Here is a 55675-nt window from a genome sequence, read left to right on the forward strand (position 1 = left end):
CGCAGGGTCCTGGGAGAGTAGGACGTCGCCAAGCACAAGAGCTTCTTCGGATTTTATCCGGAGAGGCTCTTTTTCTTATACCACAAGAATAAAAGTGCCCGGACGACCCCAAACTAAGAAATAGGTGGGGGAGTTGCAATCTTACGTAAATCTGCTATAATGTATTTAAAGTCAAAGAAAGTCAAAGTCAATGATTTTGCAGTTAGATTAATCAGTCATCTTGGCTTTCTTCACTTTAAATATGGTTTTACTTCTGTCGCGGGAGGTCGAATAGATGCGCAATGTTTCAGAAATTATTGAGCAATATCTGAAGCAAACTTTGCAGCAGAGCCCCGACGGTGTGATCGAGATCCAACGTAATGAACTGGCCGATCAATTCAACTGCGTTCCCTCGCAGATCAATTACGTCATTAGTACCCGTTTTACATTGGAGAAAGGGTACATTGTCGAAAGCAAGCGGGGCGGCGGCGGTTACATTCGAATTCAAAGAATCGAGCTGCAATCGCATGGCGCGGTGATGGACCATATTTTCCAAACCATCGGTACGCACATGGATCAGCTTGCATCCGAAGGACTGCTGTATCAGCTGGAAGAAGGGGGCTTCATCACTTCGCGGGAAGCGGCATTGATGAAAGCAGCCATTACCCGGGAGGTTCTGATCTTGAAGCTGCCTCTAAGGGATGAGATCAGGGCAAGAATATTGAAGGCGATGTTGATTTCTTTGCTAAGCAAATGAAATGTTCGTATCCTGCCGTCCCAGGGCAAGATTAAAGGAGGACCCAGATGATTTGTCAGGAATGTGGCAAGAAGCAAGCGACGCTTCATTTTACGAAAATTTTGAATGGCGAGAAGACGGAGTTTCACATTTGCGAATCGTGCGCCAGAGAAAAAGGGGAGCTCATCCCGGGGACGGCCAATGGGTTCTCCATTCATAATCTGCTCAGCGGATTGCTTGATTTCGAACCGTCGGCGCACAGTACGCTAGCCAACAAAGTACAGCCCAGCCGTTGCGAGCATTGCGGACTAACGTATACACAGTTCAGCAAAATCGGACGTTTCGGCTGCAGCGAGTGCTATAAGCATTTTGGGGAGAAGCTGGACCCGCTGTTCAAACGCGTTCATGGCAATATTATTCATACCGGCAAGGTTCCCAAGCGATCCGGCGGGTTAATTAAACATAAGCGTGAAATTGATCAGTTAAAAAAGGAATTGCTGATCCGTATCGATAACGAGGAATTCGAAGAAGCAGCCCGTCTGCGGGATCAAATCCGCGAGCTTGAGAAAAAGGTTGCCGAAGGCTAGATGGGTGAGGTAAGGAGGAGTGCTTATGACGGAAGCAAGCCGTTTTACAGAGAATGCGCTTAGCGATTGGATGAAGGGTGAAGGGCCGGATTCGGATATCGTCATCAGCAGCCGTATACGCATCGCGCGAAATATGCAGGCGTACCCTTTCCCTATGTTGGCAACGAACCAGCAGTCGAAGGAAGTGCTGGAACAGGTATCCCAAGTCGTTCATAACGAAGAGCTGGGTACGATCAGCCGGTTTTCGATGCTGCCGCTTTCCGAATTGAATGAACTGGAGAGACGAGTGCTGGTCGAAAAGCATCTGATTAGTCCGGCACTGGCTAACGAATCGCGCAACGGAGCCGTCATTCTCAGTGACAACGAGTCCGTTAGCATCATGGTCAATGAAGAAGACCATCTTCGGATTCAGTGCTTGTGTCCTGGTTTTCAGATTAAAGAAGCTTGGGATCTGGCCAACCAGATCGACGATATATTTGAAACGCATTTGAATTATGCTTTTGACGAGAAGCACGGATATTTGACGAGCTGTCCTACGAACGTAGGTACGGGGATTCGCGCTTCGGTGATGATCCATCTTCCCGCGCTAGTTCTGACGCAGCAGATCAACCGCATATTATCGGCTATTACCCAAGTTGGGCTGGCCGTGCGGGGCTTGTATGGCGAAGGCAGCGAAGCGCTTGGCAACCTGTTTCAGATTTCGAACCAGATTACGCTGGGACAATCCGAAGAGGAAATTATCGATAACCTGCACAGCGTCGTACGGCAAATTATCGAGCATGAGCGTGCGGCCAGACAGAAGCTGATCTACGAGACGAGAGCCAAAATTTTGGACCGGGTCAGCCGTTCTTACGGCGTCTTGTCGTATGCGGCGATTATGGATTCCAAAGAAGCAGCGCAGCGGCTGTCGGACGTACGGCTCGGGATTGATCTCGGGTTTATCAAAAATGTCTACCCGCATGTGCTCAACGAGCTTTTGGTGATGACCCAGCCCGGATTTTTGCAGCAGTCGGCAGGAGAAAAGCTGACACCTGAAGAAAGAGACATTAGGCGAGCACAGCTCATCCGGGAAAAAATTGCGGAAACGGGCTAGCCGTCAACATACGAAACCGCATAACAAGCATAGGCTATACCAATCTTTGGAGGTGTTACACATGATGTTTGGCAGATTTACGGAACGCGCGCAAAAGGTATTGTCCTTGGCGCAGGAGGAAGCAGTTCGTTTGGGACACAACAATATCGGAACAGAGCACATTCTGCTCGGTCTGATTCGTGAAGGCGAAGGCATTGCCGCGAAGGCGCTCATTGCGCTCGGACTCGGCCTGGAGAAAATTCAAGACGAAGTCGAATCGCTGATCGGACGGGGACAAGAGCAGCCATCGAATATCGCATACACGCCGCGGGCGAAAAAAGTAATCGAGCTGTCGATGGACGAAGCCCGCAAGCTGGGACATACGTATGTCGGAACGGAGCACATTCTGCTCGGCTTGATTCGTGAAGGCGAAGGCGTTGCTGCACGCGTATTGAACAATTTGGGCGTGAGCCTGAACAAGGCCCGTCAGCAAGTGCTTCAACTGCTTGGCAGCAGCGAGGTGGTCTCGCCTAACCATGGTAACCCGACGAATGTGAATACACCGACGTTGGACGGTCTGGCTCGCGACCTGACGGCTTATGCCAAGGAAGGCAACCTGGACCCGGTCATTGGCCGCAGCAAAGAGATCGAGCGCGTCATTCAAGTGCTCAGCCGCCGTACGAAAAACAATCCGGTTCTCATTGGGGAACCCGGCGTAGGTAAAACGGCGATTGCCGAAGGGCTAGCGCAAAAAATCGTCGCCAACGAAATTCCGGAAACGCTGCGCGATAAACGCGTCATGACCTTGGATATGGGCTCGGTCGTTGCCGGTACGAAATACCGCGGCGAATTCGAAGACCGCCTGAAAAAAATTATGGATGAAATCCGACAAGCCGGAAATATCGTCTTGTTCATTGACGAGCTTCATACGCTGATCGGTGCCGGCGGGGCGGAAGGCGCGATCGACGCTTCGAATATTTTGAAGCCGGCTCTGGCTCGCGGAGAGCTCCAGTGCATCGGGGCTACAACGCTTGACGAGTACCGCAAATATATCGAAAAGGACGCGGCGCTGGAAAGACGCTTCCAACCGATCACGGTCGATCAACCGTCACCGGAAGAAGCGATTCAAATTTTGCACGGGCTGCGTGACCGTTACGAAGCGCATCACCGCGTGAAAATTACGGATGAAGCCATTGAGCAAGCCGTGAAGCTGTCCGACCGTTATATTACGGACCGGTTCCTTCCGGATAAAGCGATCGACTTGATCGACGAAGCCAGCTCCAAAGTAAGGCTCCGTTCGTATACGGTACCGCCGGATCTGAAAAAGCTGGAAAGCCGTCTCGATGACATCCGCAAGGAAAAAGACGCTGCCGTGCAAAGCCAGGAATTCGAGAAAGCGGCATCGCTGCGCGATACCGAGCAGAAGCTGCGCGAAGAGCTCGACTCGACGAAGAACGAATGGAAAGAGAAGCAAGGACGCACCGACTCCGAAGTGACGCCGGACGATATTGCCCAAGTCGTAGCAAGCTGGACCGGTATTCCTGTCGTGAAGCTGGCTGAGGAAGAAACTCAGCGCCTGCTGAAGATGGAATCCATCCTGCATGACCGGGTGATCGGCCAGGACGAAGCCGTCAAAGCGGTCAGCCGCGCAATTCGCCGCGCTAGAGCAGGTCTGAAAGATCCGAAACGCCCGATGGGCTCGTTCATCTTCCTTGGTCCGACCGGTGTCGGGAAAACCGAGCTGGCCCGTGCGCTCGCCGAGTCTCTCTTCGGTGACGAGAATGCCGTCATTCGGATCGACATGTCCGAGTACATGGAGAAACATTCTACGTCTCGTTTGGTCGGAGCGCCTCCGGGATACGTCGGATACGAAGAAGGCGGCCAATTGACCGAAAAAGTACGCCGCAAGCCGTACTCTGTTGTCCTGCTGGACGAAATCGAAAAAGCGCACCCTGAAGTATTCAATATTTTGCTGCAGGTGCTTGAAGACGGCCGCCTGACGGACTCCAAAGGCCGTACGGTCGACTTCCGCAATACGTTGATCATCATGACATCGAACGTCGGGGCCGATACGATCAAGAGAAACTCGACGCTCGGCTTCACCGCCGCGCATGATGCAGGCAAAGACTATAACAATATGAAAGATAAAGTAATGGGCGAGCTGAAGAAAAGCTTCCGTCCGGAGTTCTTGAACCGGATCGACGAGATTATCGTGTTCCACTCCTTGGAAGAACAGCATATCGCCGAGATCGTTACTTTGATGGCCGACGACCTTCGCAAACGGTTGAAAGAGCAGGAAGTTGAATTCTTCCTGACCGATTCGGCCAAAGCGTTCCTCGCCAAAGAAGGCTACGATCCGACCTTCGGCGCGAGACCGCTGCGCAGAGCGATTCAGAAGCACATCGAAGACCGGTTGTCGGAGGAATTGCTGCGCGGCAACATCACCAAAGGCGACACGCTTACGATCGACGAGAAGGACGGCGAATTGATCGTTCATCGCAACCAAGGCGTCGGTACGGAGGCTTAAGTCTAAAATTCAGGAGCGCAGGCTCCTTCCATAGCATCCCACGGCTGCAAGCTGGGCCGGAGGGATGCTTTTATTATTTACCATTAAAGCTTTTTTTCTTTTCAGCGGCGGCAAGGGTTTTCAAGACAGGGTCAAAATGGTAAACTTTGAGTTGGGATAAGAAAGCAGGGTTAAATGATGGCGAAAACAAAAACAAAGTTCTTCTGCCAGTCATGCGGCTACGAATCGCCGAAATGGCTCGGCAAATGTCCGGGCTGCGAAGCTTGGAATACATTTGTGGAAGAAGTGGAGACCGTTGTCAAGAGCAAAGGGCTGCACACAAATTTTTTGAACAAGAAAGAAAAAGCGGTTTCTATCATAAACATAGAAAGCAGTCAAGAAGAGCGGATCGTGACGGACAATCGGGAGTTGAACCGCGTGCTTGGCGGCGGTATTGTGCCCGGCTCCCTGATTCTGGTCGGCGGCGACCCGGGGATCGGGAAATCGACGCTGCTTCTGCAAACGTCGCATTTGCTGACACAACTGGACTTGAAAGTGCTGTATATTTCCGGAGAGGAATCCGTCCGCCAGACGAAGCTGAGGGCAGACCGGCTGCAAGCCGTTTCCCCGCTGTTGTTCGTGCTGTGTGAAACGAATGTGGAGCATATCGAAGCGGCGATTGACGAGATCGAACCGGATTTCATCGTCATTGACTCGATCCAAACGGTATACCACGGCGCCGTGGCTTCCGCTCCCGGTTCGGTCTCTCAAGTTCGGGAATGCACGGGGCATTTTATGCGGATTGCAAAAATGAAAGGAATCGCAACCGTCCTCGTTGGTCATGTTACTAAAGAGGGCGCCATTGCCGGACCGCGATTACTCGAACATATGGTCGATTGCGTGCTGTATTTCGAAGGGGAGCGGCATCATTCGTACCGGGTGCTTCGCGCCGTAAAAAACCGGTTCGGTTCGACCAACGAAATCGGGATTTTCGAAATGCGGGAAAGCGGCTTGGTTGAGGTCAACAACCCGTCGGAGTTGTTTTTGTCCGAGCGCCCGCTAGGCGTTGCCGGCTCGACCGTCGTCGCCAGCATGGAGGGGACGCGCCCGGTGCTCGTAGAGCTTCAAGCGCTCGTTTCGTCCACCAACTTCCCGTCCCCCCGACGAATGGCGACCGGTTTCGACCATAACCGACTATCCCTCATTATCGCGGTGCTGGAGAAACGGATGGGCATGTTTTTGCAAAATCAGGACGCTTACCTTAATGTCGCGGGCGGCGTGAAGCTGGATGAGCCAGCCGTCGACCTGGCGGTAGCGGTCAGCATCGCTTCCAGCTTCCGCGAACAGCCGACGCAGCCGTTCGACGTCATCTTCGGCGAGGTCGGACTGACGGGCGAGGTGCGGGGCGTCTCGCGTGTCGACCAGCGGGTACGTGAGGCGGAAAAGCTCGGCTTCCGCCGCGTCATTCTCCCGCAAAAAAGCCTGAAAGGCTGGACGCCCCCGGCAGGCATTCAAATTATCGGCGTCAATACCGTAGCCGAAGCGCTATCGGCTGCTTTAGTATAGTATATTTTTTGAAACAAGGGTTTTGATGGAGCGCAGGGGAACTGCCGGAGAGTTTACGTGCCGCCTTTGAACTCGGAAAGCTACCTTAAATTATAATTCAAACTTTCCGAGTTCAAGAGCGGCCGGAGGCAGTTCTCCCTGCTGCGGAATCAACCTCCACTTGCTTCAAAAAATTCGTCAGGAGGGACACCATTGAGCAAGGAAGAAGCAAAACGCGACGTCATGAGCCAGCTGCTGCAGCTCGTTGCGCCAGGCACGCCGTTCCGGGAAGGGCTGGAGAACGTGCTGCGCGCCAAAACGGGCGGCTTAATTGTCGTCGGCTACAGCCCGGAAGTGATGGAGATTGTAGACGGCGGCTTTTCGATCAACTGCGATTTTTCCCCAAACTACTTATATGAGCTGGCCAAAATGGACGGCGCGATCATCCTCAGCGAGGATTTGAAGCGTATTCTGTATGCGAATACGCAGCTGATTCCGGACTCTTCGATTACGTCCACCGAAACGGGCATCCGGCACCGGACGGCGGAGCGCGTCGCGAAGCAGACCTCCAAGCTTGTGGTGTCCATTTCGCAGCGGCGCAACGTCATAACCTTGTATCAAGGCAGTTTACGGTATTCGCTGAAAGATATCGGCGTCATTTTGACGAAAGCGAATCAGGCGATTCAAACGTTGGAGAAATACAAGTCCGTATTGGACCAAGATTTGACCAATCTGGGCGCTTCCGAATTTGAGGAGCTGGTCACTTTGCACGATGTGACCGGTGTGATGCAACGTATTGAGATGGTTTTACGTATTAAAGCAGAGATCAAGCGCTACATTAACGAGCTCGGGAACGAAGGCCGGTTGATCAGCATGCAGTTGGAGGAATTGGTTGGTAACACCGAGAATGAGGCATACTTGCTGATTAAAGATTACGTCAAAGAACTATCAGAAGAGAAGGTAAAAGAAGTCCAAGCGACTCTCAAGAAGCATTCGACCGACGAGATGCTCGATCATTCGCACATTGCACGGGTACTCGGCTATCCGCATACGCCTGGCAGTGCGGAGGAGACGATCTCGCCAAGAGGCTATCGGGTACTGAACAAAATACCGCGTCTTCCCTCCGTCATTATACATAATCTGGTGGAACGGTTTTGTCAGCTCCCGCATCTGATGATGGCGACGATTGAAGAATTGGACGAAGTGGACGGCATCGGGGAAGTGCGCGCACGCACGATTAAAGAAGGTTTGAAGAGAATTCAAGATCAGGTGCTCATTGACAGACATATTTAACTTGCATACAATCAGAGGGTAGCCAAATATTATTAGGAATATTAGGGTACAGTAAAACCAGAGGTGGACTAAAACATGATAACAAAATCCCTTCCGAACTTGTTTACGATTGGGAACTTGTTCTTAGGTATTATTGCAATTATTTCCGTGTTTAATAGCAAACCCGAGCTTGCTGCGATCATGGTCATCGTCGCGATGCTTCTGGACGGATTGGACGGACGCGTTGCCCGTGCGCTCAATGCGCAGAGTGAATTCGGCAAAGAGCTGGACTCGCTGTCCGATGTCATCTCGTTCGGTGTAGCGCCGGCGTTCATCATGTATGTGGTGGCGTTCACTGAGATGAATGCAGCGGCAGCGTGGATCGTGACAGCGATCTTCCCGATCTGCGGCGCGCTTCGTCTGGCTCGCTTCAATGTCGTTGCCGGGACACCGGGGTATTTTATCGGCTTGCCGATTCCGGCCGCCGGCGGCGTATTGTGTACGCTCGCGCTGTTCCATAAAGAATTGAACACCGTCGTACTCGTCTTGTCGACGCTTCTGCTGTCCTACCTGATGGTCAGCACCGTCAAATACCCGAACTTCAAAAAGGTCGGCATCCCGAAAGCCGCTATCTGGATTACGCCTGTTGTCGTCGTGGCTGCCGTTGTGCTGGCTGTCATGTATCCGGGGCTGTTGTCCAAGCTCATCTTCGTACCGCTGCTTCTTTATGCGCTGTACGGCTTAAAAAAAAACGTTGATCGGCTGTTCTTCTGGAAACGAAGAAAACGTTCGTCCATAGAAGAACCGGAGTCCAAAACAACGAGCCTCTAAAACCGCATAAGTCGCACAAGGCTATGAAAATGAAAAGCATTTGTTTTCCGCAAGGAAAATGAATGCTTTTTTTCATTTTCTTCAACTGATACGATTAGGCTTGAGTAATTTGGATCATAATTGTAACGGAAGGTAGAATTTGTTATTTTTTTTGGAGGTGAAAGTCTATGATGAAAAAATGGTTCCAGCTTCTGTTTGCAGTTATCGGCGGTGCGCTAGGAGTACGGTGGAGTGATACGATAGGGAAACCATGTTTTGAATTCATAGCATCGGTTTTGGGAAGGGAAGAAATTCAAGGACAAGCCCTTTGGATGCTGGGGGCCGGTGCGCTGCTCTTCTATTCGATCAGTTCCTGGGCACTAACCTATCTGCTCAAAGTGGTGCAGCGGGGAGAGGAGCGCATTGTCAACGTACCGGTGACCGATCTGCTTGCCGGCTCGATCGGGATGGTCGTCGGCTTGCTCTTTTCGTCGGTGCTCCTCCATCCGTTCAGTCAGGCAGGCGTGTTCAGCCCCTTGCTGCATATGCTGCTGATCGCGGCATTCTCGTATGCGGGCTATCGGCTAGGCGCAGTGAAGCAGGAGGAGCTGTTCACCGTGCTGGATGCACGACGTTCGGATCGCGGGAAAGGAGCGTCCGGGGAGCCCAAAGGGTTCGAGGAGCACAAAATTCTCGATACGAGCGTGATTATCGACGGGCGTATTGCGGATATTTGCAAAACCGGATTTATCGAGGGAACTCTCGTCATTCCCGAATTTGTGCTGGAGGAGCTGCAGCATATTGCCGATTCGTCGGATTTGCTCAAGCGCAACCGCGGCCGTCGGGGACTGGACATTTTGAACAAAATCCAGAAGGAGCTTGATGTCAAAGTACTGATCTACGAAGGGGATTTCGAAGAAATTTCCGAGGTGGACAGCAAGCTGGTGCGTCTGGCTAAAGCTTTGCAGGGGAAAGTGATTACGAACGACTTCAATCTCAACAAAGTATGCGAGCTGCAGGGCGTATCGGTTCTGAATATCAACGATCTGGCGAATGCGGTGAAGCCGGTCGTACTGCCCGGAGAGGAAATTCTGGTGCAAGTCATCAAGGACGGCAAGGAGCATGGACAGGGCGTCGCCTATTTGGATGACGGCACGATGATTGTCGTGGAAGGCGGCCGGGACTTTATCGGCATGACGCTCGATGTGCTGGTGACAAGCGTTCTGCAAACGTCAGCCGGTCGAATGATATTTGCCAAGCCGAAGCTATTGGAAAAAGCGCTCTAACACGGTATGATAAGATAGATGCGCTTAGAATAAGGCAAACGGGTTTGCTTCATTCGGAGCCGAACCATAGTGGCAGGTGGATAAGGTGACGGATAAACTGGGGGTCGTGGTCGTGGCGGCGGGCAGAGGCTCGCGTATGCGAACACAAGAAAGCAAGCAATACTTGCTGCTGGACGGTAAACCGATTCTGGTACATACGCTGGAGCTGTTCGATCGGCTGGAAGCCGTAAGCGACGTCGTGTTGGTTACGGGGGCAGACGATGTAGAGCGGTGCCGGGGCTATATTAAGACTTACGGGCTCAGAAAGGTGAAGCGGGTGATTCCCGGGGGGAAGGAACGTCAAGACTCCGTTTACCAAGGGCTATTGGCCTTGGACGGCGCCGTCCGTTGGGTGATGGTGCACGACGGCGTCCGGCCGTTTGCCGCCCGGGAGCATATCGCGGCATGCCTGGATAAAGCGATTGAGACTGAAGCGGCTGTCCTGGCCGTACCCGTAAAAGATACGATTAAAATTGTGGACGGCGAAGGGTTGATCCAAGCAACCCCGGACCGGCGCAGCTTGTGGGCGATTCAGACCCCGCAGGCTTTTCGTTTTTCTTTGCTGCGCGAAGCGCACGAGCGGGCACGGGAGGAAGGCTTCGTCGGGACGGACGACGCCATGCTGGTTGAACGGCTCGGCGTCCGGGTCGCCGTAGTCGAAGCAGACTATTACAATATCAAAATCACGACGCCTGAGGACTTGCCTTGGGCCGAGTGGATCATTCGACATGTCAGGGGAGAGCGAGAGTCATGATACGAGTGGGGCAAGGGTTCGACGTGCATCAACTGGTGGAGGGACGCAAGTGTATTATCGGCGGCGTGGACATTCCGTATGAAAAAGGGCTGCTTGGGCATTCCGATGCGGACGTGCTGCTACACGCGCTGACCGACGCGATTCTTGGAGCACTGGGGCTCGGGGATATCGGGAAGCATTTTCCCGACACGGATGCCGCGTATAAGGATGCGGACAGCTATAAGCTGCTTGTGCAGGTATGGGAGAGCGCCAAGAAAGCGGGGTACCGTCTGGGCAATGCGGACTGCACGATCATTGCGCAGAAGCCGAAGATGGCGCCGTACATTCCCGCCATGGTCGAGCGGATCGCAACGGCGCTCGAAGCGGAGCCGTCGCAGATTAATGTGAAAGCGACGACGACGGAGCAGCTCGGCTTCACCGGGCGGGGCGAAGGAATTGCCGCACAGGCGGTTGTTTGTCTTGTGAAAGATGTGCTATCATAACAAATAATCTTTTTACGGATCGAATGGCTTCCGGCGAGCGGTTGGCGCGGGAGTACGGGAGGAGAGGGCATTATGGCAGAGTTTCGCGTAAGATACGCGCCGAGTCCGACGGGGCATTTGCACATCGGCGGAGCACGGACGGCATTGTTCGATTATTTGATTGCCCGCAAGCAAGGCGGGAAATTCGTGGTCCGATTCGAGGATACGGATCAGACGAGACATGTGGAATCGGGCGTCGACAGCCAGCTTAACGGTCTCAAGTGGCTCGGCGTGGATTGGGACGAGAGCGTGGACATCGGCGGACCGTACGGACCGTACCGGCAAACGGAGCGGCTTCATTTGTATCAGCCGTTTGTCGATCAGCTGCTGGAAAGCGGTGGTGCGTACCGCTGCTATTGCTCGGAAGCGGATCTGGAGAAGGAGCGCGCAGAGCAGGAAGCGGCAGGACAGATGCCGATGTACTCCGGCAGATGCCGTCATTTGACGCCGGAGCAAGTCGAAGCGTTTGTGGCCGAGGGCCGCAAGCCGTCGATTCGTTTTCGCGTACCGGAAAACCGGGTGATTGCCTTCGAGGACCGCATCCGCGAGCATGTCGAATTTGAGAGCAACGGGATCGGCGACTTCATCATCGTGCGTCCGGACGGGATTCCGACGTATAATTTTGCCGTTATTTTGGATGACCATCTTATGAAAATTTCATTGGTCATCCGTGGCGAAGAGCATTTGACCAATACGCCGCGGCAAATTATGATGTACGAGGCACTCGGGCTGCCTGTGCCCGAATTCGCCCATCTGGCGCTCATCTTGAACCCGGACCGCAAGAAGATGAGCAAGCGGGACGAGTCCATCATCCAATTCATCGAGCAGTACAAAGAGCTCGGATACTTGCCGGAAGCAGTCATGAACTTTATCGCCCTGCTCGGCTGGTCGCCCAAAGGCGAGGAAGAAATTTTCACCAGAGAAGAGCTGATCGAGCAGTTCGATCTGGACCGGGTGTCCAAGAGTCCGGCCGTATTCGACATGGACAAGCTCAACTGGATGAACAACCTCTATATTAAAAAAGCCGATATCGCGCGGATTACGAAGCTGGCGCTGCCCCATTTGCAGAAAGCCGGCAAGCTGCCGGAGATGCTCACCCCCGAGCAGGAGCAGTGGGTTCACTCGCTCGTCGGGCTTTATCAGGAGCAGTTGCGTTACGCCGCCGAAATCGTGCCGTTGTCCGAGCTGTTCTTCCGTGAGGACGTCAGCTATGACGATGAGGCCAAAGCGATGCTTGCCGAAGAGCATGCGCCGATCGTTCTTGGCAGTTTCTTGAAGCAGGTTGAGGCCGCAACCGAGTTTACCGTGGATGCGCTGAAAGCGATGATCAAGGCGGTGCAGACGGAGACCGGCTATAAAGGAAAGCAGCTGTTCATGACCATCCGTGTGGCGCTGACGGGACAAATGCACGGGCCCGATCTGAACATAACGCTGCATTTGCTGGGAAAAGAAACGGTGTCCGCACGCATTAAGAAGTTATTGTAATGCCTACGGTTTTCTTATATACTTAGAAAAAAATAAGATCATTTCTTCGAAAACATACATCTACGGCGACGAACGGGAAAGTACGGAAAAGTCGGGATTCCCAGAGAGGACGATCGGTTCGAAACGAACCGGCTGCGAGTCGTCCAATTCCCCTTTTGCGGAAGTGCACCCGGGAGCCGTAAAGACGATCTGAAGCGAGCGCTCCGGTGCAGCGGCAGGGTAGTCTTTACCGTGACGTTCACGATACGAACGATAGAGACGGATAGACGTTGGGCCGTGCGTTGCCCTTGTACGTTTATCCAAGCAGAGTGGAACCGCGAAAGAAGACGCCTCTGCAGCCGAAAAGGCTGTGGAAGGCGTTTTTTTTGCGTGATGCGTAGACGAAGGCGTCGCATAGGAACGGGGGATGATACGTGTTTGCCAGAATGAAAGAAGACATCGAGACGATCTTTGAGAACGATCCGGCGGCGAGAAGCTGGTTTGAGGTCGTGTTCACCTATTCCGGTTTGCACGCCCTCTGGGCGCATCGCGTGGCGCACTGGTTTTATAAAAAAAGCTGGTTCACCATCGCGCGCATCATTTCGCAAGCCAGCCGTTTTATGACAGGGATCGAAATCCATCCCGGCGCTGTGATCGGGAGGCGTTTTTTTATCGACCACGGCATGGGCGTCGTCATTGGAGAAACGTGCGAGATCGGCGACGACGTGCTACTCTATCACGGCGTAACGCTTGGGGGCACCGGCAAGGAGCGGGGGAAGCGGCATCCGACCATCGGCAATAACGTGGTCATCTCGGCCGGGGCGAAGGTGCTCGGGTCCTTCACGGTAGGGGACAACTCGCGGATCGGGTCGAACTCTGTCGTATTAAGCGAAGTTCCGGCCAACAGCACCGTCGTCGGAATCCCGGGCAAAATCGTCAAGCGGGACGGCGTGCGCGTCGGACGTTTGGAGCATGACAAGCTTTCGGACCCTGTTCTCGATATGATTCGCCAAATGCAGCAGCAAATCGACGAGCTGAAGGCTGAAGGTCATCAAGAAAAGACCAGAATTGGAGGAGCCGTGAAACATGAGTCTTAAGATTTATAATACGTTGACTCGCACGAAAGAAGATTTCAAACCGCTGGAAGCGGGTAAGGTGAAAATGTACGTCTGCGGTCCCACTGTGTACAGCTACATTCACATCGGAAACGCGCGTCCGGTCATTTTTTTCGACGTCGTGCGACGTTATTTGGAATCGATCGGCTACGAAGTGACGTATGCCGCGAACTTTACGGATGTGGACGACAAGCTGATTAAAAAAGCGGCCGAAATGGGAGTCACCGTACCGGAGGTTGCCGACTTGTTCGTGCAAAAATATTACGAAGACACCAAAGGGCTCGGGGTGCGGGAAGCGACGCTTCATCCGCGCGTCACCCAGAATATGGCCGAGATCATCGATTTCATCTCCAGACTGGTGGAGAAAGATTACGCCTACGAGGCCGGCGGGGACGTCTTCTTCAGGACCGCTAAATTTCCGGAGTATGGCAAGCTGTCGCACCAGAACTTGGAAGAGCTGCAATATGGCATTCGTGTAGATGTCGATGAGCGGAAGGAAAGCCCCCAGGATTTTGTGCTCTGGAAAGCGGCGAAGCCGGGCGAAATCAGCTGGTCGAGTCCGTGGGGCGAAGGGCGCCCGGGCTGGCACATCGAATGCTCGGCGATGATCCGCAAATATTTGGGCGATTCGATCGATATTCACGGAGGCGGGCTGGACCTGACCTTCCCGCACCACGAATGTGAAATTGCGCAGTCCGAAGGCTTGACGGGGCAGAAAATGGCCAGCTACTGGATGCATAACGGGTTCGTGAACGTCAACGACGAGAAAATGTCGAAATCGCTCGGCAACGGAATCAACGTACACGAGCTGCTGAAGACGATTCCGGGTCAAGTCATCCGGTACTTCATGCTGTCCGGCCATTACCGCAATCCGCTCAACTTCAGCGACGAAGCCGTGGAGCAGGCGAGAGGAAGCTTGGCGCGGATTGAGAACTGTCTTTCTGCGCTGAAGCACCGTCTCAAAACGGCGGAAGCGGGGGAAGTCGATGCCGAAATGGCGGCGGCGGTGCTAACCGCGCAGCAGCAGTTCGAAAGCAAAATGAACGACGATTTCAATACGCCGGATGCGATTACAGCAGTATTCGAGCTCGTCAACGCGGCGAATCCGTACATCAACCGCGAGCAGGTGACGGCTCCCACCTTGGAGCTGCTGTTGAAGCAGTTTGAAGCGATGGATCAAGTGCTGGGCATACTAGCTCCTGAAGCCGAGGACCTGCTGGATGAAGAAATCGAACAATTGATCGTCGAGCGGACGGAAGCCCGCAAAGCGAAAAATTGGGCGCGTGCCGACGAAATCCGCAATCTGTTGACCGAGCGCGGCATCGTGCTTGAGGATACGGCCCAAGGCATTCGTTGGCGGCGGAGCTAGAGCGATGGAACGAGATGAACAGACGCTGCCTTATTTGCAAGCGAATTTGTTTTCTTTTCCGCCTTCGCGCGAGCCGAGGCTGCTGAACCCCCTCGTGCTGGCCTATATGGGCGATGCCGTCTACGAAGTTTTTATCCGGCAATATGTCGTCTCGCAGACGAATCACAAGCCGAACCATCTTCACCGGCTGTCGACCCGGTATGTCTCGGCCAAGGCGCAGGCGAAGGCGCTGCAGCGCTGGCTGCCGATTCTGACCGAAGAGGAGACGGATATCGTCAAGCGGGGAAGAAACGCCAAATCGGGCACAACGGCCAAAAATGCCGATGTGCTCGAATACCGCCACAGCACGGCGTTTGAGTGCCTGATCGGCTACTTGTATTATACGCAGCGGTGGGAGAGGCTTCAGCAGTTGCTGATGCTCTCCTTGGAGCGGGACGAAACATCAACGACAACAGGAAAGGGGGACGCCTGACGTGGAAGAATTTATCGGAGGCAAGCATTCCGTACTCGAAGCGCTGCGTTCCGGGCGGACCATCAACAAAATTTGGATCGCCGAGCAGGCTCAAAAACAACTTACTCAACCTATCCTCGCGGAAGCGAAGCAGAACGGCGTCATCGTGCAATTTGCGGACAAGCGCAAGCTGGATCAAATGGCCGGCGGCGTGCAGCATCAAGGCGTCGTTGCCCAGGTAGCGGCGTATGCGTATGCCGAAGTGGAGGATCTGCTGGCTCTGGCCGCGGAACGCAACGAAATGCCATTCCTGCTCATTCTCGACGAAATCGAGGACCCGCACAACTTGGGGTCCATCCTGCGGACGGCGGACTGCACCGGCGTCCACGGGGTCATCATTCCGAAGCGGCGTTCCGTAGGGCTGACCGCAACGGTATCCAAAACCTCCGCAGGAGCGGTCGAATACGTGCCCGTGGCCCGCGTCACCAACCTCGCCCAGACGATCGAACAGCTTAAGGAGCAGGGCGTTTGGATCGCCGGAGCCGATGTCGGGGCGCAGCAGCCGGTCTATAAGACGAATCTGAATCTGCCTCTGGCTATCGTGATCGGCAATGAGAACAAAGGCATCGGACGGCTCATTCGCGAAAAATGCGACTTTTTGTTGAAGCTGCCGATGTTCGGTCAAATCAACTCGCTTAACGCCTCGGTTGCGGCTTCGGTGTTCATGTATGAAGTCGTCCGGCAGCGAATGGCTTCGGAATAACGTCATGCTGCGGGGCGATGCGGCATGATTCAGGAGATCCTCATCGTAGACGGTTACAACATCATCGGATCATGGCCGGAATTGCAAAGGCTGAAGGAGATCCGGCTGGAGGAAGCGCGCGACCGGCTGATCGAAACGATGGCCGAATACCAGTCGTTCTCCGGGATGAAGGTTATCGTGGTGTTTGACGCTTACTACGTTCCGGGGCTTGGCGGAAAATACTTGCAAAGCAAGCTCCCGGTTTATTACACCAAGGAAAAGGAAACGGCAGACGAGCTGATCGAAAGGCTCGTCACCGTCCATATCGGACGGCGCAAGCAGGTATATGTCGCAACCTCCGATATGACGGAGCAGCATGTAATTTTCGGCAAAGGGGCTTTCCGGATTCCGGCAAGCGAGCTTCTGGTGAAGGTGAGGCAGGTCCGCCAGGAAATTCGCCGGACGATCGACACCGAAGCATCGCCGAAGCGCAATTCGTTTGACAGCAGAATTAGCGGAGATATACGGGATCAGCTGGAGAAATGGCGGAGGGGCAATTAGGGGCTGTGGAAGGCGATCCCTGTAAATCCGGCAACAATCTAGCTTTTTGTAGCGGGAATCCGGTTGACGGCGCTAGATTACATAATGTATACTAGTCCTATCTTTCAAGCGTTGGGCCGGAGGGATTGTAGTGAGTGTCGACCTCAAAGAGTTGAGAATGTACGAATACGACCTCAAGGCAGACGAAGATGTGGTCGAAGCTGTCCGTGAAGGGGATAGCGACGCCCTGGAGTACTTGATCAACAAGTACAAGAACTTCGTTCGCGCCAAAGCGCGCTCTTATTTTCTAATCGGCGCTGATAGAGAGGATATCGTACAAGAGGGAATGATCGGCCTGTATAAATCGATCCGCGACTTCCGCGGCGACAAGCTAGCCTCCTTCAAAGCGTTTGCCGAGCTTTGCATTACCCGCCAAATCATTACGGCCATCAAAACCGCCACTCGCCAGAAGCATATCCCCCTAAATTCCTACGTTTCGTTGGACAAGCCCATCTATGATGAAGATTCCGACAGGACGCTGCTCGATGTCATTTGTGGCTCCCGCGTATCCGATCCCGAGGAATTGATCATTAATCAGGAGGAGTTCAGCGGGCTGGAAGATAAGATGGGAGAGATATTGAGCGACCTGGAACGCAGGGTGCTGATGCTGTATTTGGACGGACGTTCCTATCAGGAAATCGCCGTCGATTTGGACAGGCATGTCAAGTCGATTGACAATGCATTGCAGCGCGTGAAGCGCAAGCTGGAGAGGTATCTGGAAGTGCGTGACGCATAAAACGTAGATAAGCGCCTTTATTGCTGCGAAGCAAGGTGCTTTTTTTGTTTTGTAGGTTTAGAGATTATTATAGAACGAATGTTCGTGCATGGCAAGATGTCCTTTTGTAAAAAAATGATCAAGTTTTCGTTTAGGAACGAGCCGCCTGGTCAATAATGGATGAGACGGGACAGGCGCTATGTTAATCCTTTTTCCTTGACAGAAGATAGGCCGTATGCTAAAGTATATCGGGTAGCCTTAGACGAAAAGGCGTTTTTTTGCTGGTCGTGTAAGGTTGTAAATTTCGAGGCTGGTCCGTAGGAGGTGTACATCATGCGGGTGATCATCACGTTAGCGTGCACAAACTGCAAGCAAAGAAACTATACATCCACCAAAAATAAGCGCAACCATCCTGACCGCATGGAGCTCAAGAAATATTGCAAGTTTTGCAATGAACAAACTGCTCATCGCGAGACTCGCTAGTTTTTGGAGGTGTAGTTGTGTCCTTTTTGGCTAAAATGAAGCAGGGATTCGGCAACACATTTTCCTTTTTCGGCGACAGCTGGTCTGAGCTGAAAAAAGTGAAATGGCCTACCCGTAAAGAGCTGATTAGCTATACGCTAGTCGTGTTGTTTACGGTTGCCTTCGTGACGGTGTACTTCTACGTTCTGGACTTAGGAATTTCTGAGCTGCTTCGACTCGTGTTTAAATAAAGCTGACGGGTGGCGCTATGGAAATGGAAAAAAGATGGTACGTCGTTCATACTTACTCCGGGTATGAAAACAAGGTAAAGGCCAATTTGGAGAAACGCGTCGAATCCATGGATATGAAGGACAAGATCTTTCGTGTGCTCGTTCCCATGGAGGAGGAGCTTGTGAATAAGGATGGCAAGAAAAAAACGGTTATGCGCAAAGTATATCCGGGGTACGTTCTCGTGGAGATGATCCAAACGGACGACTCTTGGTATGTGGTGCGCAACACGCCCGGCGTTACCGGGTTCGTGGGTTCAACCGGTTCGGGGTCGAAGCCGACGGCTTTGCTTCCGGAGGAAGTCGATTCTATTCTCAAGCATATGGGTATCGATGAGCCGAAGCCAAAAATCGACTTCGAACTCAAAGAGACCGTGCGCGTGAAAGTCGGACCGTTCGCCAACTTTGTCGGTTCCGTGGAAGAAATTCTGCTCGACAAAAGCAAGCTGAAGGTCCATGTCAACATGTTCGGCAGAGAAACGCCGCTGGAGCTCGACTACCACCAGGTGGAAAAGTTGTAGCGTGAAACACTGCCATACTACGGGCGAGGAGGTGTCACACAATGGCAAAAAAGGTTATTAAAGTTGTGAAACTGCAGGTTCCTGCAGGGAAAGCGAATCCGGCTCCGCCAATCGGTCCGGCTCTCGGTCAAGCAGGCGTTAACATCATGGCATTCTGCAAAGAGTTCAACGCTCGTACTGCCGATCAAGCAGGTCTGATCATTCCGGTTGAGATCTCCGTATTCGAAGACCGTTCTTTCACGTTCATCACGAAAACGCCGCCGGCTGCCGTATTGTTGCGCGTAGCTGCAGGGATCGAAAAAGGATCTGGCGAACCGAACAAGAAGAAGGTTGCAACTGTAAAACGCGCGAAAGTGCGTGAAATCGCCGAGCAAAAAATGCCTGACCTGAACGCTGCTTCCGTTGAGGCTGCTATGCGCATGGTCGAAGGTACGGCTCGCAGCATGGGCGTAGTCATCGAAGACTAATCGCTCACTGCATTCAGTGGGAGGATATTCCGCTAATACCACATAGGAGGACATAAAAGTGGCTAAACACGGTAAGAAATACCTTGAAGTTGCTAAGCAAATCGATGCTGAGACGTTCTATGAGCCGCTCGAAGCCATCGAACTCGTTAAGAAAACGGCACGCGCTAAATTCGACGAAACCGTTGAAGTAGCTGTGCGTCTGGGCGTAGACCCGAGAAAACAAGACCAAGCCGTTCGCGGTGTGGTTGTACTGCCTCACGGCACAGGTAAAACGAAACGCGTTCTTGTATTTGCCAAAGGCGACAAAGCCAAAGAAGCGGAAGCGGCAGGCGCCGATTTCGTAGGCGATCAAGACATGATCAACAAAATTCAGCAAGGCTGGTTCGACTTCGATGTCTGCGTAGCTACGCCGGACATGATGAGCGAAGTGGGTAAACTTGGCCGTATCTTGGGTGGTAAAGGTTTGATGCCGAACCCGAAAGCGGGCACTGTTACGTTCGACGTAGCGAAAGCCGTTCAGGAGATTAAGGCAGGTAAAATCGAATACCGTCTGGACAAAGCCGGACAAATCCATGCGCCGATCGGTAAGGTATCTTTCGACGCCGAGAAGCTTGCTGAGAACTTCAAAGCTTTGATCGATGCGCTCAACAGAGCAAAACCGGCTGCAGCCAAAGGGGTATACCTGAAAAACATCGCGGTATCCTCGACGATGGGGCCAAGCGCTCGTGTCAATGCAACAGCCCTGAGATAAGGTAAAGCTTGGTAGTTGACTTTTGAAGTCATCCATGCTAACCTGTTTTAGGTTGACAAACGAATATGCTTACCGTAGACAGCAGGTGCTCATTCGAGCTTAATTTCCTGCCGAGGTGTTGTGATATAAATTCGATATTCTGTACGGAATATGTGAATCGTCATGCCTTCGCCGTGTCTGCGAAGGCATTTTCGCTTTTAGCGGGAATGTCGGCGGAGAGTGGCGGCGAGGAAAGGGAACGACCTCGAGAACGTGTTTACGAAGTAAGTTTTCGGACGCTTAAGAAGCAGTTTTCTCACGAGAGCTGATGCTTACGAAATAGTTTTCTTACGAAAACTTGTAGGAGGTGCAAAATGGCAAACGTAAAAATTATCGAGCAAAAAGCTCAGCAAGTTACGGAAGTATCTGATAAGCTGAAAGAGAACTCTTGCTCCATCGTAGCTGACTACCGCGGTTTGAACGTGAAGCAAGTAACCGAGCTTCGCAAACAACTGCGTGAAGCGGGCGTAGAATTCCAAGTGTTGAAAAACACGCTGATTCGTCGCGCGACAGCTACTGCGGAATTGTCTGATCTGGATGAGTACTTGACCGGTCCTACCGCGATTGCATTCAGCAAAGACGACATTGTAACTCCGGCCAAAATTTTGACCGAGTTCGCCAAGAAAAACGACCAGCTCAGCGTAAAAGCGGGTGTCGTTGAAGGTAAAGTGGTTGATTTCAACCAAATCAAAGCGCTGGCGGAACTGCCTTCCAGAGAAGGTCTTCTGTCCATGTTGCTCAGCGTGCTTCAAGCTCCGGTTCGCAACTTCGCCCTTGCGGTTAAAGCTGTGTCCGAGAAGCAAGAAGGCGGCGCGCAAGCGTAATTGTGCCGTTTGAAATGATTACAAAACATTCTTAATTGAAGATAATGGAGGTTTAACCATGAGCAAAGAGCAAATCTTGGAAGCCATCAAAGGCATGACTGTTTTGGAACTGAACGATCTGGTTAAAGCAATCGAAGAAGAGTTCGGCGTAACCGCAGCAGCTCCGGTAGCTGTTGTAGCAGGCGGCGCTGTGGCAGAAGCTGCAGAGCAAACAGAATTCGACGTAATTCTGACCAACGCTGGCGCGTCCAAAATCAACGTTATCAAAGTTGTTCGCGAAATCACGGGTCTCGGCCTGAAAGAAGCAAAAGATCTCGTAGACAACGCACCGAAGCCGCTTAAAGAGAAAGTATCCAAAGAAGAAGCTGAATCCGTTAAAGCAAAATTGGAAGAAGCAGGCGCTTCCGTAGAAGTGAAGTAATTCGAGCTACAGCACCCCTTGCAGAGGCGATCCTCTTCAAGGGGTTTTCCTTTTCAATCCCGAACCAGGAGGCGGTGGATACGTGTCCGAGCATTACTATACCCCGAGACCCAGTGTAGAACACGATTTGCACACCATCGAGGAAACGCTGCGCGGTCGCAGCTTTGTTTTTTGGACGGATGCTGGGGTCTTCTCCAAAAAGGGGGTCGATTACGGATCGAAGCTGCTTGTGCAGACTATGGAATTGGCGAAGCAAGCCAGGGTGCTGGATGTGGGCTGCGGGTACGGCCCGATTGGATTGGCGGCCGCAGTGGCAGCGGAGCAGGGAAGCGTTACGATGGTGGACATTAACGAGCGTGCCATTGAACTCGCGAAACGAAACGCCGAGCGCAACCGGATCGCAAACGTCCGCATTTTGCAAAGCGATTTGTTGGCAAAGGTGATGGACCAGACTTTTGATGCGGTGCTGACCAATCCGCCTATTCGTGCCGGTAAAGAGACGGTACACCGCGTGTTTGAGCAGGCCCACCATGTATTGGTTCCCGGCGGGGCGCTATGGGTAGTCATCCAGAAAAAGCAGGGGGCTCCTTCCGCTTATGCCAAGCTAGAGTCCCTCTATTCCCAAGTAGAAGAAGTCGAGCGCGACAAGGGCTATTGGATCATCAAGGCCGTGAAGTGACTCCTGCGTTAGCGGAGGAATATATCGGTTGGCGGCGAGGTTGAGCCAGTAGCACGGAGGAGTATGACCATTTACCGCGATTTTTTTGCAAGCTTCCAGACCTATTGGTGTAATTAAAAAGGAAGCTTGCAAAACGTGTTTGAGGTCAGGTAAATGGTTATACTCTGAAGTTGGAAATATGTTGACTTGACTTTCGCTTTGTGATATTATTATAAAATGTCAGCATTAAGATAGGGTGAAATCTCTTTAGTCGACTAAAATGTCAAGATTTTTTTATACACGTATGAATAAAATTTTTCCAATTGACGTATAATGTTAAAATTTTAGGTAAACCATACAAGGTATAAGGAAATTTATGGCAAGTCGAAAGGGTAGGCATCCATATTACTATTTGTATTAGTCATTTAGAAGCTTCCTGAAGAAGTGACACTTCGCGCAGTTATTTACTCGAGAAGGCTTCCCAAAGAGGCTTTTATTTTGTTCTATTGAGTAGACATGAGGGGTGAATCTAAGTTGGCGGGACATCTTGTTCAATTAGGTAGACGTAAACGCAGGTCATACGCTCGGATTCATGAGGTTTTGGAGGTTCCAAACCTGATCGAAATCCAACAAAAATCATATCAATGGTTTTTGGATGAGGGATTGCGTGAAATGTTTCAAGATATTTCCCCGATCCAAGACTTTACGGGGAATTTGGTGTTGGAATTTATCGACTACAGCTTGGGAGAGCCTAAGTATTCGGTCGATGAATCCAAGGAACGCGACGTCACCTTTGCTGCACCGCTTCGTGTGAAAGTACGCTTGATCAATAAAGAAACCGGCGAGGTTAAAGAGCAGGAAGTGTTTATGGGCGACTTCCCTTTGATGACCGAGACGGGCACCTTTATTATCAACGGCGCTGAACGGGTTATCGTCAGCCAGCTGGTTCGTTCCCCTAGCGTTTATTTTAGCACGAAAGTCGATAAGAACGGAAAGAAAACATATACCGCAACCGTTATTCCGAACCGCGGTGCATGGCTGGAGCTGGAGACGGACGCGAAGGACATTATCTACGTGCGGATCGACCGTACGCGGAAAATTCCGGTCACGGTGCTGCTCCGCGCTCTTGGTTTCGGTACCGATGCGGAAATCATAGATTTGCTCGGTGACAACGAGTATATCCGCAACACGCTGGACAAGGACAATACCGATTCGACGGACAAGGCCTTGATCGAGATCTACGAGCGCCTGCGTCCGGGCGAGCCGCCTACGTTGGATAACGCGAGAAGCTTGCTAGTTGCGCGCTTTTTCGATCCGAAGCGGTACGATCTGGCTAACGTCGGCCGGTACAAAATCAACAAGAAGCTGCACATCAAAAACCGTCTGTTCAATCAGCGGCTGGCAGAGACGCTTGTCGATACGAATACCGGAGAAATTGTTGCCGAAGCCGGCCAATTGCTCGACCGCCGTCTGCTGGACACGATCATTCCATATTTGGAAGAAAGCGTCGGCTTCACGGAATACAGCGTAATCAACGGTGTGACCGAGTCGGATAGAATCCCGCTGCAATGCGTCAGCGTATATTCTCCGCTTGAGGATGGGAAGGTCGTCAAGGTTATTGCCAACGGCAAGATCGATAAAACGGTCAAAAACATTACCCCGGCCGATATTATCTCATCCATTAACTATTTCATTAACCTGCTGCACGGTATTGGCAGCACGGACGACATCGACCACTTGGGGAACCGTCGTCTGCGCTCCGTCGGCGAGCTTCTGCAGAACCAGTTCCGGATCGGTTTGTCCCGTATGGAGCGCGTTGTGCGCGAGCGGATGTCGATTCAAGACGTGAACACCATCACTCCGCAGCAGCTGATCAATATTCGTCCGGTCATTGCGTCCATCAAAGAGTTTTTCGGAAGCTCCCAGCTTTCGCAGTTTATGGACCAAACGAACCCGCTTGCCGAGCTTACGCACAAACGTCGTTTGTCCGCATTGGGACCCGGCGGTTTGACGCGGGAGCGCGCCGGCTTCGAAGTCCGGGACGTTCACCACTCTCACTATGGACGGATGTGTCCGATTGAGACGCCGGAGGGACCGAACATCGGGTTGATCAACTCTTTGTCGACCTTTGCGCGTGTCAATGAGTTCGGCTTTATCGAAGCTCCGTATCGGCGCGTCGACCCGAATACGGGTATGGTGACGGATGAAATCGCCTATTTGACAGCCGATGAAGAGGACAACTATGTTGTCGCTCAGGCGAACGCCGAACTGACTGAGGAAGGCAAGTTTGCCAACGACTCTGTCATCGTGCGTTACAAAGACGATATTTTGACCTTGCCTAAAGACCGCGTCGATTACATGGACGTTTCTCCGAAACAGGTCGTATCCGTGGCGACGGCATTGATTCCATTCCTTGAAAATGACGACTCCAACCGCGCCCTGATGGGATCGAACATGCAGCGTCAGGCGGTACCGCTTCTTATTCCGAAGTCGCCGCTTGTCGGTACGGGGATGGAGCACAAATCGGCAAAAGACTCCGGCGTATGTATCGTTTCCAAAGTGAACGGCGTCGTCGAACGGGTTTCGGCTAACGAGATCTGGGTGCGTCGCCAAGAAATGGTGGATGGCCGTTTGGTCAACGGAGACATTATCAAGCATAAGCTGCACAAGTTTTTGCGCTCCAACCAAGGAACTTGCATCAACCAGCGTCCGATTTGCCATAAGGGCGAACAAGTTCGCGTCGGCGACATTTTGGCCGACGGTCCTTCGACCGAGCAGGGCGAGCTGGCGCTTGGCCGCAACGTCGTCGTTGCTTTCATGACTTGGGAAGGCTACAACTACGAGGATGCGATTCTGCTTAGCGAAAAATTGGTGAAGGAAGACGTCTATACTTCCATTCACATTGAAGAATACGAATCCGAAGCGCGCGACACGAAGCTCGGACCGGAAGAAATCACCCGGGATATTCCGAACGTGGGCGAAGATGCGCTGAAGAACTTGGACGAACGCGGCATTATCCGCGTCGGTGCGGAGATCGCCGCCGGCGACATTCTGGTCGGCAAAGTTACGCCTAAAGGGGTAACCGAGCTTACGGCGGAAGAGCGTCTTCTGCACGCCATCTTCGGGGAGAAAGCCCGCGAAGTCCGCGACACTTCGCTTCGCGTGCCTCACGGTACGGACGGAATCGTAGTCGACGTGAAGGTGTTTACCCGCGAGAATGGCGACGAGCTTCCTCCAGGCGTCAATCAATTGGTACGCGTCTATATCGCCCAAAAACGGAAAATTTCCGAAGGCGATAAAATGGCGGGACGCCACGGTAACAAAGGGGTTATCGCGCGCATTTTGCCGGAAGAGGACATGCCGTTCCTGCCGGACGGAACGCCGGTTGAAGTCGTATTGAACCCGCTTGGGGTTCCTTCCCGGATGAACATCGGTCAGGTGCTGGAAGTTCACTTGGGGATGGCCGCGAAATATCTCGGTATTCACACGGCTACGCCGGTATTCGACGGTGCCCGCGAGTACGACGTTTTCGATACGATGGAAGAAGCCGGAATGCAGCGCAACGGTAAAACGATGCTGTACGACGGCCGGACGGGAGAAGCGTTTGAACGTGAAGTTACCGTTGGCGTCATGTACATGATCAAGCTGGCGCACATGGTTGACGATAAAATCCATGCCCGTTCCACGGGACCATACTCTCTCGTTACGCAGCAGCCGCTCGGCGGTAAGGCGCAATTCGGCGGCCAGCGCTTCGGGGAGATGGAGGTATGGGCGCTTGAGGCGTACGGCGCAGCTTATACGCTGCAGGAAATCTTGACGGTCAAGTCCGACGATGTCGTCGGCCGCGTGAAGACGTACGAATCGATCGTCAAGGGCGAGAACGTTCCGGAGCCGGGCGTTCCGGAATCCTTCAAAGTATTGATCAAAGAGCTTCAAAGTTTGGGTATGGATGTCAAAATCTTGTCCGAGAACGAAGAAGAGATCGAAATGAAGGAAATGGACGACGAGGATGAGGTGACCAGCGACAAGCTGAACCTGAATCTCGAAGGCGCGGAGCTTGGTGTAGAGTAAGGCTGTGATGGAAATGCTTTACGGACGTAAGTCATGGGCATATGCCCGCACACAGATTTTGCTGCACAAAACATGGAGGAGGGTTGCTCCTTGATCGACGTCAACAATTTTGAGTACATGAAAATCGGATTGGCTTCCCCCGACAAGATACGTTCATGGTCCAGAGGCGAAGTAAAGAAGCCGGAAACGATCAACTATAGAACGTTGAAGCCGGAAAAGGAAGGCTTGTTCTGCGAGAAAATCTTCGGGCCGACCAAAGACTGGGAATGTCATTGCGGTAAATATAAACGCGTCCGTTACAAAGGCGTCGTCTGTGACCGATGCGGCGTAGAGGTTACCCGCCAAAAAGTGCGCCGCGAGCGCATGGGCCATATCGAACTGGCTGCGCCGGTTTCGCACATTTGGTACTTCAAAGGCATTCCAAGCCGCATGGGGCTCGCGCTTGACATGTCTCCCCGTTCGCTGGAGGAGATCATCTATTTCGCATCCTATGTTGTAACGGATCCGGGAGACACGCCGCTGGAGAAAAAACAGCTGCTCTCCGAGAAGGAATACCGCAGCTATCGCGAAAAGTATGGCTATGCGTTCCAAGCCGGCATGGGTGCCGAAGCGGTGAAGAAGCTTCTGCAGGATATCGACATCGAGAAAGAAGTCGATATGCTGAAGGAAGAGCTGAAAACCGCACAGGGTCAACGCCGCAACCGCGCAATCAAGCGGCTCGAAGTCATGGAAGCTTTCCGTAACTCGAAAAATATGCCGGAGTGGATGGTGCTGGACGTGCTGCCGGTCATTCCTCCGGAGCTCCGTCCGATGGTACAGCTGGACGGCGGACGTTTCGCGACCTCCGACTTGAACGACTTGTACCGCCGGGTAATTAACCGGAACAACCGTCTGAAAAGACTGCTCGACTTGGGCGCACCCGATATTATCGTGCAGAACGAGAAACGGATGCTGCAGGAAGCTGTTGACGCCTTGATCGACAACGGCCGCCGCGGCCGTCCGGTAACGGGTCCGGGCAACCGTCCGCTCAAATCGCTCAGCCATATGCTGAAAGGGAAGCAAGGTCGTTTCCGTCAAAACCTGCTCGGTAAACGGGTTGACTATTCCGGCCGTTCCGTTATCGTCGTCGGGCCGAGCCTGAAGATGTACCAATGCGGGCTCCCGAAAGAAATGGCGCTCGAGCTGTTTAAGCCTTTCGTCATGAAGGAGCTTGTCAATAAAGGTCTTGCGCACAACATCAAGAGTGCGAAGCGCAAAGTAGAACGCGTTAGCCCGGAAGTATGGGACGTGCTCGAAGAAGTGATCAAAGAGCATCCGGTCCTGCTTAACCGCGCCCCCACGCTTCACCGTCTCGGGATTCAGGCGTTCGAGCCAATCCTGGTCGAAGGGCGCGCGATCAAGCTGCATCCGCTCGTATGTACGGCTTATAACGCCGACTTTGATGGTGACCAGATGGCCGTTCACGTGCCGTTGTCCGCAGAAGCGCAAGCGGAAGCTCGCGTATTGATGTTGGCTTCGGGGAACATCTTGAACCCGAAAGACGGCAAGCCTGTCGTTACGCCTTCGCAGGATATGGTTCTCGGGAGCTTCTACTTGACGACCGAGAATAAACACGCAAAAGGTTCGATGACGATTCTTCGTACCGTTGCCGAAGCCGTGTCTCTGTATCATCGCGGAGACGCTTCGCTTCATGCCCGCGTAGCTATTCCGGCCAAAGCGCTCGGGAAAACGAGCTTTACGCCGGAGCAGCAAGAAGCGATGCTTATTACAACGATCGGAAAAATCATCTTTAACGAGATTTATCCTACGGACTTCCCGTACATCAACGAAGCGACCAAAGCGAACTTGTTGAACGGACCGTCGGATAACTACTTCGTATTCGAAAAAGGCGGAGATATCCGCACGAAGATGGAGGAGCTGCCGGAGACGAAGGCCGTAGGTAAAGACTACCTGGGTACGATCATCGCCGAATGCTTCCGCCGTTACCATACGACGCAAACGTCGGTGACGCTGGATAACATTAAGCAGCTTGGATTTACCTACTCCACACGGGCGGGGATCACGATCGCTGTGGCGGACGTTACCGTTCCACAGGAGAAGGATGAAATTCTTCAAGAGTCCGACGAGAAAGTCAAGGTCGTGACAAACCAATACCGTCGTGGTCTGATTACGGACGATGAGCGGTATGAACGCGTCATTGCGATCTGGAGTAAGGCGAAGGATGAAATTACCGACATTTTGATGAAGTCGCTTGATAAATACAACTCCATCAACATGATGGTCGAGTCCAAGGCGCGCGGTAACAAATCGCAGATCACCCAGCTTGGCGGGATGCGCGGTCTGATGGCGACGCCGACAGGCCGGATCTACGAATTGCCGATCAAATCGAACTTCCGCGAAGGCCTGACGGTCTTGGAGTACTTTATCTCCACGCACGGCGCGCGGAAAGGTTTGGCCGATACGGCGCTTCGTACCGCCGACTCCGGTTACCTGACCCGCCGTCTTGTCGACGTAGCGCAGGACGTCATCGTACGCGACGAGGATTGCGGTACGGACAAAGGCTTCTTGGTGAGCCGTATTCAGGACGGTAAAGAGGTTATTGAGGATCTGTACGACCGGATCGAAGGCCGTTATTCTTTCGAAACGATCCGCGATCCGAAGACCGGTGAAGTCATTGTTTCCCGCAACGATCTGATTGATGCAGGAAAAGCCGACCGGATTATTGATGCCGGCATTGAAAAAGTACAGATTCGTTCCGTACTTAGCTGCCGCTCCAGACACGGCGTATGTAAAAAATGTTATGGACGTAACTTGGCTACAGGCCAACACGTCGAGATCGGTGAAGCCGTAGGCATTATCGCGGCGCAATCCATCGGGGAACCGGGAACGCAGCTGACGATGCGTACGTTCCATACCGGGGGCGTTGCGGGCGACGATATTACCCAAGGTTTGCCGCGGATTCAGGAGCTTTTCGAAGCGCGGAATCCGAAAGGGCAAGCGACGATTTCCGAGATCGACGGCGTGGTAAAAGAAATTCGCGAAGCCAAAGACCGCCGGGAAATCGAGGTTCAAGGCGAAGCGGAATCCAAGGTGTACTCCATCTCTTACGGTTCCCGTATCCGGGTCTCCGTCAACCAGACTGTAGAGGCTGGCGACGAGCTGACCGAGGGTTCGATCGATCCGAAAGAAATGTTACGCATCAAAGGGATCCGCGGTGTGCAGAACTATATTTTGCAAGAGGTTCAGCGCGTATACCGGAACCAAGGGGTAGAAATCAACGACAAGCACGTTGAGGTTATGATCCGCCAGATGCTGCGTAAAATCCGTATCGTCGATGCGGGCAATACGACGCTGCTTCCGGGATCGTTCGTGGATATCCACGAATACGAGGAAGCGAACAAAGTGGCTCTCTTCGCGGGCGAAGAGCCTGCAGTTGCGAAGCCGGTGCTCCTCGGGATCACCAAGGCGTCGCTGGAGACCGATTCGTTCCTGTCTGCGGCATCGTTCCAGGAAACCACCCGGGTTCTTACCGATGCGGCGATCAAAGGTAAAGTCGACCAGTTGCTCGGCTTGAAAGAGAATGTTATCATCGGGAAGCTGATTCCGGCCGGTACGGGGATGTCGAGATACCGCAACATCCGTATCACCGACCCGAACGCCGTTCCGCTGGATGAAGAAATGACCGAGGCGGAAGCCATAACGGTAGAATAGAGCATGTCATAGACTTGCCTTTAAAATTTGGATTGAAAAATCTTGTTTAAAGGCAAGTCTTTATTCTTGACAGGGTATAATTGAAGTGCTAATATATCAAAGTGTGCCATTTTAGAGGCTCGTCACCTGTCCCTTGGAGGGGTTGTCACATGTCTTATGATAGAGTGAAGCAGGCTGCGAAACTGACTATCGGCACGAAGCAAGCGATGAAAACGGTGGAGCAAGGCCAAGCCACAGAAGTATTCATTGCGAAAGATGCAGATCCGCGAATTACGATAAAAATAGTTAACCTCTGCAAGAAATGCGGGGTTAAAGTGACATACGTGGACTCCATGAAGATGTTAGGTAAAGCGTGTGGAATCGATGTAGGCGCAGCTGTGGCTGCGGTGGTGAATGAATAGACGTTTTTGTCTGAGAAACAGCGATGGATCGAAGGCAAAAACTTTTCCTTTGTTCATTTACGACTCGCCTGGATCTGTGGGCTTGAAAATTGCAACATCAATTACGATGAAGGAGGTGGCCAATATGCCAACAATTAACCAGCTCGTTCGTAAAGGACGTCAAGCTAAAGTTGTAAAATCCAAATCCCCTGCTCTTCAAAGAGGCTTCAACGCCCTGAAAAGAGAAGCAACGGATCTGAGCTCCCCTCAAAAACGCGGTGTGTGTACTCGTGTAGGTACGATGACGCCGAAGAAACCGAACTCCGCACTTCGTAAATATGCGCGTGTTCGTTTGACCAACCGTGTCGAGGTTACGGCTTATATCCCGGGTATCGGACACAACCTGCAAGAGCACAGCGTGGTGCTGATCCGCGGAGGCCGGGTAAAAGACCTTCCGGGGGTACGTTACCATATCGTTCGCGGTGCGCTTGATACTGCAGGCGTGAACAACCGTAAACAAGCTCGTTCCAAGTACGGCGCGAAACGCCCGAAAGTGAAGAAATAATGAGTAGGAATCCAATGAACTTTTTGAGAAAGGGGGATAACTATGCCTCGTAAAGGTCCAGTTACTCGCAGAGACGTATTGCCAGATCCGGTGTATAACAGCAAGCTTGTTACCCGTTTGATCAACCGCATCATGATTGATGGTAAAAGAGGAGTAGCTCAACAGCTGCTTTACAATGCTTTCAATCTGATCCAAGAGCGTACAGGCAAAGAGCCGATGGAAGTTTTCGAACAAGCCATCAAAAACATCATGCCTGTTCTCGAAGTCAAAGCCCGCCGTGTGGGGGGAGCTAACTACCAAGTACCGATTGAAGTTAGACCTGAACGCCGCACGACGCTCGGACTTCGCTGGCTCGTCAACTACTCCCGCCTGCGCGGTGAGAAGACGATGGAAGAAAGATTGGCGCAAGAGATCATCGATGCAAGCAACAACACGGGCGCTTCCGTTAAAAAACGTGAAGACACGCACAAAATGGCTGAAGCCAACAGAGCGTTCGCGCACTATCGTTGGTAAAATTTTATTCCTATCAATAGGAAGGAGACAACCTGATGGCAAGAGAGTTCTCCTTAAAAGATACGCGTAACATCGGGATCATGGCGCATATCGATGCCGGTAAGACGACCACGACCGAGCGTATTCTGTTCTACACAGGCCGCGTGCACAAAATCGGTGAAGTTCACGAAGGTGGCGCAACGATGGACTGGATGGAGCAGGAACAGGAGCGCGGAATCACGATCACGTCCGCCGCTACGACCGCTCAATGGAAAGGTCACCGCATCAATATTATCGACACCCCGGGTCACGTTGACTTCACCGTTGAAGTTGAACGTTCCCTGCGCGTATTGGACGGAGCAGTTGGCGTATTCAGTGCCAAGGAAGGCGTTGAGCCTCAGTCCGAAACCGTTTGGCGTCAAGCGGACCGTTACGGCGTTCCTCGGATTGCTTACGTTAACAAGATGGATATCATTGGTGCAGATTTCCTGGGTGCCGTACAGCAAATGCGCGACAAATTGGGCGCAAATGCCGTTGCCATTCAACTGCCGATCGGCGCTGAAAGTGAATTCAGAGGCATTATTGATCTGGTTGAACAAGTCGCCTATATCTATAAAGACGACCTTGGCAAAGACGTAGAGCAAAGCGAAATCCCGGAAGACTATAAGGAAAGAGTCGAGGAGCTCCGCACAGAGCTTATCGAGAAAGTTGCCGAGCTGGACGAAGAACTCACAATGAAATACCTCGAAGGCGAAGAGATTACCGTCGAGGAAATCAAAGCCGCACTCCGTAAAGGCGTGTGCGAAGTGAAAATCTTCCCGGTTATCTGTGGATCTTCGTACAGAAACAAAGGCGTACAGCCTATGTTGGATGCCGTTGTTGCTTACCTTCCATCCCCGCTCGACGTGCCGGATATCAAAGGTACGCTGGAAGACGGATCGGAAGTTGTACGCAAATCGTCTGACGACGAGCCGTTCGCGGCGCTTGCGTTCAAAATCATGACAGACCCGTTTGTCGGTAAGTTGACATTCTTCCGCGTATACTCCGGTATCCTGAACTCCGGTTCCTACGTGGTCAATGCAACAAAAGGCAAGCGTGAACGGATCGGCCGTATTCTTCAAATGCACGCGAACAGCCGTCAAGAAATCAGCGTCGTTTACGCTGGTGACATTGCAGCTGCCGTAGGTTTGAAAGATACGACGACAGGCGATACGCTTTGCGACGAGAAAAATCCGGTTATTCTGGAGTCGATGAACTTCCCTGAGCCGGTTATCGAACTCGCGGTTGAGCCGAAAACGAAAGCCGACCAAGATAAAATGGGTATTGCTTTGGCGAAACTGGCCGAAGAAGATCCTACGTTCCGCGCAAAAACGAACGAAGAAACAGGCCAAACGATCATCGCCGGTATGGGTGAGCTTCACCTGGAGATCCTCGTTGACCGTATGCTTCGTGAGTTCAAGGTAGAAACCAACGTGGGTAAACCGCAGGTTGCTTACCGCGAAACGTTCCGTCAAGCGGCTAAAGTCGAAGGTAAATTCGTTCGCCAATCCGGTGGCCGTGGTCAATACGGACATTGTTGGGTGGAGTTCGAACCGCTTGAGCCAGGCACAGGCTTCCAATTCGAAAGCAAGATCGTCGGTGGTGCGATTCCGAGAGAATACATCGCGCCGATCCAAGCTGGTATCGAAGAGTCGATGAAAAACGGCGTGTATGCAGGCTTCCCGCTTGTAGACATTAAAGCTACCGTTGTCGACGGATCTTACCATGATGTTGACTCCTCCGAGATGGCGTTTAAAATCGCAGGTTCCATGGCCCTCAAAGCCGCTGCGGACAAATGCCGCCCGGTTCTGCTTGAGCCAATCATGAAAGTGGAAGTTACCGTACCGGAAGAGTACATGGGCGACGTTATGGGCGACCTGAACTCCCGCCGCGGACGGATCGAGGGTATGGATACTCGTCACGGTGCTCAAGTCATTCGTGCGAAAGTGCCTCTCTCCGAAATGTTCGGTTACTCCACGACACTGCGTTCCCGTACGCAAGGTCGCGGCGTATACTCGATGGAAATTTCCCATTATGAAGAAGTGCCTAAGTCCATTGCTGACGAAATCGTCGCAAAGAACAAAGGCGCCTAATATATTTAGATTATTTAAGGAGGCAATCTACTCATGGCAAAAGCGAAATTTGAGCGTAATAAACCGCACGTTAACATTGGTACCATCGGTCACGTTGACCATGGTAAAACAACTTTGACAGCGGCAATCACGACTGTATTGTCCAAAAAATACGGCGGTGCTGCTGTAGCATTCGACCAAATCGACAAAGCTCCGGAAGAGCGCGAGCGCGGTATCACGATCTCCACTGCGCACGTTGAATATGAAACTCCTAACCGTCACTACGCACACGTTGACTGCCCAGGCCACGCCGACTACGTTAAAAACATGATCACTGGCGCAGCTCAAATGGACGGCGCGATCCTGGTTGTATCCGCAGCTGACGGCCCAATGCCGCAAACTCGCGAGCACATCCTGTTGTCCCGTCAGGTAGGCGTACCTTACATCGTCGTATTCCTCAACAAATGCGACATGGTTGAAGACGAAGAGCTTCTTGAACTGGTTGAAATGGAAGTTCGCGACCTGCTCAACGAGTACGAGTTCCCGGGCGACGACACTCCGATCGTTCGCGGCGCAGCTCGTGAAGCACTGCAAAACCCAGACGGTCCTTGGGCTGACAAAATCGTTGAGCTGTTCGAGCACATCGATTCCTACATCCCGACGCCTGAGCGCGACACTGATAAGCCTTTCTTGATGCCGGTAGAGGACGTGTTCACGATCACTGGTCGTGGTACCGTTGCTACAGGTCGTGTAGAGCGCGGTGTAGTTAAAGTCGGCGACGAGATCGAAATCATCGGTCTGGTTGAAGAAACTCGCAAATCCGTTGTTACGGGCGTAGAAATGTTCCGTAAACTTCTGGATTCCGCTCAAGCGGGCGACAACATCGGCGCACTGCTTCGCGGTGTAGACCGTAAAGATATCGAGCGTGGACAAGTTTTGGCTAAACCGGGTTCGGTTAAACCGCACACGAACTTTTCCGCTCAAATCTACGTTTTGACTAAAGAAGAAGGTGGACGTCATAAGCCGTTCTTCACTGGCTACCGTCCGCAATTCTACTTCCGTACAACGGACGTTACGGGTATCATCAACCTGCCGGAAGGCACAGAGATGGTTATGCCTGGCGACAACATCACGGTAACGGTTGAGCTGATCGCTCCGATCGCTATCGAAGAAGGTACTCGCTTCGCTATCCGCGAAGGCGGCCGTACCGTTGGTGCCGGTGCCGTTGCTTCCATCACGAAGTAATCTGGTCTTCGGACTTAGCCCTTCATCTCTATGAGATGAAGGGTTTTTAATTTTTTTAGGCGAATGTCGAATTTTTTCTTGCTTTTTGGTTTTGTATTTAATATAATAGTGAACGTTGGTCTGTGACGTTGCGATGATGTGAGAGGTTGCTGACACACCCGGCCCCTTTGCCATAGGGACGGCGTCAGGAGATTTTCACGGAGTATGTCCGATACTAAATTGGGCGATAGAAGGAGGGAATACTATGGCAAAGCAAAAGATTCGTATTCGTTTGAAGGCTTATGATCACAGAGTGCTGGATCAATCCGCAGAGAAGATCGTGGAAACAGCCAAACGTTCCGGTGCAGGAGTGTCTGGTCCGATTCCGCTTCCGACTGAGAAGCAAATCATCACGATTCTGCGTGCGGTTCACAAGTACAAAGACTCGCGTGAGCAATTCGAAATGCGCACACATAAGCGTTTGATCGATATCGTCAATCCGACGCCGCAAACCGTTGATGCGCTGATGCGTCTGGATCTGCCGTCCGGTGTGGATATCGAAATCAAACTGTAATATACGTTTGTGGATAAATAAGCGACAAGCAAGAGAGGAAAAGAGGTGTCAACGATGACAAAAGGTATCTTAGGTAAAAAGCTTGGGATGACTCAAGTATTTACGCCGGAAGGATTGGTTGTACCGGTAACTGTAATTCAAGCGGGTCCTTGCACAGTGCTGCAGAAGAAGGATTCGGAGAACGACGGTTACGAAGCCATCCAAATCGGTTTTGCCGACAAGAAAGAAAAGAACGCGAACAAACCTGAGTTGGGCCATGCAAAAAAAGCAGGCGCAACGCCTAAGCGCTACGTTAAGGAGCTTCGCGGCGTTCAGATTTCCGAGTATGAAGTTGGCCAAGAAATCAAAGCCGACGTATTCTCCGAAGGTGAATTCGTTGATGTAACTGGAACGTCCAAAGGTAAAGGATTCCAAGGCGTTATCAAAAGACATAATCAATCCACTGGTCCGATGGCTCACGGCTCCCGTTACCACCGCGGTCCGGGTTCGATGGGTTCCATCCAGGCTAACCGTGTTCCTAAAGGTAAGAAATTGCCGGGTCACATGGGTACGGAAACCGTTACGATTCAAAAACTCGAAGTTGTGAAAGTAGACGTTGAGCGCAACGTTCTTCTGATCAAAGGCTCCATTCCGGGTCCTAAAAACAGCTTCGTTACGATAAAGTCTTCGGTGAAGAAGTAAGAAAGACGGAAAGGAGGATAACAAATGCCAAAAGTAGCAGTGTTTAACGTTAGTGGTGCCCAAGTAGGCGAAGTGGAACTCGCGGATAGCGTGTTCGGAATCGAGCCGCACGTTCATGTTTTGAATGAAGCGGTATTGATGCAGCGTGCGTCCCTTCGTGCAGGTACGCATAAAACGAAAGGTCGTTCCGAAGTTCGCGGCGGTGGCCGTAAACCGTGGAAACAAAAAGGCACAGGCCGTGCTCGTCAAGGTAGTATCCGCTCTCCGCAATGGAAAGGCGGCGGTACCGTTTTTGGTCCGACTCCTCGCAGCTATGCCTACAAACTGCCTAAGAAAGTTCGTCGTCTGGCGATCAAATCCGCGTTGTCTTCCAAGGTGAAGGCGAGCGAAATTATCGTGCTTGACCAATTGCAATTGGCTCAACCGAAAACAAAAGAATTTGCAGCGATTTTGAATAACCTCAAAGTGGATCGTAAAGCTTTGGTTGTGACGGCTGCGTATGACGAGAACGTAGCATTGTCTGCACGTAACATTCCTGGCGTGAAATTTGTTGCTGCTGAAGGAATCAACGTGCTTGATGTTATGGTTTACGACAAGCTGATCATTACGAAGGATGCGGTGCAAAAGGTAGAGGAGGTGTTTGCGTAATGAAGAACCCTCGCGATATTATCAAGCGCCCGGTCATTACCGAACGTTCCAGCGAAATGATGGCGGAAAAGAAATATGTGTTCGAAGTGGACATCCGTTCGAATAAAACGGAAGTCAAACAAGCGATCGAGCAAATCTTCAAAGTGAAAGTAACGAACGTGAATACGCTCAGAATGCCGGCGAAGCCGAAGCGTTATGGCCGTTATTCCGGATATACGTCCGAATGGAAAAAAGCGATCGTCACTTTAAGCGCAGACAGCAAAGAACTGGAGTTCTTTGAAAACTCGCAAGTTTAATTTTTTGAAGTAAGGAGGGAATCCACGTGCCAATTAAAAAATATAAACCAACCTCTCCTGCAAGACGTGCGATGTCGGTTTCTACTTTTGAAGAAATCACAACGTCCACACCGGAGAAATCGCTTTTGGCTCCTTTGAGCAAAAAAGCGGGTCGGAACAACCAAGGTAAAATTACGGTTCGTCACCAAGGCGGCGGACACAAGCGTAAATACCGCATCATCGATTTCAAACGGAACAAAGATGGAATACCTGGTCGCGTTGCTACTATCGAGTACGACCCGAACCGTTCCGCTAACATCGCACTGATCCACTACGTGGATGGCGAGAAACGCTACATCATCGCTCCGAAAGGCTTGAAAGTGGGCGACCAAATCGTATCCGGTCCGAATGCCGACATCAAAATCGGTAACGCGCTTCCTTTGGAAAACATTCCGGTAGGTACGGTTATCCACAACATCGAGCTGAAGCCTGGCAAAGGCGGACAATTGGTTCGCGCAGCCGGTACGGAAGCTCAATTGCTCGGTAAAGAAGAGCAATATGTTACGGTTCGTTTGTCTTCTGGCGAAATGAGAAAAATCCTCAAAGTTTGCCGCGCGACAATCGGTTCCGTAGGTAACGAAGATTACGAACTCGTGAAGATCGGTAAAGCCGGCCGCGCTCGTTGGTTGGGTCAAAGACCGGAAGTTCGCGGTTCCGTAATGAACCCGAACGATCACCCGCACGGTGGTGGTGAAGGTCGCTCCCCGATCGGCCGCAAATCCCCGATGTCTCCTTGGGGCAAACCGACGCTCGGATACAAAACGCGGAAGAAAAACAAAGCTTCCAATCAATATATTGTACGTCGCCGCACGAAGTAATTACTTTTTCGGTTCGGTTAAAGAAGGGAGGAACGAAGCATGGGTCGCAGTTTGAAAAAAGGGCCTTTCGTAGATGGCTACCTTTTGAAGAAAGTCGAAGGCATGAACGTTGAGGGCGCAAAGAAGCAAGTGATCAAAACTTGGTCTCGCCGCTCCACGATTTTCCCGCAATTCATCGGTCACACGTTCGGTGTGTATGACGGCAGAAAGCATGTTCCGGTATATGTAACGGAAGATATGGTCGGACATAAACTCGGTGAGTTTGCACCAACCCGTACTTACAAAGGGCACGACGACGATAAGAAGACGGGTAAACGCTAGGCTCGGAACCTACAGATCAGTTTGTGAATGAGAGGAGGTACATCCATGCAACAAGCTAAAGCTATTGTAAGATACGTTCGCATTGCTCCGCGCAAAGCGCAACTCGTTGTTGACTTGATCCGCGGCAAGCAAGTGGGCGAAGCGATCGCAATCCTGCGTCACACGCCGAAGGCGGCTTCCCCGATCGTTGAGAAATTGCTCAACTCGGCTATTGCCAACGCGGAGCATAACTACTCCATGGATCCTAATAGTCTGGTGGTTTCGCAAGTATTTGTGGACCAAGGCCCGACTTTGAAAAGATTCCGTCCTCGTGCGATGGGTCGCGCGAGCCGCATCAATAAACGTACCAGCCACATTACATTAGTGGTATCTGAGAAATAAGGAGGGACAACGTGTGGGTCAAAAAGTAAACCCGGTAGGACTTCGCATCGGTATTATCCGTGATTGGGAATCCAAATGGTACGCCGGTAAAGATTTCGGCGACTTGCTGATGGAAGACGTAAAAATCCGTGAATATTTGAAACAAAAGTTGAAAGAGTCTGCCGTTTCCCGCATTGAAATCGAACGTGCCGCTAATCGCGTGAACGTGACGATTCATACGGCGAAGCCAGGCATGGTTATCGGTAAAGGCGGTTCTGAGGTTGAAGTGATTCGCGGTTACCTGACTAAGCTGACGAACGGCAAAAAAGTACACATCAACATCTCTGAAGTGAAACATCCAGAGCTGGATGCAATCTTGGTTGCAGAAAGCATTGCACAACAATTGGAGCGTCGCGTATCGTTCCGTCGTGCATTGAAACAATCGATTCAAAGAACGATGAGATCCGGTGCAAAAGGGATCAAGACATCGGTCAGCGGTCGTCTGGGCGGAGCGGAAATCGCCAGAACGGAAGGTTACAGCGAGGGTACGGTTCCTCTTCATACATTGCGTGCGGACATCGACTATGGTACGGCAGAAGCTCACACCACTTACGGTCGGATCGGCGTAAAAGTATGGATCTATCGTGGCGAAGTTCTTCCAACGGCTAAGAAAAAGGCTGCTACGGAAGGAGGCAACTAATCATGTTAGTTCCTAAACGTGTGAAACACCGCAAAGAGCACCGCGGCAACATGCGCGGTCGCGCTAAAGGCGGCACGGAAGTTCATTTCGGTGAATACGGCTTGCAAGCGATGGAGCCGGCTTGGGTAACCAACCGTCAAATCGAAGCTGCCCGTATTGCGATGACTCGTTACATCAAGCGGGGCGGTAAAGTTTGGATCAAGATTTTCCCTTCCAAACCGATCACCCAAAAGCCGCTTGAAGTTCGGATGGGTAGCGGTAAAGGTAACGTAGAAAAATGGGTTGCTGTCGTTAAGCCGGGTAAAGTTATGTTCGAACTGGCCGGCGTAAGCGAAGAAATCGCCCGTGAAGCTATGCGTCTCGCCTCTCACAAGCTGCCAATCAAAACGAAGTTTGTGAAAAGAGAAGAAGTAGGTGGTGAAGCAAATGAAAGCTAGTGAATTTCGCAACTTAACCACTGCTGAGATCGAACAAAAGATTTCCGGATTTAAAGAGCAGCTCTTTAACCTCCGTTTTCAACTGGCTACAGGTCAACTGGATAATCCCGTACAAATTCAAAAAGTCCGCAAAGAGATTGCCCGGGCAAAGACTGTTTTGCGTGAAAGAGAATTGGGAATCACTAGTTAATGAATGAGAGAGGAGGATCTCAGAATGGCTGAACGCAACGAGCGTAAAACGCAGCTGGGTAAAGTCGTAAGCGACAAAATGGACAAAACCATCGTTGTTGCTGTAGAAACCTACAAAAAACACGACTTGTACCACAAACGCATTAAATATACGAAGAAATTCAAAGCTCATGACGAAAACAACGAAGCGAAAATCGGCGATGTTGTTAAAATCATGGAAACTCGTCCGCTTTCCAAAGACAAGCGTTGGAGACTGGTCGAAGTCGTAGAAAAAGCGGTTATCGTTTAATATAAGCATCGGGCATCAATTCCGGAAGGAGGGAATACACAATGATTCAACCTTTTACTCGTTTGAACGTAGCTGACAACTCTGGTGCGAAGCAACTGATGTGTATCCGCGTGTTGGGTGGTACGGGTCGTCGTACGGCTAACATCGGTGATCTGATCATCTGCTCCGTGAAAGAAGCAACACCAGGTGGCGTTGTCAAAAAAGGCGACGTTGTTAAAGCAGTAGTCGTGCGTACGAGACGCGGTGCTCGCCGTAAGGACGGATCCTACATCAGCTTTGACGAGAACGCAGCCGTAGTTGTAAAAGAAGATAAGAGCCCGCGCGGCACACGTATCTTCGGACCAGTTGCTCGTGAACTTCGCGACAGAGACTTCATGAAGATCGTTTCTCTGGCTCCGGAAGTTATCTAATAAACCAGCTGCTTACGAAGTCGGCTTTCATAGGAAAGTTTGTAGGAGGTGTACACAGTGCCAAAACAACCGAAGAAACTCGAGTCTCACAACAATAAATTGCACGTGAAAAAAGACGATACGGTTTTTGTTATCACGGGTAAAGACAAAGGGAAGAAAGGCCGCGTTATCGCAGCTTTCCCTCGTGAAAACCGTGTGTTGGTCGAAGGCGTGAACATGATCAAGAAGCATTCGAAGCCTTCCCAACAAAATCCGCAAGGCGGCATCATCACGCAAGAAGCTCCGATCCACGCATCCAACGTGATGCTGGTAGATCCGAAGAGCGGTCAACCTACTCGCGTAGGTTACAAAGTGCTGGACAACGGCAAAAAAGTTCGCGTTGCGAAAAAATCCGGCGAAGTTATCGACTAATCGTATAAGTAAGAAAGGAGGTACACGGATTCATGGCTGCAAGAATGAAAGATCGCTTTTTGAACGAAATTACACCTGCCCTGATGCAGAAATTCAACTACACCACGGTGATGCAGGTTCCGAAAATTGAAAAAGTGGTTATCAACATGGGTGTTGGTGAAGCAGTTGCTAACTCCAAAGTGCTCGATACCGCTGTTAACGATCTGCAGTTGATCTCCGGACAAAAGCCGGTTATCACCAGAGCGAAAAAATCGATCGCAGGCTTCAAGCTGCGTGAAAATATGCCGATCGGTGTGAAAGTTACGCTTCGCGGCGAGCGTATGTATCACTTCTTGGATAAATTGTTCAACGTTGCTCTTCCTCGCGTACGCGACTTCCGCGGCGTTTCCACCAAGGCTTTTGACGGCCGCGGTAACTACACGCTCGGTTTGAAAGAACAACTCATCTTCCCAGAGGTTGAGTACGATAAAGTGGATAAAGTGCGCGGTATGGATATCGTTATCGTCACAACGGCTAAAACGGACGAAGAATCCCGCGAATTGTTGGCTCAATTGGGCATGCCGTTTTCCAAATAACATGCTTACGAAGCAAGTTTCCTAATGGAGACTTTGGAGGTGTAAACTGAAGTGGCAAAAACTTCGATGAAGATTAAGCAGCAGCGTCCTCCGAAATTCAAGGTGCAGGCTTACACACGCTGCGAACGCTGCGGTCGCCCGCATTCCGTACTACGGAAATTCAAAATTTGCAGAATTTGCTTCCGCGAATTGGCATACAAAGGCCAGATTCCTGGCGTGAAGAAAGCAAGCTGGTAAACTTTAAGCTCTCGGGAAGGAGGTTCACTACACATGGTTATGTCCGATCCAATTGCAGATATGCTTACACGCATCCGCAACGCTAACGTCGTTCGTCATGAAACTGTCGAAATTCCGGCTTCGAAGGTCAAAAGAGAAATCGCTGAGATCCTCAAGAAGGAAGGCTTCATTCGTGACGCTGAATATATCGAAGACAGCAAGCAAGGCATCATCCGCTTGTTCCTGAAATACGGCCCTAACAATGAGCGCGTTATTACAGGACTCAAAAGAATCAGCAAACCGGGCCTTCGCGTTTACGCGAAAAGCCAAGAAGTGCCTCGCGTACTTGGCGGTTTGGGAATCGCAATTCTGTCCACGTCCAAAGGCGTGATGACGGATAAAGAAGCTCGTCAATCCAAAGCTGGCGGAGAGGTAATCTGCTACGTTTGGTAATCTAGATTTTGAATGAACGGAGGTGCACAACATGTCCCGTATTGGTCGCAAACCGATCACGATCCCAAGCGGAGTAAACGTGACTATTGACAATACACTCATTACGGTAAAAGGTCCGAAAGGCACTTTGAGCCGTGAATTGCATAGAGATATGAAGATCAGCGTTGAGGACAATGTTCTGACCGTAGAACGTCCTTCCGACAATAAATTGCACCGCTCTCTGCATGGTACGACCCGCAGCGTCGTACAAAACATGGTTAGCGGAGTAACAGATGGTTTTGCTAAATCTCTCGATCTCGTCGGCGTAGGTTACCGTGCGAACAAATCCGGCAACAAGCTGGTTCTGAACGTAGGTTACTCCCACCCGGTTGAAATCGAGCCGGAGAACGGTATCGAGTTCGAAGTTCCTTCCAACACGAAGATCATCGTTAAAGGGATCGACAAAGAGTTGGTTGGAGCTACAGCAGCAAAAGTTCGTTCCGTTCGTGAGCCTGAGCCGTACAAAGGCAAAGGTATTAAATACGAAGGCGAGCGTATCCTTCGCAAAGAAGGTAAAGCCGGTAAGAAGAAATAAGGCTGCTTAAGCTGATTGCATAATCCGAACTTCGGATGATCCAACTCGAAAGGAGTGAACCTCGAATGATTACCAAAGGCGACAAAAACAAAGCGCGTTTGAAAAGACATCTTCGCGTTCGTAAGAAAATTCAAGGAACGACGGAACGTCCTCGTCTGAACATTTTCCGTTCCTCTAAGCATATGTACGCACAATTGATCGACGACGTTAAAGGCGTAACGATCGCAGCGGCTTCTACGCAGGACAAAGAGCTCAAAGAAGGGCTCGGAAACGGCGGCAACGCAGAAGCAGCTTCGAAAGTAGGCGCTCTGATCGCTGAGCGTGCGAAAAAAGCAGGTGTCGTGCAAGTCGTTTTCGACCGCGGCGGTTACCTGTACCATGGACGTGTTAAAGCACTTGCAGACGCTGCTCGTGAAGCAGGTCTTGAATTCTAATCCAAATCATCAATAAGGAGGTAAAGGACTTGCGTATTGATCCCAATACATTAGAACTGACTGAAAAAGTCGTTCATATTAACCGCGTAGCTAAAGTCGTAAAGGGCGGTCGCCGCTTCAGCTTTAGCGCACTCGTGGTTGTGGGCGACGGCAAAGGTTGGGTAGGCGCGGGAATCGGTAAAGCTTCCGAGGTACCTGATGCGATTCGCAAAGGTATCGAAGATGCGAAGAAAAACCTGATTCACGTTCCTATCGTCGGAACGACTATTCCTCACATGGTGATCGGACATTTCGGCGCAGGACGCGTATTGCTTAAGCCTGCTTCGAAAGGTACCGGAGTTATCGCCGGCGGTCCGGTTCGTGCGGTTCTTGAACTGGCAGGCGTAGGCGACATTCTGACGAAGTCCCTCGGGTCTTCGAACTCCATCAACATGGTTAACGCTACTCTGGAAGGCTTACAACGCCTGAAGCGTGCGGAAGAGGTTGCCAAGCTTCGCGGTAAAACCGTAGAAGAACTCTTAGGTTAGGAGGGATACCATGGCTAAGCAACTGCAAATTACCCTCAAGCGCAGCCTGATCGGTCGTCCTGAAACTCAGCGTCGTACGGTTACGGCTCTCGGACTTCGCAAATTGCATCAATCCGTTACTCAACAAGACAATGCTGCGATCCGTGGCATGGTGAACCAAGTAAGTCACTTGGTCGAAGTTAAAGAAATCGAAGCTTAAGGTTTTAACATATAGCTAGAGGAGGTGCAAACGATGAAATTGCATGAGCTTTCTTCCGCTCCAGGTTCCCGCGATACGCGCAAGCGTGTAGGTCGTGGTATCGGTAGTGGGATGGGTAAAACAGCTACTCGCGGTCACAAAGGTCAAAACGCCCGTTCCGGCGGCGGTGTCCGTCCGGGCTTCGAAGGCGGTCAGAACCCGCTTTATCGTCGCTTGCCAAAACGTGGATTTAACAACAGATTCCGTACGGAATATGCGGTTGTCAACGTAGAGGATTTGAACAAGTTTGCAGCAGGTACGGAAGTAACTCCTGAAGTTCTTTTGGAATCCGGCATCGTGAAAAACCCTAAAGATGGCATCAAAATTTTGGGTAACGGTGAAATCACGGTTCAGCTGAACGTTAAGGCTAGCAAGTTCTCCCAATCTGCGGTAGAGAAAATCCAGGCTGCCGGCGGTAAAACCGAGGTGATTTAATGTTTCGTACCATATCCAATATTATGAAAGTAGACGATCTGAGGAGACGGATCCTGTTCACCCTTCTGGTGCTGATCGTCTACAGAATTGGTGCTTTTATTCCGGTACCTAACATCAACACAGACATTCTCAAGCTTCAAGACCAAGCTAACGCAGGTGGTGTATTCGGCTTGCTGAATACATTCTCCGGCGGCGCGTTGTTCCAATTCTCCATCTTCGCGATGGGGATTATGCCGTATATCACGGCATCCATCATCGTGCAGCTTCTTTCCATGGATGTCATTCCGACATTCACGCAATGGGCTAAAGAAGGAGAAGTCGGCAGAAAGAAGTTAAGCCAGATCACCCGTTACGGGACCATTGTGTTGGGGATCATTCAAGCCTTTGGTCTGGCGATCGGATTTAACCGTCTATATGCCGGTCTTGTGATCAATCCGAACTTTACGACGTATGCGTTGATCGCGATCGTTCTTACGGCTGGGACTGCTTTTCTGATGTGGTTAGGGGAACAAATCACCGAAAATGGCATTGGAAATGGTATTTCCATTATCATCTTCGCAGGGATTGTTGCGGCAATCCCGACTGGCATCGGACAAATATACCAAACGCAATTTGCAGATGCAGGCGGCGCGCTCTTCCTTAACATCTTGAAGGTCGTTATTATTGCCGTCGTGGTCATTGCCTTGATCGCCGGTGTGATTTTCGTCCAGCAGGGCGTTCGTAAAATTCCGGTGCAGTATGCAAAACGGGTGGTAGGACGCAAAATGTTCGGAGGACAGTCGACGCACATTCCGCTTAAAGTAAACGCGGCTGGCGTCATTCCGGTCATCTTCGCGCTTTCGCTGTTAGTGTTTCCTCCGACGATTGCAAGCTTCTGGAGAGGTAACGCTGTGGCGGAATGGATTATCACCAACTTGAACTACACGCATCCGCTCGGTATGGTGCTGTACGTTTTGTTGATCATCGGCTTTACGTATTTCTACACGTTTGTACAGATGAACCCTGTGCAAATGGCGGATCAGATGAAGAAAAATGGCGGATATATTCCAGGCATCCGTCCGGGCAAGACCACCTCGGTTTACTTGACGCGAGTCATGACCCGAATCACATTGTCCGGTGCGCTGTTCCTGTCTGCCATCTCGATTCTTCCAATGATTATCGGTTCTGTGGCTGGGCTGCCGAATTCGGTTACCATTGGCGGAACGTCTTTGCTGATCGTTATCGGTGTAGGACTTGAGACGATGAAGCAAATCGAAAGCCAACTGATCAAACGCCACTACAAAGGCTTCATTAATAAATAGCAAATAGGTACTGATAGTGAGCTTTTAGCTATCGGCACCTATTGTGCTGTTAGTATCGATAGATGCCAGTGGGGAGGAAGTCTGATGAACGTCATCTTTATGGGGCCCCCGGGTGCAGGAAAAGGTACTCAGGCGGAACGAATCGTTGATGAGTTTCAAATTCCGCATATTTCTACGGGAGACGCCTTTCGGCTGGCGATGAAGCAGGAAACGCCGCTCGGGCTCGAAGCGAAGAAGTATGTGGATCAAGGTTTGCTCGTACCGGATGAAATTACGATCGGGATCGTTCGCGAACGCCTTCAGCAGCCGGACTGCAGCAAAGGCTTTTTGCTGGACGGTTTTCCAAGAACCATTTCCCAAGCCGAAGCTTTGGATGAGATTGCGGCATCGTTGGGTAAAACCATCGAGCACGTGATCAATCTGAAAGTGGATCGGGATTTGCTGCTTGCCCGTTTGACAGGTCGCCGGATCTGTAAATCCTGCGGTGCTACGTATCATGTCTTGTTTAACCCTCCTGCACGTGAGCATGTTTGCGACAAATGTTCTGGTGAGTTGTATCAACGTTCGGATGACACCGAAGAAAAAGTAGGGACTCGTTTGGACGAGTATACTAATAAAACCGCTCCGCTTTTGGAGTATTATCGTAACAAGGGAATATTGCGTGAGGTTAACGGTGAGCAAGAGATTAATACGGTTACTGCACAAATCAGTTCACAATTGCGGGGGCTTGCGTAATGATCATCTGTAAGTCAGCTGCTGAATTGGAATTGATGCGGGAGGCGGGACGGATTGTCGCCGAAACGCATCGGGTGCTGCGGCAAGCCATTCAGCCCGATATTACAACGAAACAGCTCGACCAGATCGCAGAAGATTTTATTCGCAGTCAGGGCGCAATTCCGTCTTTTAAAGGCTACAATGGTTTTCCTGGCAGTATTTGCGCTTCGGTCAACGACGAACTGGTTCACGGCATACCCAGTCAACGAAAGCTTAAAGACGGTGACATCATCAGTATCGACATCGGTGCAGAGTACAAAGGATATCATGGAGATTCCGCATGGACCTACGGTGTTGGCGAGATTTCCGATACGGCCCGCAAGCTGCTCGAAGTAACCGAAAGGTCGCTTTATGCAGGACTTGCCGAAGCCAAGCCGGACGCCAGACTGTACACGATATCCCACGCCATTCAAAAAGTGATTGAAGATGAAGGTTTTTCGGTTGTTCGGGAATACGTGGGACATGGCATCGGAACGAAGCTCCACGAGGAGCCGCAGATTCCGAACTACGGTATTCCAGGGCGCGGTCCGCGGCTGAAGCCCGGTATGGTACTTGCAATCGAACCGATGGTCAACGTGGGCGAACGTTATGTGAAGACCCTCGCAGACAATTGGACGGTTGTGACGGTGGATGGCACACTGTGCGCGCATTTTGAGCATACCATAGCGATTACGCCGGACGGCTACGAGATTTTTACGCTGCCCGGTAAGTAAAGCACGATGGCAACATCGAACATGCCCCAGATCGGACAAATCGTAAGGGTGAATCGGGGACGGGAATCCGGATCGTACGCTGTCATAATCGGCGTCGTAGACCAACGGTACGTGTGGATTGCAGACGGCGGAAAACGGAAATCAGACGCACCCAAAAAGAAAAACGTGATTCATCTTGAGCTTCTGCCGGCGATCAGCAGCGAAGTGGCTGATAGTATTATGACTACCGGTCGAGTCACCAACGGAAAGCTGCGGTTTGCATTGACGAAGTATGCGGACCATGAATCAGCGAAAGCGCAAGAGAAAGGAGAATGACTGTGGCCAAAGAAGATGTGATTGAAGTTGAAGGTACAGTGATTGAACCTCTTCCGAATGCAATGTTTAAGGTTGAACTGGAGAACGGTCATAAGATACTTGCTCACGTATCCGGTAAAATCAGAATGCACTTTATCCGGATCCTGCCCGGCGATAAAGTGACGGTCGAGCTCTCGCCCTATGATTTGACCAGAGGCCGTATAACCTATCGTTTTAAATAAATGTACGAAGTCAGTTTTCTCACGAAAACTCAGCTAACTCTTACGATGTAAGTTTTCTCTTGAAAACTAAGCAACGCTTACGAAGTAAGTTTTCTATACGAAAACTCTTAGGAGGTTAACACCATGAAGGTTAGACCGTCGGTCAAGCCGATTTGCGAAAAATGCAAAGTCATTCGCCGCAAAGGGAACGTTATGGTAATCTGCGAAAATCCGAAACACAAACAAAAACAAGGTTAAGGAGGTGCTGTGTTAAATGGCACGTATTGCTGGTGTAGACTTGCCTCGTGACAAACGAGTAGTAATCGCGCTGACCTACATTTTCGGGATCGGTAACACGACTGCTCAGAAAATCGTCGCTCAAACCGGTATCAATGCCGATACTCGCGTTCGCGATTTGACAGAAGACGAAGTAAGCAAAATCCGCGACGTCATCGACAAAACGCTGAAAGTGGAAGGCGACCTGCGTCGTGAAATCGCACTGAACATTAAGCGCCTGATCGAGATCGGCTGCTATCGTGGCGTTCGTCACCGCCGCGGCCTGCCTGTTCGCGGTCAACGTACTAAAACAAATGCTCGTACGCGCAAAGGTCCTCGTCGTACGGTAGCTAATAAGAAAAAATAGTAAAGGGGGGTAACCTTTAAATGGCTAAACCTAAAAAAGTCGTTCGTACAAAACGTCGTGATCGGAAAAATATCGACTCCGGAGTGGCTCATATCCGCTCTACGTTCAACAACACTATCGTAACCATTACCGACCCGCACGGGAATGCAATCTCCTGGGCAAGCGCCGGTAACCTCGGGTTCAAAGGCTCGCGTAAAAGCACTCCGTTTGCTGCACAAATGGCTGCCGAATCTGCGGCAAAAGCTGCGATGGAGCATGGCATGAGAGCAGTTGAGGTTATGGTTAAGGGACCGGGTGCAGGTCGCGAAGCTGCGATTCGTTCGCTGCAAGCTGCAGGTTTGGAAGTTAACCTGATTAAAGACGTTACACCGATTCCTCATAACGGTTGCCGTCCTCCGAAACGTCGTCGTGTCTAATTAGGATCGCTAAGTCATGCGGTATATTTTTCCAAAAGTTGTGAATACTATTTGGATAGGCATACTGCGCGTTTATACGTCTTAAGTTATCCAAAAGGGAAACGACGTTTTGAAGGAGGGTGTAACCATGATCGAAATCGAAAAGCCGAAAATAGAAACCGTATCATTGAGCGAAGACGGCACCTACGGCAAGTTTGTTGTAGAGCCATTGGAACGAGGCTACGGGACGACTCTTGGGAACTCGCTTCGCAGAATTTTGCTTTCGTCTTTGCCGGGCGCCGCTGTGACGTCCGTGCAAATCGACGGCGTGCTGCATGAGTTCTCCACGGTTCCTGGCGTCATGGAAGATGTTACGGAGATTATCCTGAACCTGAAAGGACTGTCGCTCAAGATTCACTCCGACGAGGAGAAAGTGCTTGAGATCGATGCTGAAGGCGAAGGGGCTGTTGTGGCTGGCGATATTCGCGGCGATAGCGATGTGGAGATCTTAAATCCGGATTTGCACATTGCTACGCTGTCCTCCGATGCAAGGCTGCATATGAGAATTCATGCGAACCGCGGCCGGGGATACGTATCGGCAGATAAGAACAAAAAAGAGGATCAGCCGATCGGCGTGATTCCGATCGATTCGATCTACACTCCGATTACTCGTGTCAATTACAGCGTAGAAAATACTCGCGTCGGTCAAGTTACCAACTATGATAAGTTGACCCTTGAAGTTTGGACGGATGGAAGCATCCGCCCGGAAGAAGCCGTAAGCTTGGGCGCCAAAATTTTGACGGAGCATCTGATGCTGTTCGTCGGTCTGACCGACGAAGCCAAGGACGCCGAGATTATGGTGGAGAAAGAAGAGGACAAGAAGGAAAAAGTTCTGGAGATGACTATCGAAGAACTCGACCTCTCGGTTCGTTCCTATAACTGCCTGAAGCGCGCCGGCATCAATACGGTGCAGGAATTGATTACGAAAACGGAAGAAGACATGATGAAGGTCCGCAACTTGGGTCGCAAATCTCTGGAGGAAGTTCAAGAGAAGCTCGAAGAGCTTGGTCTTGGCCTGAGAATGGAAGATTAAGTCTTAAGTCGCGCACCTCTGACCAATCAAGCAGAAGGAGGTTGCTCACATGGCATACCAAAAGTTGGGTCGTGACTCCAGCGCGCGTAAAGCTTTGTTTCGCGATCTGGTAACCGACTTGTTCATACATGAGCGCATTCAAACGACGGAAGCGAAAGCCAAAGAACTTCGTTCCATCGCAGAAAAATTGATCACCTTGGCAAAACGTGGTGACTTGCATGCACGTCGGCAAGTAGCTTCCTTCGTTCGTCGCGAAGCGGCAAACGAAAACCAAGATGCGATTCAAAAGCTTTTCTCCGATCTGGCTCCTCGCTACGCTGAGCGTCAAGGCGGCTATACCCGCATTTTGAAGCTCGGACCTCGTCGCGGCGATGCTGCTCCAATGGTTTATTTGGAGCTTGTAGACCGGGCTTAAGAGAAAAAGGATGGGAAAGGGTGGACGGGATCTTACGATTCTGATGAAACCCTTTTTTTTGTAGGATCGAAAATTCGTTTTCCCAAGCACGGAGGACTGCCGTGAGAAACATCTGCATGACGGTATCCTATAATGGGGCGAGCTACCATGGCTTTCAGACGCAGCCTCAGAAGATTACGATTCAGCAGCAGCTGGAGCAAGCTTTGTATCAGCTCACCCTTGAGGAGATCAAAGTAACGGCTTCGGGGCGGACTGATGCGGGGGTTCATGCGCGGGGACAGGTCTTTAATTTTCAAACCGGTTCTCAAATCCCGATTGAACGCTGGTGTATGGCGATGAACTCGCGATTGCCGGATGATATTGTGGTATGGGATGCTATGGTGGTGCCGGATGATTTTCATGCCCGAAGGTCTGCTAAGCGCAAGACATACCGATATACGATGCGATGCGGGAAATATCCGGACCTGTTTAAGCAGCACACGGAGTTTCACCATCCGACTCCCCTTGATATAACAGCCATGCAGGACGCGCTGAGCTGCTTTGTCGGTGAGCACGACTTCACTTCGTTCTGTTCGAGCCGATCGTCGGCTGAAAGCCATGTTCGAACGATCTACGAAGCTCGTTTGGAGTGCGAGCCGGCGGAGCCTCACTTGCAATCGTACGCTATCCACATTTATTTGACCGGCAGTGGTTTTTTATATAATATGGTGCGGATCATTGTAGGGACCTTGATTGAGGTTGGCGAAGGGAAGCGGAGTCCGTCTAGTATTCGAGACGTATTGACGGCGAAAGACAGGGCCTTGGCAGGGCCGACGGCAATGGCGCACGGGCTTATGTTGTGGGAAGTTTTTTACGAAAAAGATGCGCCAAATGCTTGATTACTACATGCCGATGTAGTAAAATAACAGATGGTGTTTCTTATGACTGGCTACCCCACGGCCCCGGGTCAATGAAACGGCCAACCAAGTTGTTTTAACCTATAACCATGACTATGAATGACCTGTGATGAAGATAGATTTAGGAGGAACATTAACATGCGTACCACATATATGGCGAAGCCTAATGAAGTTGAACGCAAATGGTACATCATCGATGCTACCGGCAAGACGCTCGGTCGTCTGGCCAGCGAAGCGGCAAGCATTCTGCGCGGCAAACATAAGCCTCAATTTACTCCGCATGTAGACACTGGCGATTTCGTCGTTGTCATCAATGCTGAGAAAATCGTTTTGACAGGTAAAAAACTGCAAAACAAAATGTACTATCGTCACTCCCTGCATCCGGGCGGTCTGAAAGTGACTTCGGCTCAAGATATGCTGAACAACAAGCCTGAGCGTATGTTGGAACTGGCGATTCACGGTATGCTTCCGAAAAACCGTTTGGGCAATCGCCTGAAAACGAAGCTGAAAGTGTATGCAGGTTCGGAACATCCGCATCAAGCACAACAACCTGAAGTTTGGGAACTTCGCGGTTAATAAAGGGAGGACTGTCTTGTGGCACAAGTACAATATTATGGCACCGGTCGTCGTAAGCATTCGGTAGCGCGTGTACGTTTGGTACCGGGCGAAGGCCGTATCATTATTAATAAACGCGAGCTGGACGAATATTTTGGTCTGGAAACGCTGAAATTGATCGTAAAACAACCGCTGAACCTGACTGAAACATTGTCCAAGTACGATGTATTGGTTTTGGCTCATGGCGGCGGGATCTCCGGACAAGCCGGCGCGATCCGTCACGGGATTTCCCGCGCTCTGCTGAAAGCAGATCCGGAATTCCGCGGAGCCCTGAAAAAAGCGGGCTTCTTGACTCGTGACCCACGGATGAAAGAGCGTAAAAAGTACGGCTTGAAAGCTGCTCGTCGCGCTCCTCAATTCTCCAAACGTTAATATTGACTCAACGAACCTTTCCGATTCACGTCGGAAAGGTTTTTTTATTTTCACCGAATAAGCCAAAGAGCAATAAAATAAGGCAGGAGCCTAGACAAAATTTTAAATTGACAAAAAGGGTCCATCGTTTATAATAAAACTAAATAAAATAAAACACATAACTATACTCGGAATTAAACTGACGGAGGTGCGTAAAATCATGAATTTATTTGAAAAAGAGGAGTTAATCCGCCAAGCAGCAGAGGATTTTGAGGCTCAAAGCCCGGAGGCACTTTTATCCTGGGCGGTAGAAAGATTCCCCAATATCACTTTAGCCTGTAGTTTTGGAGCTGAGGACGTCGTATTGGTCGATATGCTCCAGAAGGTCAGCCCCAAAACCGATATTTTTTACCTCGATACGAATGTGCATTTTCAGGAAACCTACGAAACCCGCGACCGTCTGCAGCAGCACTACGGAGTCGAATTCGTCCAAGTGCTCCCGAAGCTTACGTTGGAGGAGCAGGCGCAGCAATTTGGCGAAGAACTGTGGAAGAGTGCTCCGAACCAATGCTGTAACATCCGCAAAGTCGATCCGTTAACGGATATCCTCAAAAACTACGATGCCTGGATTACTGGAATTCGCCGCGACCAGGCGCCGACACGTGCCAATTCCAAGAAGGTTGAGTATGACGTCAAGTTCGGTCTTGTCAAATTTAATCCGCTCGCTAGCTGGACATCTGAAGACGTATGGAATTATATTCGAAGCAACAACATTATTTACAATCCGCTTCATGATCGGAACTATCCAAGTATCGGCTGCGAGCACTGTACTCGTCCGGTAGCGGTGGGCGAGGACCCGAGAGCGGGCCGTTGGGCCGGCTTCGAGAAGACGGAATGCGGACTTCATAAATAAACAGAGAGGGCAATAGGAGGAGCATAGTGTATGGGAGAAACCATTCGACCGCATGGCGGGACACTTATTAATCGGGTGATTGAGGGCGAGAAAAGAGCAAGTCTGTTGGAACACGCCGCAACGTTATATTCAATTAAGATCGACGCCTGGACGATCTCCGATCTTGATTTGATCGGTGTCGGCGCTTTTTCGCCGCTTACTGGCTTTTTGGGCGAACAGGATTATCATTCGGTCGTGGAACGCATGCGCTTGGAAGACGGAACGGTCTGGAGCATTCCGATTACGTTAGCCGTCGAGCCGCAAATCGCCCATGATCTTGCCATCGGGCAGGAAGTAGCGCTTGTAGGGGCGCAAGACGGCGTCATCTACGGTATCATTGAAGTCCAAAGCATTTATCATGTCGACCAGCGCAAAGAAGCGCTGAACGTGTTTAAAACCGACGACGAAGCGCATCCCGGCGTCCAGAAGCTGTTCTCCAGGCCGTCTACTTATGTCGGCGGGCCGATCCAAGTATTAAACCGTCCGAAGCCGGATAAATTCGAGGAGTTTTACTATGACCCGGCCGTGACGCGTCGGCTTTTTTCCGAAAAGGGCTGGAAGACTGTAGTCGGCTTTCAAACGCGGAATCCGGTTCACCGGGCGCACGAATATATTCAAAAAAGTGCAATGGAAATCGTCGATGCGCTCTTTTTGAACCCGCTCGTAGGCGAGACCAAGTCGGACGATATTTCGGCGGATGTCCGGATGCGCAGCTACTTGGTCCTGCTGGAAAATTACTATCCGAAGGATCGCGTATTTTTGGGCGTATTCCCCGCGGCGATGCGCTATGCCGGGCCGCGTGAAGCGATTTTCCATGCCATGGTCCGGAAAAACTACGGCTGCACGCATTTTATTGTAGGCCGCGATCATGCGGGCGTCGGCGACTATTACGGAACGTATGAAGCGCAGGAAATCTTCAGCAACTTCACTCCCGAGGAGCTCGGCATCACGCCGCTGTTCTTCGAGCACAGCTTCTTTTGTACGAAATGCGGCAACATGGCTTCCAGCAAGACGTGCCCGCACGGCAAAGAAGACCATCTGCATCTCTCCGGAACAAAGGTTCGTGCGCTGCTGCGTGACGGCCAATGCCCGCCGCCGCAGTTTACGCGGCCGGAAGTGGCGGAAGTATTGATCCAAGGTATGAAAGACCCTGCATATCAGGTATAAGCAAGGTATAATTATCCACCTCGTCCCATAAGATGAAAGAGAGTCTAGGGATGTGAGGTGGATTTTTTCATGTTCGGAAAAAGAAAGAGGGTCGTCGTTTGGCTGACCATGCATAGCGGGATCAAAATCGTTATGTCAGCCTTGTTGGTGGCGCTCATGCTGTTCATGTTCACGTACGAGCTCCCATCCACCAAAACATGGACGTATTGGACGATGCCGCTGTCCGGCAAAATCATCGCATTGGATGCCGGGCATGGCGGGCCGGACGGAGGCGCTCGAAGTAAGGACGGGCTGGAGGAGAAGGATGTCAATCTGGCCATTGCCTTGCACCTTCGGGATTATTTGCAGCAATCGGGAGCATTGGTGGTCATGACCCGGGAGGACGACCGGGACCTGGCCTCTCCGGAAACAAAAGGGTACAGCAAACGAAAGACCGAAGATCTGCTGAAACGGGCTGAGTTTGTTACCAAGCAAAAGTCCAATCTATTCGTCAGCATCCATCTGAACAGCATTCCATCCCCTCGCTGGTCAGGTGCGCAAACGTTTTTTTATCCGAATCATGCCGATAATTCGACCTTGGCAACCTTGATTCAGGAGGAAATAAAAAGGAATTTGAAAAATACGGATCGGGTCGCGAAGCAGGCCGACAAAGAAATCTATTTGCTTAAAGCGATGACCATTCCAAGCGCTCTCGTCGAAGTCGGATTTTTATCCAATCCGGGCGAGGCTCAGCTCCTTCGGGATCCGACTTATCAGAAAAAGATAGCGACTTCCATTTACCAAGGCATTCTCCGGTACTACTCAGGTGAAAAAGTGGGCTCCTGATGATTTTGTGGTATAATATACCGCAGTAGAACTTAAACTTGGATCGCCGAGGTGACATCGTGCTAACCAAAGAACAATTGCTGGCTTCCGTAAGCCCGCTGAAGGACCTGGAATTCGGCTTAAGCTTAACCGATTTGAATTTTATTCGCGATATCATGATCAAAGAACAACATGTGTCGGCTACCGTACTGCTGTCCAGTGATAACGAATCGTACAAGCAGCAACTGCAGAACCAGGTTGCTGAGGCGTTCAAACAAGCGGGCGCTGCCGACGTTCACCTGCGTTTTCGGCTGCTGTCCGAATTCGAGCGCAACGAAGCGGCGCGTAAAGTTCAAGAATCCGCTTCTGTTTACGAACAAAACGAACAACCTTCCGAGCCTTCCGTCAACGTGCTTGATCCCCAATCGGGAGTGCGCTTCATTGCGATCGCGAGCGGAAAAGGCGGCGTCGGGAAATCGACAGTCACCGTCAACTTGGCCGTAGCGTTAGCAAGACTAGGGAAAAAAGTCGGTTTGGTCGATGCCGACATTTACGGATTTAGCGTTCCCGATATGATGGGCATCGAAGAACGGCCGCAGCTCGTGGACAACCGCATTATTCCGGTTGAGCGGTTCGGCGTAAAAGTGATCTCCATGGGCTTTTTTGTCGAAGAAAATACGCCGGTCATTTGGCGCGGTCCGATGCTGGGGAAAATGCTTCGCAACTTCTTCAACGAAGTGGAGTGGGGCGAGCTTGACTACATTTTGCTGGACCTGCCCCCGGGGACGGGAGATGTGGCCCTCGACGTCCATCAGATGATTCCGCACAGCAAAGAAATTATCGTTACCACGCCTCATGCTACAGCCGCT

70 protein-coding genes and 1 other annotated feature (1 of these 71 cut by a window edge) are annotated in these 55675 nt (G+C 51.2%); all 70 genes read left to right on the forward strand.

Annotated elements, in window-relative coordinates; translation table 11 throughout:
- The first annotated feature begins 274 nt into the window (after positions 1–274).
- Positions 275–736, forward strand: coding sequence for a CtsR family transcriptional regulator (locus KQX66_RS32555; RefSeq protein ID WP_054975975.1), 462 nt, complete (start codon positions 275–277; stop codon positions 734–736).
- A gap of 47 nt (positions 737–783) precedes the next feature.
- Positions 784–1302 carry a protein-arginine kinase activator protein McsA gene (gene mcsA, locus KQX66_RS32560; protein ID WP_216797725.1) on the forward strand — a complete coding sequence of 173 codons (519 nt, stop codon included), beginning with the start codon at positions 784–786 and terminating at the stop codon, positions 1300–1302.
- Between the two features lie 25 nt (positions 1303–1327).
- Complete coding sequence (gene mcsB / locus KQX66_RS32565) at positions 1328–2395, forward strand: protein-arginine kinase McsB (protein ID WP_216797726.1); 1068 nt, start codon at positions 1328–1330, stop codon at positions 2393–2395.
- Between the two features lie 61 nt (positions 2396–2456).
- Complete coding sequence (gene clpC / locus KQX66_RS32570; protein WP_216797727.1) at positions 2457–4901, forward strand: ATP-dependent protease ATP-binding subunit ClpC; 2445 nt, start codon at positions 2457–2459, stop codon at positions 4899–4901.
- Between the two features lie 177 nt (positions 4902–5078).
- Positions 5079–6446 (forward strand): DNA repair protein RadA, encoded by a 1368-nt coding sequence (radA, locus tag KQX66_RS32575; protein ID WP_054975979.1) that lies wholly within the window; start codon positions 5079–5081, stop codon positions 6444–6446.
- A gap of 192 nt (positions 6447–6638) precedes the next feature.
- Entirely contained in the window at positions 6639–7718 is a 1080-nt protein-coding gene (disA, locus tag KQX66_RS32580; protein ID WP_284439872.1) for a DNA integrity scanning diadenylate cyclase DisA, read from the forward strand.
- Between the two features lie 75 nt (positions 7719–7793).
- On the forward strand, positions 7794–8528 hold the full coding sequence (gene pssA, locus KQX66_RS32585; RefSeq protein WP_216797728.1) for a CDP-diacylglycerol--serine O-phosphatidyltransferase: 735 nt from the start codon (positions 7794–7796) through the stop codon (positions 8526–8528).
- 167 nt (positions 8529–8695) lie between these two features.
- Positions 8696–9793, forward strand: a complete 1098-nt coding sequence (locus KQX66_RS32590) for a PIN/TRAM domain-containing protein (RefSeq protein WP_216797729.1) — start codon at positions 8696–8698, stop codon at positions 9791–9793.
- Between the two features lie 85 nt (positions 9794–9878).
- Entirely contained in the window at positions 9879–10586 is a 708-nt protein-coding gene (gene ispD, locus KQX66_RS32595; RefSeq protein ID WP_216797730.1) for a 2-C-methyl-D-erythritol 4-phosphate cytidylyltransferase, read from the forward strand.
- A complete protein-coding gene (ispF, locus tag KQX66_RS32600) occupies positions 10583–11068 on the forward strand; it encodes a 2-C-methyl-D-erythritol 2,4-cyclodiphosphate synthase (RefSeq protein ID WP_216797731.1) in 486 nt (161 codons plus the stop codon). The genes ispD and ispF overlap by 4 nt, the downstream gene beginning before the upstream one ends.
- A 72-nt stretch (positions 11069–11140) precedes the next feature.
- Positions 11141–12592 (forward strand): glutamate--tRNA ligase, encoded by a 1452-nt coding sequence (gltX, locus tag KQX66_RS32605; RefSeq protein WP_253957588.1) that lies wholly within the window; start codon positions 11141–11143, stop codon positions 12590–12592.
- 425 nt (positions 12593–13017) lie between these two features.
- Entirely contained in the window at positions 13018–13668 is a 651-nt protein-coding gene (gene cysE, locus KQX66_RS32610) for a serine O-acetyltransferase (protein WP_054976014.1), read from the forward strand.
- Complete coding sequence (gene cysS / locus KQX66_RS32615) at positions 13658–15055, forward strand: cysteine--tRNA ligase (RefSeq protein ID WP_216797732.1); 1398 nt, start codon at positions 13658–13660, stop codon at positions 15053–15055. The genes cysE and cysS overlap by 11 nt, the downstream gene beginning before the upstream one ends.
- A gap of 4 nt (positions 15056–15059) precedes the next feature.
- Positions 15060–15527 carry a Mini-ribonuclease 3 gene (locus tag KQX66_RS32620; protein ID WP_284439873.1) on the forward strand — a complete coding sequence of 156 codons (468 nt, stop codon included), beginning with the start codon at positions 15060–15062 and terminating at the stop codon, positions 15525–15527.
- Between the two features lies 1 nt (position 15528).
- Complete coding sequence (gene rlmB / locus KQX66_RS32625; protein WP_216797733.1) at positions 15529–16269, forward strand: 23S rRNA (guanosine(2251)-2'-O)-methyltransferase RlmB; 741 nt, start codon at positions 15529–15531, stop codon at positions 16267–16269.
- A gap of 24 nt (positions 16270–16293) precedes the next feature.
- A complete protein-coding gene (locus KQX66_RS32630; RefSeq protein ID WP_088834973.1) occupies positions 16294–16809 on the forward strand; it encodes an NYN domain-containing protein in 516 nt (171 codons plus the stop codon).
- Positions 16810–16939: 130 nt separating this feature from the next.
- Positions 16940–17584 (forward strand): RNA polymerase sporulation sigma factor SigH, encoded by a 645-nt coding sequence (gene sigH / locus KQX66_RS32635; RefSeq protein WP_025851016.1) that lies wholly within the window; start codon positions 16940–16942, stop codon positions 17582–17584.
- Positions 17585–17896: 312 nt separating this feature from the next.
- Positions 17897–18046, forward strand: a complete 150-nt coding sequence (rpmG, locus tag KQX66_RS32640; RefSeq protein ID WP_025851018.1) for a 50S ribosomal protein L33 — start codon at positions 17897–17899, stop codon at positions 18044–18046.
- 17 nt (positions 18047–18063) lie between these two features.
- Positions 18064–18276, forward strand: a complete 213-nt coding sequence (secE, locus tag KQX66_RS32645) for a preprotein translocase subunit SecE (protein WP_010498901.1) — start codon at positions 18064–18066, stop codon at positions 18274–18276.
- A 23-nt stretch (positions 18277–18299) separates the two neighbouring features.
- Positions 18300–18833 carry a transcription termination/antitermination protein NusG gene (gene nusG, locus KQX66_RS32650; protein WP_108534897.1) on the forward strand — a complete coding sequence of 178 codons (534 nt, stop codon included), beginning with the start codon at positions 18300–18302 and terminating at the stop codon, positions 18831–18833.
- Positions 18834–18874: 41 nt separating this feature from the next.
- Positions 18875–19300: a 50S ribosomal protein L11 gene (gene rplK / locus KQX66_RS32655; RefSeq protein WP_010498899.1), complete on the forward strand. Its 426-nt coding sequence runs from the start codon at positions 18875–18877 to the stop codon at positions 19298–19300.
- Positions 19301–19358: 58 nt separating this feature from the next.
- Entirely contained in the window at positions 19359–20051 is a 693-nt protein-coding gene (gene rplA, locus KQX66_RS32660; RefSeq protein WP_010498897.1) for a 50S ribosomal protein L1, read from the forward strand.
- Between the two features lie 54 nt (positions 20052–20105).
- Positions 20106–20253 (forward strand) — a sequence feature (ribosomal protein L10 leader region).
- Between the two features lie 151 nt (positions 20254–20404).
- Complete coding sequence (rplJ, locus tag KQX66_RS32665; RefSeq protein WP_216797734.1) at positions 20405–20914, forward strand: 50S ribosomal protein L10; 510 nt, start codon at positions 20405–20407, stop codon at positions 20912–20914.
- A 58-nt stretch (positions 20915–20972) separates the two neighbouring features.
- Positions 20973–21335: a 50S ribosomal protein L7/L12 gene (rplL, locus tag KQX66_RS32670; protein WP_216797735.1), complete on the forward strand. Its 363-nt coding sequence runs from the start codon at positions 20973–20975 to the stop codon at positions 21333–21335.
- A gap of 82 nt (positions 21336–21417) precedes the next feature.
- On the forward strand, positions 21418–22014 hold the full coding sequence (locus KQX66_RS32675; RefSeq protein ID WP_216797736.1) for a class I SAM-dependent methyltransferase: 597 nt from the start codon (positions 21418–21420) through the stop codon (positions 22012–22014).
- A gap of 495 nt (positions 22015–22509) precedes the next feature.
- Positions 22510–26064 (forward strand): DNA-directed RNA polymerase subunit beta, encoded by a 3555-nt coding sequence (gene rpoB, locus KQX66_RS32680; protein WP_216797737.1) that lies wholly within the window; start codon positions 22510–22512, stop codon positions 26062–26064.
- Between the two features lie 90 nt (positions 26065–26154).
- Complete coding sequence (gene rpoC / locus KQX66_RS32685; RefSeq protein WP_216797738.1) at positions 26155–29775, forward strand: DNA-directed RNA polymerase subunit beta'; 3621 nt, start codon at positions 26155–26157, stop codon at positions 29773–29775.
- A gap of 149 nt (positions 29776–29924) precedes the next feature.
- Positions 29925–30176: a ribosomal L7Ae/L30e/S12e/Gadd45 family protein gene (locus tag KQX66_RS32690; protein WP_010498885.1), complete on the forward strand. Its 252-nt coding sequence runs from the start codon at positions 29925–29927 to the stop codon at positions 30174–30176.
- A gap of 124 nt (positions 30177–30300) precedes the next feature.
- A complete protein-coding gene (rpsL, locus tag KQX66_RS32695) occupies positions 30301–30720 on the forward strand; it encodes a 30S ribosomal protein S12 (RefSeq protein ID WP_010498884.1) in 420 nt (139 codons plus the stop codon).
- A 42-nt stretch (positions 30721–30762) separates the two neighbouring features.
- Entirely contained in the window at positions 30763–31233 is a 471-nt protein-coding gene (gene rpsG / locus KQX66_RS32700; protein ID WP_010498883.1) for a 30S ribosomal protein S7, read from the forward strand.
- Positions 31234–31268: 35 nt separating this feature from the next.
- Entirely contained in the window at positions 31269–33344 is a 2076-nt protein-coding gene (gene fusA, locus KQX66_RS32705; RefSeq protein WP_216797739.1) for an elongation factor G, read from the forward strand.
- A gap of 33 nt (positions 33345–33377) precedes the next feature.
- Entirely contained in the window at positions 33378–34568 is a 1191-nt protein-coding gene (gene tuf / locus KQX66_RS32710; RefSeq protein ID WP_054975995.1) for an elongation factor Tu, read from the forward strand.
- A gap of 244 nt (positions 34569–34812) precedes the next feature.
- Entirely contained in the window at positions 34813–35121 is a 309-nt protein-coding gene (gene rpsJ / locus KQX66_RS32715; protein ID WP_006212922.1) for a 30S ribosomal protein S10, read from the forward strand.
- Between the two features lie 54 nt (positions 35122–35175).
- Positions 35176–35802 carry a 50S ribosomal protein L3 gene (gene rplC / locus KQX66_RS32720; RefSeq protein WP_127487853.1) on the forward strand — a complete coding sequence of 209 codons (627 nt, stop codon included), beginning with the start codon at positions 35176–35178 and terminating at the stop codon, positions 35800–35802.
- Positions 35803–35826: 24 nt separating this feature from the next.
- Positions 35827–36450 carry a 50S ribosomal protein L4 gene (gene rplD / locus KQX66_RS32725; protein WP_036691415.1) on the forward strand — a complete coding sequence of 208 codons (624 nt, stop codon included), beginning with the start codon at positions 35827–35829 and terminating at the stop codon, positions 36448–36450.
- Entirely contained in the window at positions 36450–36746 is a 297-nt protein-coding gene (gene rplW / locus KQX66_RS32730; protein WP_010498877.1) for a 50S ribosomal protein L23, read from the forward strand. Before rplD ends, rplW begins: the two co-directional genes overlap by 1 nt.
- 26 nt (positions 36747–36772) lie before the next feature.
- On the forward strand, positions 36773–37603 hold the full coding sequence (rplB, locus tag KQX66_RS32735) for a 50S ribosomal protein L2 (RefSeq protein WP_216797740.1): 831 nt from the start codon (positions 36773–36775) through the stop codon (positions 37601–37603).
- 39 nt (positions 37604–37642) lie between these two features.
- The gene (gene rpsS, locus KQX66_RS32740) at positions 37643–37924 is read left to right on the forward strand and encodes a 30S ribosomal protein S19 (RefSeq protein WP_054975998.1); all 282 of its coding nucleotides are present in this window, start codon (positions 37643–37645) and stop codon (positions 37922–37924) included.
- Between the two features lie 45 nt (positions 37925–37969).
- Positions 37970–38305: a 50S ribosomal protein L22 gene (gene rplV, locus KQX66_RS32745; RefSeq protein ID WP_010498872.1), complete on the forward strand. Its 336-nt coding sequence runs from the start codon at positions 37970–37972 to the stop codon at positions 38303–38305.
- 13 nt (positions 38306–38318) lie between these two features.
- Positions 38319–38984 (forward strand): 30S ribosomal protein S3, encoded by a 666-nt coding sequence (gene rpsC, locus KQX66_RS32750; protein ID WP_010498871.1) that lies wholly within the window; start codon positions 38319–38321, stop codon positions 38982–38984.
- Positions 38985–38986: 2 nt separating this feature from the next.
- On the forward strand, positions 38987–39421 hold the full coding sequence (gene rplP / locus KQX66_RS32755; RefSeq protein ID WP_054976000.1) for a 50S ribosomal protein L16: 435 nt from the start codon (positions 38987–38989) through the stop codon (positions 39419–39421).
- Entirely contained in the window at positions 39411–39611 is a 201-nt protein-coding gene (gene rpmC / locus KQX66_RS32760) for a 50S ribosomal protein L29 (RefSeq protein ID WP_010498869.1), read from the forward strand. Before rplP ends, rpmC begins: the two co-directional genes overlap by 11 nt.
- Positions 39612–39635: 24 nt before the next feature.
- Positions 39636–39899 carry a 30S ribosomal protein S17 gene (rpsQ, locus tag KQX66_RS32765; protein ID WP_013921152.1) on the forward strand — a complete coding sequence of 88 codons (264 nt, stop codon included), beginning with the start codon at positions 39636–39638 and terminating at the stop codon, positions 39897–39899.
- Positions 39900–39940: 41 nt separating this feature from the next.
- Positions 39941–40309 carry a 50S ribosomal protein L14 gene (gene rplN / locus KQX66_RS32770; protein WP_010498867.1) on the forward strand — a complete coding sequence of 123 codons (369 nt, stop codon included), beginning with the start codon at positions 39941–39943 and terminating at the stop codon, positions 40307–40309.
- A gap of 57 nt (positions 40310–40366) precedes the next feature.
- A complete protein-coding gene (rplX, locus tag KQX66_RS32775; protein ID WP_081481723.1) occupies positions 40367–40720 on the forward strand; it encodes a 50S ribosomal protein L24 in 354 nt (117 codons plus the stop codon).
- A gap of 32 nt (positions 40721–40752) precedes the next feature.
- Positions 40753–41295, forward strand: a complete 543-nt coding sequence (gene rplE / locus KQX66_RS32780; protein WP_054976001.1) for a 50S ribosomal protein L5 — start codon at positions 40753–40755, stop codon at positions 41293–41295.
- Between the two features lie 51 nt (positions 41296–41346).
- Positions 41347–41532, forward strand: coding sequence for a type Z 30S ribosomal protein S14 (locus tag KQX66_RS32785; protein WP_010498863.1), 186 nt, complete (start codon positions 41347–41349; stop codon positions 41530–41532).
- Between the two features lie 33 nt (positions 41533–41565).
- The gene (gene rpsH / locus KQX66_RS32790) at positions 41566–41964 is read left to right on the forward strand and encodes a 30S ribosomal protein S8 (protein WP_010498862.1); all 399 of its coding nucleotides are present in this window, start codon (positions 41566–41568) and stop codon (positions 41962–41964) included.
- 31 nt (positions 41965–41995) lie between these two features.
- Positions 41996–42538 (forward strand): 50S ribosomal protein L6, encoded by a 543-nt coding sequence (gene rplF, locus KQX66_RS32795; RefSeq protein ID WP_010498859.1) that lies wholly within the window; start codon positions 41996–41998, stop codon positions 42536–42538.
- A 65-nt stretch (positions 42539–42603) separates the two neighbouring features.
- Entirely contained in the window at positions 42604–42972 is a 369-nt protein-coding gene (rplR, locus tag KQX66_RS32800) for a 50S ribosomal protein L18 (RefSeq protein WP_216797741.1), read from the forward strand.
- 29 nt (positions 42973–43001) lie between these two features.
- On the forward strand, positions 43002–43499 hold the full coding sequence (gene rpsE / locus KQX66_RS32805) for a 30S ribosomal protein S5 (protein ID WP_010498854.1): 498 nt from the start codon (positions 43002–43004) through the stop codon (positions 43497–43499).
- Positions 43500–43509: 10 nt separating this feature from the next.
- Positions 43510–43698: a 50S ribosomal protein L30 gene (rpmD, locus tag KQX66_RS32810; RefSeq protein WP_010498853.1), complete on the forward strand. Its 189-nt coding sequence runs from the start codon at positions 43510–43512 to the stop codon at positions 43696–43698.
- 33 nt (positions 43699–43731) lie between these two features.
- Positions 43732–44172 (forward strand): 50S ribosomal protein L15, encoded by a 441-nt coding sequence (rplO, locus tag KQX66_RS32815; protein ID WP_216797742.1) that lies wholly within the window; start codon positions 43732–43734, stop codon positions 44170–44172.
- Complete coding sequence (secY, locus tag KQX66_RS32820) at positions 44172–45473, forward strand: preprotein translocase subunit SecY (protein WP_054976004.1); 1302 nt, start codon at positions 44172–44174, stop codon at positions 45471–45473. The genes rplO and secY overlap by 1 nt, the downstream gene beginning before the upstream one ends.
- Positions 45474–45557: 84 nt before the next feature.
- Positions 45558–46208, forward strand: a complete 651-nt coding sequence (locus KQX66_RS32825) for an adenylate kinase (protein ID WP_010498847.1) — start codon at positions 45558–45560, stop codon at positions 46206–46208.
- Entirely contained in the window at positions 46208–46960 is a 753-nt protein-coding gene (gene map / locus KQX66_RS32830; RefSeq protein WP_010498845.1) for a type I methionyl aminopeptidase, read from the forward strand. Before KQX66_RS32825 ends, map begins: the two co-directional genes overlap by 1 nt.
- Before the next feature lie 6 nt (positions 46961–46966).
- The gene (locus KQX66_RS32835) at positions 46967–47275 is read left to right on the forward strand and encodes a KOW domain-containing RNA-binding protein (RefSeq protein WP_025851050.1); all 309 of its coding nucleotides are present in this window, start codon (positions 46967–46969) and stop codon (positions 47273–47275) included.
- A gap of 2 nt (positions 47276–47277) precedes the next feature.
- Positions 47278–47496, forward strand: a complete 219-nt coding sequence (gene infA, locus KQX66_RS32840; RefSeq protein WP_009676800.1) for a translation initiation factor IF-1 — start codon at positions 47278–47280, stop codon at positions 47494–47496.
- Positions 47497–47619: 123 nt separating this feature from the next.
- Positions 47620–47733, forward strand: coding sequence for a 50S ribosomal protein L36 (rpmJ, locus tag KQX66_RS32845; RefSeq protein ID WP_003333770.1), 114 nt, complete (start codon positions 47620–47622; stop codon positions 47731–47733).
- A gap of 16 nt (positions 47734–47749) precedes the next feature.
- The gene (gene rpsM, locus KQX66_RS32850; RefSeq protein WP_054976007.1) at positions 47750–48118 is read left to right on the forward strand and encodes a 30S ribosomal protein S13; all 369 of its coding nucleotides are present in this window, start codon (positions 47750–47752) and stop codon (positions 48116–48118) included.
- A gap of 20 nt (positions 48119–48138) precedes the next feature.
- A complete protein-coding gene (gene rpsK, locus KQX66_RS32855) occupies positions 48139–48534 on the forward strand; it encodes a 30S ribosomal protein S11 (RefSeq protein ID WP_010498836.1) in 396 nt (131 codons plus the stop codon).
- Positions 48535–48661: 127 nt separating this feature from the next.
- Positions 48662–49606, forward strand: a complete 945-nt coding sequence (locus KQX66_RS32860) for a DNA-directed RNA polymerase subunit alpha (RefSeq protein ID WP_025851070.1) — start codon at positions 48662–48664, stop codon at positions 49604–49606.
- Positions 49607–49655: 49 nt separating this feature from the next.
- Positions 49656–50021, forward strand: a complete 366-nt coding sequence (gene rplQ / locus KQX66_RS32865) for a 50S ribosomal protein L17 (RefSeq protein WP_010498832.1) — start codon at positions 49656–49658, stop codon at positions 50019–50021.
- Between the two features lie 101 nt (positions 50022–50122).
- The gene (gene truA, locus KQX66_RS32870; RefSeq protein WP_216797743.1) at positions 50123–50899 is read left to right on the forward strand and encodes a tRNA pseudouridine(38-40) synthase TruA; all 777 of its coding nucleotides are present in this window, start codon (positions 50123–50125) and stop codon (positions 50897–50899) included.
- 156 nt (positions 50900–51055) lie between these two features.
- On the forward strand, positions 51056–51493 hold the full coding sequence (gene rplM / locus KQX66_RS32875; RefSeq protein ID WP_216797744.1) for a 50S ribosomal protein L13: 438 nt from the start codon (positions 51056–51058) through the stop codon (positions 51491–51493).
- Positions 51494–51511: 18 nt separating this feature from the next.
- The gene (rpsI, locus tag KQX66_RS32880; protein ID WP_090674711.1) at positions 51512–51904 is read left to right on the forward strand and encodes a 30S ribosomal protein S9; all 393 of its coding nucleotides are present in this window, start codon (positions 51512–51514) and stop codon (positions 51902–51904) included.
- A 199-nt stretch (positions 51905–52103) separates the two neighbouring features.
- The gene (locus tag KQX66_RS32885; protein ID WP_216797745.1) at positions 52104–52796 is read left to right on the forward strand and encodes a phosphoadenylyl-sulfate reductase; all 693 of its coding nucleotides are present in this window, start codon (positions 52104–52106) and stop codon (positions 52794–52796) included.
- A gap of 30 nt (positions 52797–52826) precedes the next feature.
- Positions 52827–54002, forward strand: a complete 1176-nt coding sequence (gene sat, locus KQX66_RS32890) for a sulfate adenylyltransferase (RefSeq protein ID WP_216797746.1) — start codon at positions 52827–52829, stop codon at positions 54000–54002.
- Between the two features lie 69 nt (positions 54003–54071).
- Positions 54072–54827, forward strand: a complete 756-nt coding sequence (gene cwlD / locus KQX66_RS32895) for an N-acetylmuramoyl-L-alanine amidase CwlD (protein WP_216797747.1) — start codon at positions 54072–54074, stop codon at positions 54825–54827.
- 59 nt (positions 54828–54886) lie between these two features.
- Positions 54887–55675, forward strand: the 5' portion of a protein-coding gene (gene salA / locus KQX66_RS32900) for an iron-sulfur carrier protein/transcriptional regulator SalA (protein WP_216797748.1). It continues 318 nt past the right edge of the window; only the first 789 of its 1107 coding nucleotides appear in the window; it begins with the start codon at positions 54887–54889; its stop codon lies off the right edge, out of view.

Source organism: Paenibacillus oleatilyticus, assembly GCF_018998565.1.
In the GTDB taxonomy this organism is placed as follows: Bacteria; Bacillota; Bacilli; order Paenibacillales; family NBRC-103111; genus Paenibacillus_G; species Paenibacillus_G oleatilyticus.

Excerpts from the sequence above, each read along its gene's own strand:
- KQX66_RS32555 (WP_054975975.1), top strand. The coding sequence starts at position 275 with ATGCGCAATGTTTCAGAAATTATTGAGCAATATCTGAAGCAAACTTTG.
- mcsA (WP_216797725.1), top strand. The coding sequence starts at position 784 with ATGATTTGTCAGGAATGTGGCAAGAAGCAAGCGACGCTTCATTTTACG.
- mcsB (WP_216797726.1), top strand. The coding sequence starts at position 1,328 with ATGACGGAAGCAAGCCGTTTTACAGAGAATGCGCTTAGCGATTGGATG.
- clpC (WP_216797727.1), top strand. The coding sequence starts at position 2,457 with ATGATGTTTGGCAGATTTACGGAACGCGCGCAAAAGGTATTGTCCTTG.
- radA (WP_054975979.1), top strand. The coding sequence starts at position 5,079 with ATGGCGAAAACAAAAACAAAGTTCTTCTGCCAGTCATGCGGCTACGAA.
- pssA (WP_216797728.1), top strand. The coding sequence starts at position 7,794 with ATGATAACAAAATCCCTTCCGAACTTGTTTACGATTGGGAACTTGTTC.
- KQX66_RS32590 (WP_216797729.1), top strand. The coding sequence starts at position 8,696 with ATGATGAAAAAATGGTTCCAGCTTCTGTTTGCAGTTATCGGCGGTGCG.
- ispF (WP_216797731.1), top strand. The coding sequence starts at position 10,583 with ATGATACGAGTGGGGCAAGGGTTCGACGTGCATCAACTGGTGGAGGGA.
- gltX (WP_253957588.1), top strand. The coding sequence starts at position 11,141 with ATGGCAGAGTTTCGCGTAAGATACGCGCCGAGTCCGACGGGGCATTTG.
- cysE (WP_054976014.1), top strand. The coding sequence starts at position 13,018 with ATGAAAGAAGACATCGAGACGATCTTTGAGAACGATCCGGCGGCGAGA.
- cysS (WP_216797732.1), top strand. The coding sequence starts at position 13,658 with ATGAGTCTTAAGATTTATAATACGTTGACTCGCACGAAAGAAGATTTC.
- KQX66_RS32620 (WP_284439873.1), top strand. The coding sequence starts at position 15,060 with ATGGAACGAGATGAACAGACGCTGCCTTATTTGCAAGCGAATTTGTTT.
- KQX66_RS32630 (WP_088834973.1), top strand. The coding sequence starts at position 16,294 with ATGATTCAGGAGATCCTCATCGTAGACGGTTACAACATCATCGGATCA.
- rpmG (WP_025851018.1), top strand. The coding sequence starts at position 17,897 with ATGCGGGTGATCATCACGTTAGCGTGCACAAACTGCAAGCAAAGAAAC.
- nusG (WP_108534897.1), top strand. The coding sequence starts at position 18,300 with ATGGAAAAAAGATGGTACGTCGTTCATACTTACTCCGGGTATGAAAAC.
- rplK (WP_010498899.1), top strand. The coding sequence starts at position 18,875 with ATGGCAAAAAAGGTTATTAAAGTTGTGAAACTGCAGGTTCCTGCAGGG.
- rplJ (WP_216797734.1), top strand. The coding sequence starts at position 20,405 with ATGGCAAACGTAAAAATTATCGAGCAAAAAGCTCAGCAAGTTACGGAA.
- rplL (WP_216797735.1), top strand. The coding sequence starts at position 20,973 with ATGAGCAAAGAGCAAATCTTGGAAGCCATCAAAGGCATGACTGTTTTG.
- rpoB (WP_216797737.1), top strand. The coding sequence starts at position 22,510 with ATGAGGGGTGAATCTAAGTTGGCGGGACATCTTGTTCAATTAGGTAGA.
- KQX66_RS32690 (WP_010498885.1), top strand. The coding sequence starts at position 29,925 with ATGTCTTATGATAGAGTGAAGCAGGCTGCGAAACTGACTATCGGCACG.
- rpsL (WP_010498884.1), top strand. The coding sequence starts at position 30,301 with ATGCCAACAATTAACCAGCTCGTTCGTAAAGGACGTCAAGCTAAAGTT.
- rpsG (WP_010498883.1), top strand. The coding sequence starts at position 30,763 with ATGCCTCGTAAAGGTCCAGTTACTCGCAGAGACGTATTGCCAGATCCG.
- fusA (WP_216797739.1), top strand. The coding sequence starts at position 31,269 with ATGGCAAGAGAGTTCTCCTTAAAAGATACGCGTAACATCGGGATCATG.
- tuf (WP_054975995.1), top strand. The coding sequence starts at position 33,378 with ATGGCAAAAGCGAAATTTGAGCGTAATAAACCGCACGTTAACATTGGT.
- rpsJ (WP_006212922.1), top strand. The coding sequence starts at position 34,813 with ATGGCAAAGCAAAAGATTCGTATTCGTTTGAAGGCTTATGATCACAGA.
- rplC (WP_127487853.1), top strand. The coding sequence starts at position 35,176 with ATGACAAAAGGTATCTTAGGTAAAAAGCTTGGGATGACTCAAGTATTT.
- rplD (WP_036691415.1), top strand. The coding sequence starts at position 35,827 with ATGCCAAAAGTAGCAGTGTTTAACGTTAGTGGTGCCCAAGTAGGCGAA.
- rplW (WP_010498877.1), top strand. The coding sequence starts at position 36,450 with ATGAAGAACCCTCGCGATATTATCAAGCGCCCGGTCATTACCGAACGT.
- rpsS (WP_054975998.1), top strand. The coding sequence starts at position 37,643 with ATGGGTCGCAGTTTGAAAAAAGGGCCTTTCGTAGATGGCTACCTTTTG.
- rplV (WP_010498872.1), top strand. The coding sequence starts at position 37,970 with ATGCAACAAGCTAAAGCTATTGTAAGATACGTTCGCATTGCTCCGCGC.
- rplP (WP_054976000.1), top strand. The coding sequence starts at position 38,987 with ATGTTAGTTCCTAAACGTGTGAAACACCGCAAAGAGCACCGCGGCAAC.
- rpmC (WP_010498869.1), top strand. The coding sequence starts at position 39,411 with ATGAAAGCTAGTGAATTTCGCAACTTAACCACTGCTGAGATCGAACAA.
- rpsQ (WP_013921152.1), top strand. The coding sequence starts at position 39,636 with ATGGCTGAACGCAACGAGCGTAAAACGCAGCTGGGTAAAGTCGTAAGC.
- rplN (WP_010498867.1), top strand. The coding sequence starts at position 39,941 with ATGATTCAACCTTTTACTCGTTTGAACGTAGCTGACAACTCTGGTGCG.
- rplE (WP_054976001.1), top strand. The coding sequence starts at position 40,753 with ATGGCTGCAAGAATGAAAGATCGCTTTTTGAACGAAATTACACCTGCC.
- rpsH (WP_010498862.1), top strand. The coding sequence starts at position 41,566 with ATGGTTATGTCCGATCCAATTGCAGATATGCTTACACGCATCCGCAAC.
- rplF (WP_010498859.1), top strand. The coding sequence starts at position 41,996 with ATGTCCCGTATTGGTCGCAAACCGATCACGATCCCAAGCGGAGTAAAC.
- rplR (WP_216797741.1), top strand. The coding sequence starts at position 42,604 with ATGATTACCAAAGGCGACAAAAACAAAGCGCGTTTGAAAAGACATCTT.
- rpmD (WP_010498853.1), top strand. The coding sequence starts at position 43,510 with ATGGCTAAGCAACTGCAAATTACCCTCAAGCGCAGCCTGATCGGTCGT.
- rplO (WP_216797742.1), top strand. The coding sequence starts at position 43,732 with ATGAAATTGCATGAGCTTTCTTCCGCTCCAGGTTCCCGCGATACGCGC.
- secY (WP_054976004.1), top strand. The coding sequence starts at position 44,172 with ATGTTTCGTACCATATCCAATATTATGAAAGTAGACGATCTGAGGAGA.
- KQX66_RS32825 (WP_010498847.1), top strand. The coding sequence starts at position 45,558 with ATGAACGTCATCTTTATGGGGCCCCCGGGTGCAGGAAAAGGTACTCAG.
- map (WP_010498845.1), top strand. The coding sequence starts at position 46,208 with ATGATCATCTGTAAGTCAGCTGCTGAATTGGAATTGATGCGGGAGGCG.
- KQX66_RS32835 (WP_025851050.1), top strand. The coding sequence starts at position 46,967 with ATGGCAACATCGAACATGCCCCAGATCGGACAAATCGTAAGGGTGAAT.
- rpmJ (WP_003333770.1), top strand. The coding sequence starts at position 47,620 with ATGAAGGTTAGACCGTCGGTCAAGCCGATTTGCGAAAAATGCAAAGTC.
- rpsM (WP_054976007.1), top strand. The coding sequence starts at position 47,750 with ATGGCACGTATTGCTGGTGTAGACTTGCCTCGTGACAAACGAGTAGTA.
- rpsK (WP_010498836.1), top strand. The coding sequence starts at position 48,139 with ATGGCTAAACCTAAAAAAGTCGTTCGTACAAAACGTCGTGATCGGAAA.
- KQX66_RS32860 (WP_025851070.1), top strand. The coding sequence starts at position 48,662 with ATGATCGAAATCGAAAAGCCGAAAATAGAAACCGTATCATTGAGCGAA.
- rplQ (WP_010498832.1), top strand. The coding sequence starts at position 49,656 with ATGGCATACCAAAAGTTGGGTCGTGACTCCAGCGCGCGTAAAGCTTTG.
- rplM (WP_216797744.1), top strand. The coding sequence starts at position 51,056 with ATGCGTACCACATATATGGCGAAGCCTAATGAAGTTGAACGCAAATGG.
- KQX66_RS32885 (WP_216797745.1), top strand. The coding sequence starts at position 52,104 with ATGAATTTATTTGAAAAAGAGGAGTTAATCCGCCAAGCAGCAGAGGAT.
- sat (WP_216797746.1), top strand. The coding sequence starts at position 52,827 with ATGGGAGAAACCATTCGACCGCATGGCGGGACACTTATTAATCGGGTG.
- cwlD (WP_216797747.1), top strand. The coding sequence starts at position 54,072 with ATGTTCGGAAAAAGAAAGAGGGTCGTCGTTTGGCTGACCATGCATAGC.